57 protein-coding genes (1 of these 57 cut by a window edge) are annotated in these 55,011 nt (G+C 61.8%); 21 read left to right on the top strand and 36 right to left on the bottom strand.

What is annotated here, in order from left to right; translation table 11 throughout:
• From AC1DNE_RS04600 to AC1DNE_RS04630, 7 genes are all read right to left on the bottom strand, one after another.
• Positions 1-868, bottom strand: partial view of a PAS domain-containing protein gene (locus AC1DNE_RS04600; protein ID WP_476766152.1) — the 5' portion only. The gene continues 2,060 nt to the left of window position 1, outside the view; only the first 868 of its 2,928 coding nucleotides appear in the window; the start codon lies at positions 866-868; the stop codon falls past the left edge of the window.
• Between the two features lie 225 nt (positions 869-1,093).
• Positions 1,094-2,041: a mechanosensitive ion channel family protein gene (locus tag AC1DNE_RS04605; protein WP_476840925.1), complete on the bottom strand. Its 948-nt coding sequence runs from the start codon at positions 2,039-2,041 to the stop codon at positions 1,094-1,096.
• A gap of 72 nt (positions 2,042-2,113) precedes the next feature.
• Positions 2,114-2,539 (bottom strand): cupin domain-containing protein, encoded by a 426-nt coding sequence (locus tag AC1DNE_RS04610; RefSeq protein WP_476766150.1) that lies wholly within the window; start codon positions 2,537-2,539, stop codon positions 2,114-2,116.
• A 63-nt stretch (positions 2,540-2,602) separates the two neighbouring features.
• Positions 2,603-3,355, bottom strand: a complete 753-nt coding sequence (locus AC1DNE_RS04615) for an SDR family oxidoreductase (RefSeq protein ID WP_476766149.1) — start codon at positions 3,353-3,355, stop codon at positions 2,603-2,605.
• Positions 3,356-3,497: 142 nt separating this feature from the next.
• Positions 3,498-4,415: an MBL fold metallo-hydrolase gene (locus AC1DNE_RS04620; RefSeq protein ID WP_476766148.1), complete on the bottom strand. Its 918-nt coding sequence runs from the start codon at positions 4,413-4,415 to the stop codon at positions 3,498-3,500.
• Positions 4,416-4,686: 271 nt separating this feature from the next.
• Positions 4,687-5,469: an alpha/beta fold hydrolase gene (locus AC1DNE_RS04625; RefSeq protein ID WP_476766147.1), complete on the bottom strand. Its 783-nt coding sequence runs from the start codon at positions 5,467-5,469 to the stop codon at positions 4,687-4,689.
• Positions 5,470-5,550: 81 nt separating this feature from the next.
• Positions 5,551-6,075: a hypothetical protein gene (locus tag AC1DNE_RS04630; protein ID WP_476766146.1), complete on the bottom strand. Its 525-nt coding sequence runs from the start codon at positions 6,073-6,075 to the stop codon at positions 5,551-5,553.
• Positions 6,076-6,211: 136 nt separating this feature from the next.
• Between AC1DNE_RS04630 and AC1DNE_RS04635 the strand changes: the two genes are divergently transcribed.
• Entirely contained in the window at positions 6,212-6,619 is a 408-nt protein-coding gene (locus tag AC1DNE_RS04635; RefSeq protein WP_476766145.1) for a methylglyoxal synthase, read from the top strand.
• Positions 6,620-6,739: 120 nt separating this feature from the next.
• Here AC1DNE_RS04635 and AC1DNE_RS04640 read toward each other — a convergent pair whose 3' ends face one another.
• From AC1DNE_RS04640 to AC1DNE_RS04665, 6 genes are all read right to left on the bottom strand, one after another.
• Positions 6,740-7,276 carry a HEPN domain-containing protein gene (locus tag AC1DNE_RS04640; protein ID WP_476766144.1) on the bottom strand — a complete coding sequence of 179 codons (537 nt, stop codon included), beginning with the start codon at positions 7,274-7,276 and terminating at the stop codon, positions 6,740-6,742.
• Positions 7,277-7,334: 58 nt separating this feature from the next.
• Complete coding sequence (locus AC1DNE_RS04645; RefSeq protein WP_476766143.1) at positions 7,335-8,018, bottom strand: winged helix-turn-helix domain-containing protein; 684 nt, start codon at positions 8,016-8,018, stop codon at positions 7,335-7,337.
• On the bottom strand, positions 8,018-8,158 hold the full coding sequence (locus AC1DNE_RS04650; protein WP_476766142.1) for a hypothetical protein: 141 nt from the start codon (positions 8,156-8,158) through the stop codon (positions 8,018-8,020). The genes AC1DNE_RS04645 and AC1DNE_RS04650 overlap by 1 nt, the downstream gene beginning before the upstream one ends.
• A 336-nt stretch (positions 8,159-8,494) precedes the next feature.
• A complete protein-coding gene (locus tag AC1DNE_RS04655; protein ID WP_476766141.1) occupies positions 8,495-8,998 on the bottom strand; it encodes a hypothetical protein in 504 nt (167 codons plus the stop codon).
• Position 8,999: 1 nt separating this feature from the next.
• Positions 9,000-9,557, bottom strand: coding sequence for a hypothetical protein (locus AC1DNE_RS04660; RefSeq protein ID WP_476766140.1), 558 nt, complete (start codon positions 9,555-9,557; stop codon positions 9,000-9,002).
• The gene (locus AC1DNE_RS04665) at positions 9,545-10,432 is read right to left on the bottom strand and encodes an SMODS domain-containing nucleotidyltransferase (RefSeq protein WP_476840926.1); all 888 of its coding nucleotides are present in this window, start codon (positions 10,430-10,432) and stop codon (positions 9,545-9,547) included. The genes AC1DNE_RS04660 and AC1DNE_RS04665 overlap by 13 nt, the downstream gene beginning before the upstream one ends.
• A gap of 271 nt (positions 10,433-10,703) precedes the next feature.
• Here AC1DNE_RS04665 and AC1DNE_RS04670 point away from each other — a divergent pair, with 271 nt between their 5' ends.
• The 3 genes from AC1DNE_RS04670 to AC1DNE_RS04680 all read left to right on the top strand — a co-directional run bounded on the left by AC1DNE_RS04670 (position 10,704) and on the right by AC1DNE_RS04680 (position 14,809).
• Positions 10,704-11,156 (top strand): VOC family protein, encoded by a 453-nt coding sequence (locus AC1DNE_RS04670; RefSeq protein ID WP_476766138.1) that lies wholly within the window; start codon positions 10,704-10,706, stop codon positions 11,154-11,156.
• Between the two features lie 216 nt (positions 11,157-11,372).
• Positions 11,373-12,353 (top strand): 3'-5' exonuclease, encoded by a 981-nt coding sequence (locus AC1DNE_RS04675; protein ID WP_476766219.1) that lies wholly within the window; start codon positions 11,373-11,375, stop codon positions 12,351-12,353.
• A gap of 350 nt (positions 12,354-12,703) precedes the next feature.
• The gene (locus AC1DNE_RS04680; RefSeq protein WP_476840927.1) at positions 12,704-14,809 is read left to right on the top strand and encodes a DNA cytosine methyltransferase; all 2,106 of its coding nucleotides are present in this window, start codon (positions 12,704-12,706) and stop codon (positions 14,807-14,809) included.
• A 156-nt stretch (positions 14,810-14,965) separates the two neighbouring features.
• On the opposite strand, the gene AC1DNE_RS04685 is transcribed toward AC1DNE_RS04680, so the two are convergent.
• A complete protein-coding gene (locus tag AC1DNE_RS04685) occupies positions 14,966-15,382 on the bottom strand; it encodes an Lrp/AsnC family transcriptional regulator (protein WP_441473335.1) in 417 nt (138 codons plus the stop codon).
• 130 nt (positions 15,383-15,512) lie between these two features.
• Here AC1DNE_RS04685 and AC1DNE_RS04690 point away from each other — a divergent pair, with 130 nt between their 5' ends.
• Positions 15,513-17,165 (top strand): M20/M25/M40 family metallo-hydrolase, encoded by a 1,653-nt coding sequence (locus AC1DNE_RS04690; protein ID WP_476765279.1) that lies wholly within the window; start codon positions 15,513-15,515, stop codon positions 17,163-17,165.
• 34 nt (positions 17,166-17,199) lie between these two features.
• Here AC1DNE_RS04690 and AC1DNE_RS04695 read toward each other — a convergent pair whose 3' ends face one another.
• Together AC1DNE_RS04695 and AC1DNE_RS04700 are read right to left on the bottom strand one after the other, a co-directional pair.
• Positions 17,200-17,931, bottom strand: coding sequence for an SOS response-associated peptidase (locus AC1DNE_RS04695; RefSeq protein WP_476765280.1), 732 nt, complete (start codon positions 17,929-17,931; stop codon positions 17,200-17,202).
• A 12-nt stretch (positions 17,932-17,943) separates the two neighbouring features.
• Positions 17,944-18,192, bottom strand: a complete 249-nt coding sequence (locus AC1DNE_RS04700) for a hypothetical protein (RefSeq protein WP_476765281.1) — start codon at positions 18,190-18,192, stop codon at positions 17,944-17,946.
• Positions 18,193-18,560: 368 nt separating this feature from the next.
• Between AC1DNE_RS04700 and AC1DNE_RS04705 the strand changes: the two genes are divergently transcribed.
• Entirely contained in the window at positions 18,561-19,487 is a 927-nt protein-coding gene (locus tag AC1DNE_RS04705; RefSeq protein WP_476765282.1) for an NADP-dependent oxidoreductase, read from the top strand.
• A 70-nt stretch (positions 19,488-19,557) separates the two neighbouring features.
• The gene (locus AC1DNE_RS04710) at positions 19,558-19,935 is read left to right on the top strand and encodes a YkvA family protein (protein WP_476765283.1); all 378 of its coding nucleotides are present in this window, start codon (positions 19,558-19,560) and stop codon (positions 19,933-19,935) included.
• A gap of 282 nt (positions 19,936-20,217) precedes the next feature.
• Here AC1DNE_RS04710 and AC1DNE_RS04715 read toward each other — a convergent pair whose 3' ends face one another.
• Together AC1DNE_RS04715 and AC1DNE_RS04720 are read right to left on the bottom strand one after the other, a co-directional pair.
• A complete protein-coding gene (locus AC1DNE_RS04715; RefSeq protein ID WP_476765284.1) occupies positions 20,218-22,290 on the bottom strand; it encodes an ATP-dependent helicase in 2,073 nt (690 codons plus the stop codon).
• A gap of 138 nt (positions 22,291-22,428) precedes the next feature.
• On the bottom strand, positions 22,429-22,674 hold the full coding sequence (locus AC1DNE_RS04720) for a hypothetical protein (RefSeq protein ID WP_476765285.1): 246 nt from the start codon (positions 22,672-22,674) through the stop codon (positions 22,429-22,431).
• 469 nt (positions 22,675-23,143) lie between these two features.
• Here AC1DNE_RS04720 and AC1DNE_RS04725 point away from each other — a divergent pair, with 469 nt between their 5' ends.
• The 5 genes from AC1DNE_RS04725 (at position 23,144) to AC1DNE_RS04745 (ending at position 25,125) form a co-directional block, all read left to right on the top strand.
• The gene (locus AC1DNE_RS04725; protein WP_476765286.1) at positions 23,144-23,443 is read left to right on the top strand and encodes a PepSY domain-containing protein; all 300 of its coding nucleotides are present in this window, start codon (positions 23,144-23,146) and stop codon (positions 23,441-23,443) included.
• A gap of 12 nt (positions 23,444-23,455) precedes the next feature.
• A complete protein-coding gene (locus AC1DNE_RS04730; protein WP_476765287.1) occupies positions 23,456-23,992 on the top strand; it encodes a hypothetical protein in 537 nt (178 codons plus the stop codon).
• An 89-nt stretch (positions 23,993-24,081) separates the two neighbouring features.
• Positions 24,082-24,585, top strand: a complete 504-nt coding sequence (locus AC1DNE_RS04735) for a YciE/YciF ferroxidase family protein (protein ID WP_113255015.1) — start codon at positions 24,082-24,084, stop codon at positions 24,583-24,585.
• A 62-nt stretch (positions 24,586-24,647) separates the two neighbouring features.
• Positions 24,648-24,899 (top strand): hypothetical protein, encoded by a 252-nt coding sequence (locus tag AC1DNE_RS04740; protein ID WP_038358059.1) that lies wholly within the window; start codon positions 24,648-24,650, stop codon positions 24,897-24,899.
• Positions 24,880-25,125: a hypothetical protein gene (locus AC1DNE_RS04745; protein ID WP_476765288.1), complete on the top strand. Its 246-nt coding sequence runs from the start codon at positions 24,880-24,882 to the stop codon at positions 25,123-25,125. Before AC1DNE_RS04740 ends, AC1DNE_RS04745 begins: the two co-directional genes overlap by 20 nt.
• An 11-nt stretch (positions 25,126-25,136) precedes the next feature.
• Here AC1DNE_RS04745 and AC1DNE_RS04750 read toward each other — a convergent pair whose 3' ends face one another.
• The 4 genes from AC1DNE_RS04750 to AC1DNE_RS04765 are packed head-to-tail and all read right to left on the bottom strand — an operon-like array spanning position 25,137 to position 26,896.
• On the bottom strand, positions 25,137-25,994 hold the full coding sequence (locus tag AC1DNE_RS04750) for an SDR family oxidoreductase (protein ID WP_476765289.1): 858 nt from the start codon (positions 25,992-25,994) through the stop codon (positions 25,137-25,139).
• Positions 25,995-26,016: 22 nt separating this feature from the next.
• A complete protein-coding gene (locus AC1DNE_RS04755) occupies positions 26,017-26,205 on the bottom strand; it encodes a DUF3008 family protein (RefSeq protein ID WP_476765290.1) in 189 nt (62 codons plus the stop codon).
• An 11-nt stretch (positions 26,206-26,216) separates the two neighbouring features.
• Entirely contained in the window at positions 26,217-26,594 is a 378-nt protein-coding gene (locus tag AC1DNE_RS04760) for a VOC family protein (RefSeq protein WP_476765291.1), read from the bottom strand.
• Entirely contained in the window at positions 26,591-26,896 is a 306-nt protein-coding gene (locus AC1DNE_RS04765; RefSeq protein ID WP_476765292.1) for a GNAT family N-acetyltransferase, read from the bottom strand. The genes AC1DNE_RS04760 and AC1DNE_RS04765 overlap by 4 nt, the downstream gene beginning before the upstream one ends.
• A 350-nt stretch (positions 26,897-27,246) precedes the next feature.
• Here AC1DNE_RS04765 and AC1DNE_RS04770 point away from each other — a divergent pair, with 350 nt between their 5' ends.
• Positions 27,247-27,813 carry a CinA family protein gene (locus AC1DNE_RS04770; RefSeq protein WP_476765293.1) on the top strand — a complete coding sequence of 189 codons (567 nt, stop codon included), beginning with the start codon at positions 27,247-27,249 and terminating at the stop codon, positions 27,811-27,813.
• A 78-nt stretch (positions 27,814-27,891) separates the two neighbouring features.
• Here the strand turns inward: AC1DNE_RS04770 and AC1DNE_RS04775 are convergent, their stop codons facing one another.
• Together AC1DNE_RS04775 and AC1DNE_RS04780 are read right to left on the bottom strand one after the other, a co-directional pair.
• Positions 27,892-28,122: a hypothetical protein gene (locus AC1DNE_RS04775; RefSeq protein ID WP_441514340.1), complete on the bottom strand. Its 231-nt coding sequence runs from the start codon at positions 28,120-28,122 to the stop codon at positions 27,892-27,894.
• A gap of 452 nt (positions 28,123-28,574) precedes the next feature.
• Positions 28,575-30,140: a PAS domain S-box protein gene (locus tag AC1DNE_RS04780; protein ID WP_476840928.1), complete on the bottom strand. Its 1,566-nt coding sequence runs from the start codon at positions 30,138-30,140 to the stop codon at positions 28,575-28,577.
• Between the two features lie 275 nt (positions 30,141-30,415).
• Here AC1DNE_RS04780 and AC1DNE_RS04785 point away from each other — a divergent pair, with 275 nt between their 5' ends.
• The gene (locus tag AC1DNE_RS04785) at positions 30,416-30,793 is read left to right on the top strand and encodes a response regulator (RefSeq protein ID WP_441470801.1); all 378 of its coding nucleotides are present in this window, start codon (positions 30,416-30,418) and stop codon (positions 30,791-30,793) included.
• A gap of 232 nt (positions 30,794-31,025) precedes the next feature.
• Here the strand turns inward: AC1DNE_RS04785 and AC1DNE_RS04790 are convergent, their stop codons facing one another.
• The 6 genes from AC1DNE_RS04790 to AC1DNE_RS04815 form a co-directional block, all read right to left on the bottom strand.
• Positions 31,026-31,220, bottom strand: a complete 195-nt coding sequence (locus AC1DNE_RS04790) for a hypothetical protein (RefSeq protein ID WP_476812268.1) — start codon at positions 31,218-31,220, stop codon at positions 31,026-31,028.
• A gap of 1,009 nt (positions 31,221-32,229) precedes the next feature.
• Positions 32,230-33,087: a L,D-transpeptidase gene (locus AC1DNE_RS04795; RefSeq protein ID WP_476765295.1), complete on the bottom strand. Its 858-nt coding sequence runs from the start codon at positions 33,085-33,087 to the stop codon at positions 32,230-32,232.
• A 281-nt stretch (positions 33,088-33,368) separates the two neighbouring features.
• A complete protein-coding gene (locus AC1DNE_RS04800) occupies positions 33,369-34,235 on the bottom strand; it encodes an isocitrate lyase/PEP mutase family protein (RefSeq protein ID WP_476765296.1) in 867 nt (288 codons plus the stop codon).
• Positions 34,236-34,277: 42 nt separating this feature from the next.
• Complete coding sequence (locus AC1DNE_RS04805; protein WP_476765297.1) at positions 34,278-35,789, bottom strand: tripartite tricarboxylate transporter permease; 1,512 nt, start codon at positions 35,787-35,789, stop codon at positions 34,278-34,280.
• Positions 35,789-36,292, bottom strand: a complete 504-nt coding sequence (locus AC1DNE_RS04810; RefSeq protein ID WP_476765298.1) for a tripartite tricarboxylate transporter TctB family protein — start codon at positions 36,290-36,292, stop codon at positions 35,789-35,791. The genes AC1DNE_RS04805 and AC1DNE_RS04810 overlap by 1 nt, the downstream gene beginning before the upstream one ends.
• On the bottom strand, positions 36,289-37,236 hold the full coding sequence (locus AC1DNE_RS04815; protein WP_476765299.1) for a Bug family tripartite tricarboxylate transporter substrate binding protein: 948 nt from the start codon (positions 37,234-37,236) through the stop codon (positions 36,289-36,291). The genes AC1DNE_RS04810 and AC1DNE_RS04815 overlap by 4 nt, the downstream gene beginning before the upstream one ends.
• 110 nt (positions 37,237-37,346) lie before the next feature.
• Between AC1DNE_RS04815 and acnA the strand changes: the two genes are divergently transcribed.
• The 4 genes from acnA to AC1DNE_RS04835 are packed head-to-tail and all read left to right on the top strand — an operon-like array spanning position 37,347 to position 42,773.
• Positions 37,347-40,019 carry an aconitate hydratase AcnA gene (gene acnA / locus AC1DNE_RS04820; protein WP_476765300.1) on the top strand — a complete coding sequence of 891 codons (2,673 nt, stop codon included), beginning with the start codon at positions 37,347-37,349 and terminating at the stop codon, positions 40,017-40,019.
• Positions 40,016-41,164 carry a PrpF domain-containing protein gene (locus AC1DNE_RS04825; protein ID WP_476840929.1) on the top strand — a complete coding sequence of 383 codons (1,149 nt, stop codon included), beginning with the start codon at positions 40,016-40,018 and terminating at the stop codon, positions 41,162-41,164. The genes acnA and AC1DNE_RS04825 overlap by 4 nt, the downstream gene beginning before the upstream one ends.
• A gap of 1 nt (position 41,165) precedes the next feature.
• Entirely contained in the window at positions 41,166-42,071 is a 906-nt protein-coding gene (locus AC1DNE_RS04830; protein WP_038368530.1) for a GntR family transcriptional regulator, read from the top strand.
• A 21-nt stretch (positions 42,072-42,092) separates the two neighbouring features.
• Positions 42,093-42,773: a transporter substrate-binding domain-containing protein gene (locus AC1DNE_RS04835; RefSeq protein ID WP_476765302.1), complete on the top strand. Its 681-nt coding sequence runs from the start codon at positions 42,093-42,095 to the stop codon at positions 42,771-42,773.
• 219 nt (positions 42,774-42,992) lie between these two features.
• On the opposite strand, the gene AC1DNE_RS04840 is transcribed toward AC1DNE_RS04835, so the two are convergent.
• The 6 genes from AC1DNE_RS04840 to AC1DNE_RS04865 form a co-directional block, all read right to left on the bottom strand.
• Positions 42,993-43,664: a hypothetical protein gene (locus tag AC1DNE_RS04840; protein ID WP_476765303.1), complete on the bottom strand. Its 672-nt coding sequence runs from the start codon at positions 43,662-43,664 to the stop codon at positions 42,993-42,995.
• 342 nt (positions 43,665-44,006) lie between these two features.
• A complete protein-coding gene (locus AC1DNE_RS04845; protein WP_476840930.1) occupies positions 44,007-45,932 on the bottom strand; it encodes a KAP family P-loop NTPase fold protein in 1,926 nt (641 codons plus the stop codon).
• Positions 45,892-47,619 (bottom strand): TniQ family protein, encoded by a 1,728-nt coding sequence (locus AC1DNE_RS04850; protein WP_476840931.1) that lies wholly within the window; start codon positions 47,617-47,619, stop codon positions 45,892-45,894. Before AC1DNE_RS04850 ends, AC1DNE_RS04845 begins: the two co-directional genes overlap by 41 nt.
• Positions 47,616-48,689: an ATP-binding protein gene (locus tag AC1DNE_RS04855; RefSeq protein ID WP_476840932.1), complete on the bottom strand. Its 1,074-nt coding sequence runs from the start codon at positions 48,687-48,689 to the stop codon at positions 47,616-47,618. Before AC1DNE_RS04855 ends, AC1DNE_RS04850 begins: the two co-directional genes overlap by 4 nt.
• Before the next feature lie 4 nt (positions 48,690-48,693).
• On the bottom strand, positions 48,694-50,844 hold the full coding sequence (locus tag AC1DNE_RS04860) for a hypothetical protein (protein WP_441523644.1): 2,151 nt from the start codon (positions 50,842-50,844) through the stop codon (positions 48,694-48,696).
• On the bottom strand, positions 50,844-51,554 hold the full coding sequence (locus tag AC1DNE_RS04865; protein WP_441470811.1) for a TnsA endonuclease N-terminal domain-containing protein: 711 nt from the start codon (positions 51,552-51,554) through the stop codon (positions 50,844-50,846). Before AC1DNE_RS04865 ends, AC1DNE_RS04860 begins: the two co-directional genes overlap by 1 nt.
• Positions 51,555-53,172: 1,618 nt before the next feature.
• On the opposite strand from AC1DNE_RS04865, the gene AC1DNE_RS04870 reads away from it, so the two are divergent.
• The 3 genes from AC1DNE_RS04870 to AC1DNE_RS04880 all read left to right on the top strand — a co-directional run bounded on the left by AC1DNE_RS04870 (position 53,173) and on the right by AC1DNE_RS04880 (position 54,916).
• Positions 53,173-53,745, top strand: coding sequence for a metallophosphoesterase family protein (locus AC1DNE_RS04870; RefSeq protein ID WP_441470812.1), 573 nt, complete (start codon positions 53,173-53,175; stop codon positions 53,743-53,745).
• 106 nt (positions 53,746-53,851) lie between these two features.
• A complete protein-coding gene (locus AC1DNE_RS04875; RefSeq protein ID WP_441470813.1) occupies positions 53,852-54,232 on the top strand; it encodes an MbcA/ParS/Xre antitoxin family protein in 381 nt (126 codons plus the stop codon).
• A gap of 312 nt (positions 54,233-54,544) precedes the next feature.
• On the top strand, positions 54,545-54,916 hold the full coding sequence (locus tag AC1DNE_RS04880) for a c-type cytochrome (RefSeq protein WP_441470814.1): 372 nt from the start codon (positions 54,545-54,547) through the stop codon (positions 54,914-54,916).
• Positions 54,917-55,011: the final 95 nt, after the last annotated feature.

Below are 55,011 nucleotides of genomic sequence, written 5' to 3' on the forward strand. Positions count from 1 at the left end.
AGGGCTCGCCCGTCTTAAGGCTATGCCGCAGGGTCGCGGCGGCCCCGTCGACGTCGTCCGGATGAACACCGCGCATCCAGCCGACCTCACCGCCATCGATGAATTCCCGCTCACCGAGACGGCGATTGAGATCCTCCAGAGCCATGTCGATGGCAATCTGGGCAGCAGGGGTCACATAGGTGAACTTCCCAGTCGCATCGAAAGCCCAGGCCTTGCCGTGTAAGCTCTCGATCACTTTGGCGGCCTGCACCGCCTGCACGGTATCGCCAAGCGATTCCGCGACAGTCCAGCGATCATCCGGTCTCGAAACCATGGCGTCGACATCGACGCTGATGCCATAGCCCGGCTCGGCACGGAGCTCGGTCCAGTGATAGCTGCCGTCCGGCTGGCGCAACCGATAGCTCGTCACCTGCGGCACGCCCGTCCAGAACGCATAGGCCGCCGCCTGCGCGATCGCAGCCCTGTCATCCGGGTGGATCGCACCCTCGGCCACGTCATCTGGGATGGCACCAAGACCGGGATGCCCCGGCGCTTGGCGTGGCGCGGCCGCGTCCCGGGCGCCTCGTCGGGGTGGATCGCGCGCGATCAGCGCACCGATGCACGCGGCCACCGCGACCGATGCGCCAAGAGAAAGCGCGGCTTCCCGTAAGGCGCCAGAATAAAAAATGGCGGTGACCGTCGCACTGGCAAAGGCGACTAAAAGCCCGATCCAAAGTGACTGAAGCAGATATCCGCGCGCATAGAGGAAGAGCGCACCGAGCGGCGCCAGCATTCCTATGGTGGTCCCGGCCAACCAGTATGCCAGGATGCCAACAGCCAGAGTCAGTGACACCAGGATCGGTGGCGTTCGATGGAGCGCTGCAATCATGATCGGGTGCCTTTCCGAAGACGGATTATCTGGAAACCGTCCCAGCATCATCTAGCACCAGTCTTCGAACATCCGGCTGGCAAACTCAGTGGAAACTAGCGCCAGGACGTCTCGGCCGCACTTATGGAAATCCATGACTTGCAGGGAGATCGTCCAGTGTTTCGTTGCTGCGCGACGGCGTGCGGACAAGCGCCGCAATCCACCTTGGCACCAGAATGGAGACTCCTAGGCAGGCTCGGCAAGCGAAAGACCGCTCGCGCCGCATTGGTCATGGATGAGGTCGATGATCTCATTCTTGGCGGATGTCCCCGTTGCGAGGCTCGCGACACGGAACTGCAATTCCACCTCGATGGCCGCCGCATCGATGGCCTTCAGGGCAACGGCTGGCGGGGGATCCTTGACGATGCGGGTACTAGTTTCCAGCACTGTCCGCATCGCGTCTTCGACGATGCGCGGCCTTTGCCCCGCGGCGAAGCGCACGCCTAATGTTATGAGGTGCGACTCGTCGGGGCGGCTCAAGCTGGTCAGGCTTTGCTTTGCCAGCATGCTGTTCGGCAGCACGACGATGTTGTTTAGTCCGGTCAGCAGGTTGGTCGAGCGCCAGTTGGTTTCCATGACGCGGCCGGCAGTGCCGTCACTCAACTGGACCCAGTCGCCGATCGCATAGGCCTTGCCGAGTGTCAGAGCGATGCCTGAAAAGACATCGCCGAGCGTGTTCTGCAATGCGAGGCCAAGGATCAAGGCGACGACGCCCGAGGTCGTGACCAGGGTGGCGATCGGCAGGCCGAAAACGAACCCCATGACCGATAGCGCTACACCGAGATAGATCCCGGCGACGGCCATATCCAGGATCAGATGCGCTTCCTGCGGCTTACGATTCAGCCGGACGTAGATGTGAATGAAGCCGATGACCGTCCAGGCGAGATGGGTCCACCAGAGAATTCTGGCGGATTTGGAAAGCACGGCGGTCAGCCCTTCCGCATAGCCGTCATCGGCCTGATGCGGAGCGATACCTCCCGCATAGAGCACAATGCTCATGCCGATGAAGAACACGATTTGGACGATCAGGCGACCCGTCGGACGGTCGCAGCCCTGAACGTGCCACACGACGATTCCTGCGGTTCCGAGGACGTTGATCAGCACCAACGGCAGGAAGTGGTCATCGCCGAGCATGGGAAGAGGTTCCGGTGGCGGTAGCTCATGGTGAGGGAGACAGCGCGCCGGATCGCCATCCGGCCTCCCTGTCTATTTCTTGAGCGGGAAGGTCAGTTCTTGCTGGGCGGTGTCGACGACGAACACGGCAAGCAGTTTTGCCGGGTGGGTCTTGCTCGCGTTCTCGCTGACTCCGTGACGGTCGCCTGGAAATTCCGAGAAGCTTTCGCCCGCCTTGTAGACCGTGGCGGGACCATCATTAACTTGGCTGCGGATCGCCCCTTCAAGCACGGTTGCATAGATGAAGGCGGAAGCAGGGTGTGTATGACCATCCGAAAATCCGCCCGGAGCGTATTCGACGAGAACGCCCCTCATGCTCTTGCCCGGTACGTTAGGCAGCTCGTGGTTGTAGACCAGCGTAATCTTGGCACCTTCGCCACATCCGGGCGTGTCATGTGCGAATGCCGAAATGGACAGAAGAGATGTCAGCGCAAATACGCTCACCAATGACTTGATCATGTCTATCGTCCTTTCACGAGGTAGGTGGATGAGCCGCTTCGAAATCGGCTCATCCACGCGCCATTATTTCCGGGGAGCTGTCGCGAACCAGCGATCGAAGTCGATCCGGCCGATGCGGGGATTGTTGTCGGAGACGAGAGAGCCAGCTTCCAACTTAGTCCCGAAATACCGGGCATCCGGATCGGCGATGACGGTGCGGGTATCTCCGATCGTCTTAAGGTAGCGGGCGACGAAATCGCAAAGGCGTGCGCGCTCTGGGCCCGAGATTTCGATGATGCCGTTGGCCGGCGCGGCCAGCGCCGCCTCAGCAACGAAATCGGCGACATCGTCGGACGCGATCGGCTGAAGATTGCCCGTCGACAGTCGGGCGGTGTCGCCGGACGTGCCGGCCTGCGCAATGCCGCCGAGGAATTCCATGAACTGCGTGGATCGTAAGACCGTATAGGGGATGCCGGATTTCCGGATGATCTCTTCCTGAGCGACCTTGGCGCGAAGATAGCCGCTGTCAGGCAGACGGTCCGTGCCGACGATGGAGAGCGCGACGTGATGCTTGACGCCGGCCACCTTCTCCGCCGCTGTCAGGTTCTTGCCGGACGTTTGGAAGAATTCGAGCACGGCCTTGTCCTCGAATGAGGGCGAGTTTGCGAGGTCGATCACCACCTCGGCATTCGCGAGTACCTCGGCCAGGCCTTCGCCGGTGATCGTATTGACGCCGGTATTCGGGGCGGCGGGAACGACCTCATGCCCCTGCTTGCGTAGGCGCTCCGCGGTCTTCGATCCGATCAATCCGGTGCCGCCGATAATGACGATTTTCATGAGAGACCTCCTGCGCAGCCGCCCATGCGGTGCGTCGTTCGATCGTTGTGATGGGGGCGACCTCGTCGAGGTCGGTTGTCGGCCGAGCCGGCATGGCTTTGAAACCTGCGCAGCCAAGCTCGGCCGAGAGCCAGACTGGTATTCAAAAGTCCCAGAAAACCGGGACCCAGCGGAAGGCGCTGCCCTCGACCGCAACCCGACCGACCGACGGAAACGGGAGGTGGGTGGCCACGAGCTGTTCGCCGGTGCCCGCCAGCTCCGTCAGCAGACGGTGGCGAACGCGAGCCGCTTCCTCGGGGTCATGCTCGAAGCCATTATACCAATCAGGGTGTTCGAACCCGACAGCGAAAATGGCATCGCCGGCAAACGTCAGTCGGTCGCCGCCGGAGGACAGGCGTACCACGCTGTGTCCGGGCGTGTGGCCGCCCGTGCGGCGGACGATGACACCCGGCGCGACCTCGTGTTCCTCGTCGAACAGCCGCAGGTGACTGCGATATTCTTGCGCGAACCGCTTGGCGGCCGCACGAAGGGCGTCCGGGAAACCCGCCGGCATGTTGACGTGCGTGAAGTCAGGCGCCTCCCAAAACTTCACCTCGGCGGTCGCCACATGGATCCGCAGGTCCGGGCGCAGTCGCTCCTTCACCCCCTCGACGAGTAGACCGCCGACATGGTCCATATGCATGTGGGTCAGCACCACGTCGGTGACGGAGCCGAGATCGATGCCGGCGGCCTCCAACCGCTTAACCAGTTGTCCGGCCCGCGGCAGGTTCAGTTCCGGATCAAGACCGAGCCCAGCGTCGATCAGTATGACCTGCTCGCCGCTGCGCACCAGGACCACGTTCAGCGCCCAGTCGAAAGCGTCGGTGGGCAGGAACATGTCGTTCAGCCAGCTAGCCCGCTCGGTCTCGGCGACGTTATGCCCTAGCATCTTGGTGGGGAGCGGCAGGACCCCGTCGCTGACCACCAGAACATCGATCTCGCCGACCCGCACCGCGTAGCGCGACGGGACCAGCTCTTCGGGCCCCGGTCGTCCGGGGCGTGAAGCGACGTCTAAGCTCATGGTTCTCTCCTGATTGATGCCGTTCAAATCTCGGCTTGGAAGACGCTATATTTAAGTTATTGTGTATTATATCGGGCCTGAGAATAGATGATCCTATTCTGAGTAATAGGTTTGTTTTGTTATATGATCGGATTAATTCGCGATAATTGTGCCATATTGCGGCTGTTCATCGATTTTATACGATGAATATATATGCAGCCTTCAATTTTATAGGCGATTCGCGCTTAATTCAGTCGATTGCGCGCAGTTTGATGGCCGTTATGTCGCCCGACTATCGTGACGACGCAGCCATCTCGATCATGGATACGACTTCTGCGGGGTGCGAAATCATCAAGGCATGCGACGCGCCGTTGATGGCGACGGTCTTCACCATTCGCGCGCGCTGCGCCATGAAATCCATCGCAGCCGGCGGAATGTTCCGGTCACCGGTTCCGTAGATCATGTATGAGGGCAGCGACTTCCACGAAGGCACCCCCGACGGCTCGGCCAGGGCCGCTTCGGCAACAGGGCGTTGCGTGGCAGCCATCAACGCAGCCTGTGCCTTCGGAACGTCGGCCGCGAACTGCATCCGGAATTTCTCCGGCGTGATATAGAGATCTCGCCCGCTATTCGGCGTCGCGACCGCCTGGATCGCACTTCCCAAGGTGCTTCCCGGAAACTTGCCTGAAAGCGACAGGCTGGATTCACCCGTCTCGGGCGCGAACGCGGCCACATAGACGAGAGCTTTCACATTCATCTGCCCATTCGCAGCTTCCGTGATCACGGGCCCGCCATAAGAATGGCCGACAAGAACGACCGGGCCGGAGATGGATCGAATGAGCGTCGCGACTTCGGCCGCGTCCCCCTTCACGCTCCGTAGGGGATTGGCGGCCGCGATCGTTTCGTAGCCAGCCTTGTTGAGCCGGGCGATCACAGCATTCCAGCTCGCCGATTCGGCGAAGGCACCGTGCACCAGAATGACGGTCGGTTTGGTACGAGGCGCTGCTTGCGCTGGTCGCATAGCCATGGTGAGCAGCGCGGTCGCTGCCGCCAAAGCGAAAACACTCGGTTTCATATGCGTTCTCCGGGTTGGTCGGTGGGGTCAAAGCAGCCAGCGCAAGTCGGGCCCGGGGTGCTTGGCCAAAGAATTCGCCAGTCAATCCAGACGTCGGCGTCGAAGACAGGAAGAGGCGCAGTTGGGCGGCTCTGACGCGGCGGCCAGGGAGAGGCTTCGACTTGCTGGCAAGGAATTCCGGAGCGCCCAGAGCGTAAGCGCCAGTCCGAGAAGCGCTGGCAGCGTCACCGCCGGAAAGTCCCGCGGAATGACAGCAGGCGAACAGATTCCGACGGCAACCTCCCAAAAATGGAAGAGCGCGTGCGCGCAAAGCCAGGACGTCGCGGCTGCCCATAGTCCAACGCGGCGCCGCGGTGTGAAAAGCCCGAGGCCGAACGCCACGCCGAGGAACATCTGGATCATCCCGATGTCGCGAATGAAGTGCTGGTTGAAGAAGCCGGTATCAGTCACGCCCGGGACAAGTTCGTACCAAGCCAGTGGCGCGATCAGCATGAAAAGGCCGTTCGCGGTCAAGAAGGTGCCGTTGAACGCCACCGTGATGACGACCGTCGCGGCAGCGGCGCGTCCTCGAGGAAGCATCGCCTCGCACGTCAAGAGCGCTTTCATCAATCACCTCTCGCCGAAGTGCGCTCACCACCGTGGACCGCCGACAAACTCGGAGCGGCGTGGCAGCGCAGAAGCGAGAGGAATTGTTCGCGTTGAACGCTTGGATCTCTACTGGCCCCTTCGATGTCTGCTCTCGATGGATCGCCAGACGGACCTGTACCTTGGCATAGACAAGAAAGAGCAACAGCGTACGCAGAGCCTGATCCGCATCCTGGGTGGATCCTGGGCCGAGCGTCACGCCAGATCCATAGGCCGACCTCGCATAGTCGCCACCGCAACAGCCAGCGGCCTGCTACGGGACGCGATGGCCGACGTCGGTATCCGTCTGGTTAGATGCGGGCCGCTCGGCGGTGACCAGCAGATCGGCGCGATGATTGCACAGGGCGAATTGGAAGTGCTCCTGTTCTATCCGGATCCGCTCGCCGCGCAGCCGCACGATGTGGATGTAAAGGCGCTCCTGAGGCTCGTGCTCGTCCATGACATTCCCACAGCGTTTAGCGCGAGCACCGCGACAGCTTTGGCCGGCTCTGGCCTTTTCGGCTAGTAAAAGTGACGAATTTCTAGCGATAGAGCGCTGTTCCGGCCTGTGCCTTGGCATCGAACGCGGCTCTCGCGGTTGAAGCCTGGATCACAGGACGCGACCGACGTGGAAAAGAATTTCACGCTACGGGATCACATTGTGAACGTGAGGCTCAAAACGCTGTCCAAAATTCTGGGCGAAATTTCGGAAAGCGGTGACTTTGGCTAGGTCCAGTGAATATGGCTGGTCATCTACTGTGAGGTGCGCTGCACCGTGAGCGATCTTGTTCCTGATCTGGTTCAGCTTATTCAGTTTCGACAGCACTGTTGGCTGAGTTGTCGCCTGCCAACTCAGGCCGGCCAGGATATCCGGGACGCCCAACTTCAAGAACAATATCTTTATGTTGCCGTCGCTTGGGTTGCCCCAGTTCTTCATCTGCTTCCAATAGCGGTCGAAGGCAACGGGATCCGCGACGAAATCTGGAAATCGCCGTCTTACGGCGCCCTGAAAGACCTCTTCGACGTGCGCTTGTAGAAGCGCGCTGAGCATGACGATGCAGCTTCGATTGATCGACGCTCCAACTCGCTGGCCATTCTGTATAGGTGGCGCCCCGCGACCGCCCCCGTGCTGGATCTGACGAACGTTTATGAGTTCATCGACAAAGTGCTGATTGATCGGCATGGCTCCCCCTAGGACAGCGTAGCCGAACTGCCGCCGGCAGCGAAGGGGGGCACGCGGGCTAGAGCAGACTGTCTTCGAGGTCCAACGACTTACCTGACGTCCCCATGTGCCGGAACGGGTCGACGCCGACTAGACGATACCCGACCGACACGCCAGAAGGGTTCTTGTTCGTCCGGAAATGCTCGACGTGAATTAGGTCGTTGGCGAGCAGGACGCTGATCGCGGCCTTGATCCGTTCTCGGCGCATGCCGGTGTACTCGATGATCTTTTCGTAGCCGATGTGAGCGGTGTTGCTCTCGTAGTCTCGCCGAGCGGTGATCAGCACGTAGAGCTTGAGCGCATTTAGTTCCGACTGGCTTCGGAGCTTGAAGTCCTCGAACGCGGCGATTGCTCGCCCCTTATACATGCGCTTCGCCGGGAGCTTGCCCCACGGCGCCTGGTCGTAATCGGTCAGGGCATAGGTGCTGCGTCCCTTCGGGGAACGGATCACGATTCCGGCCATTTCCAGGACATCAAGACCATTCGACACCTTCGATCGGCTGAGCCCCGTCGCCTCTTCGAGCGCGTCGTAGGTCAGCGTCGCGATCCCGGTCTCGCCATCGACATGATGGGCGATCGCCAACAGCACCATCAGCGCGGCCGCATTGTCGGAGCCGACCCCGTCCCGGCCCCAGGCCATCTTCGCGAGGCCCTTCTTCTCGACCCAGCCGCAAGGGAGTCGGACCCATGCCTGCATGGCCATCAGTTGCGCCCCTTCGTCACGGTCAGCACGGCGTGGATGGCGAAGGCCGCCAACGCGAACGCCGCGAGGACGACGAAGGCCATCAGCACCCAGACTGGTAGGCCGCCAAGGGTTTGGGAAAGTGCGGTCAGGTCTTGCATCTCAAGCTCCATCGAGTGGTAGAGATGCAAAAAAAGCGATGATACGCCAGTGTTTCTAGAGACAGTTCCGGGGTAATTCAGCAAATATCTGCGGAATTCCCTATGAAGTTGAATGCGTTACGGGCTTTGGAAAAGTCGTTAAAGCAATCCAAAACAGTTCACGAAACCTGGCCCGTGAACTTTCGGCGGCCTGCGTCGGGCTCGGCCAGCCCATTTTGAGCTCGGCAATCCGGCACAACGTAGCCGTGAACTCGGGCGTGTCGATACGGTCGAAGACGGCCTGAGCCTCGCCACGAGATAGCCCCTAAGGCCCTAGAGCAATCCGGGGCTTTTCGCTTAGGCGGCTGTGTCACGCTTAAAGCCTGCGAACGCCCAAATGATGGCGCTTCCGATCGCTAGGACGACGAGTGGAATGGCCAGCGCCCAAGCGATCAAGCCGAGCAAGCTGAGCCACGGATTGCCTATGGCGCGGGTCGGCGTGCCAGCGTCGGCGTAGACCTTCTTGACCAAGGCCATCTCGGGCATCGAGGCGAACTCGGGAAACAGGCGTCGGAAATCCGGAACGCTCATGTAGTAGCAAAGGTTGAACGGGTCGGGTTTCGCGTAGATGTCCCAAGGGCCCGGGTTTTGATTTTCCTTGGTCGTGTAGTCGGTCCCGGCGACGCCTCGGGCCTTGCCACAGAACACGGGCATGATGATCTGGTCGCCCTTAACCATCTCCATGAGCGCCGCCTCGTCGAAGCCCTTTTTGATGTCGTCGTAGCTGAGGACGCCGACGGCGATCACGAAGAGCACCGACAGCACTAGCCAGATCCGGAACAGGCCTCGCCTGACGTTCATGTCAGCGCTGCTCGGGAAGCGGCTCGACTAGGCCCTTGGACGCCGCTTCGCGCAGGGCGATATCAATTGAGAAGTCATAGTGCCCGGCCTTGATCTTGTCCTGTGCCAACGTGAAGTAGCGTTCGGGCGGAGTGATCGAGGATTCCCTCACCGCATCCATCTTGTCCATTAACTCGGCTAGGCGCACTCGCGCCTTGTCGACGTCGCCCAAGGCGTCGATCTTGGCGAGCTGCCGAAACCGGTCTTGCAGTGATTTGTAGTTGGCGGCCGCGCCCTTCAGGTCGTTCACGTGCGTCTGGATTTCGAGGGCGTCGGCCAACGCCGGGATCAGCGTCGCGAGGAAGCTGATGGCCGCCACCGTCAGCGGACCGATCTGCTGGGCAAGCCAGCCGAGGCCGGCAAGCCCCGAGAATATGATGGGAAGGGCGATGATCGCCTTGTGCTGCCAACGCACCCGCCGCAGCCACATGAAGATGGACGTGGAGGTGTAGACGCAGGAATCCATCTGCCGCAGCGCCTCGGCGACGATCTCGGCGCGCTGGCGCTCTACGACGTCCATTGAGGTATCCTCGTCCCGAAAATCTTCTGCCATTCGGTGCCTGCATGCCCGAAGAGATCAAGCCGCTCATACTCGCAGGCCAGCCTGGCGTTCGCCAGCGCGGTCTCAGCGCGGCTCATCCATTCACGGCCCAGCGGGATGTGCTCGCCGGTACCGGGGAGAATGACGTGACCGTTCTCGAAGCCGATCAGGAAGGCGAGAAAGTCGCGGACGAACCAGTCGTAATAGAAGACGCCTCTGTCCCTGAAGGCGTAGGTCCGCATAAACTCCGCCACCATCAATTCGAGCAGGAACGACTTAATCGGCACGTTCTGCTCGCGCATCCAGAGCTTCATCATCCGCGTGAGGGGGCGGGAATTCCGTTTCGAGAGCACGTCGATTTGCTCGATGCGGTTAATCTGGGCGATCGGATCGACAGTCTTCCAACTACCGCCGTCCCTGGTGTCAGGCATTAGATACGTCCCGTTGCCGAGGCTGAAGACGGGCACCACCTCAACCGTGATCGAGTTGAAATCGATCACGACGACCTGGCCGTCGCCGCGCATGTTGGTCTGCGAATAGGTCTTGGCGATCACACCCTTCACGTCCTGAAGGAGCGACGATTGCTTGAGGTACTGGTAAGCGTTGAAGCGCTGGAACTCCGCATCAGGCAAGATGACCATGATGTCGATGTCGTTCGACGGGCGAACCTGAGTGTTCTTTCCCCACGATCCGACGATCAGCAAAGGAATGTCACCACCGTCCGTACTCCAGTACGCTTTCTGCAAAAGCTTTGCGATCCGCAAAGCCTTGCCGACTGCGTCGTCGCGCTCATCTTGAGTGACCAGAAGATCGGCGTTGAAAGCTCTGAAGCGCCGGATGACACCGTTCCACATGCGTCATCTGCATCATGAAACGGCAGATCGCGATATGCCCCCGCGCCGGGTGTCCACAACCAGCGTACACGATGTGACGAATTCCTCGCATTGACTATGCGGGCTCTGATATTGTTCTTATTATGTTCCAAGCATAGGGGGGCGCTCCGATGCAAATGCCGCCCGCGTCCTCGGACGGCCTATCTTCCCGCCGGTTTACCTAAGCCGGGGTGGAAACCCGCCATGCGGTTTCGGTGCATATACGCCGACAAAGACGCCCAAGCGTGATCGCTTGCCGATCCCGGCGGCATCCTGCGACGCCGGCCGGGACGTCCCGTCGAATGAAATGGAGAGCCTAATGGCGATTAAGTCGAAATGGGATCACATTCACCTGCGGTCCGAAGATCCGGATGCGGCGGCGGGCTTCTACGAGACACATTTCGGCGCGTCCCGGGTATCGCGTGTCGAGACCGGCGATCAGTTGCGCGTGACCATTGATCTCGCCGGACTTCCGATCTTCATCGATCGCGCCGCTGAGGGCGCCGTCGCTCGTCCCGATGGCCCCTTGCGCGGCATCGATCACCTGGCGCTGATTGTAGACAGGCTCGACGAAGCGCTGGCCGATCTTTCGGGCAAGGGCGTCGACGTCATCTCGGGTCCCGCTACGCTGCGGCCTGGCCTGCTGATCGCCTTCGTCCGTGCGCCGGATGACGTCCGGATCGAGCTGCTGGAGCGTGGGGGATAGTGGCCGCCTCGGCATCAACCGGACCACCGTCCGCAATGGAGCAAGCAGCAAAGCTGGCTCAGGCCTTTCCCGACGCTTTCGCTTCAGCGTAGGCCTCCCGAGCGACGAGGGAATCACCATTCTGATCGGCGCCACGGAGCGGGGCACCGGCCGCATATATCAGTACACGCTCCTGGCAGTCGGAGACGAAAAAATGGATAAGGTCGCCGGATGAAGATGGCATCCACCCAGATCGACCTTTTCGACGATGCGCCGGGTTACCGGCAGACGCCCCGACCATCTCCCAGGAAACGCCGGTCCGAAGTCCTGTTGCCATCCAGCGATGATGAGGAGCTTGCCCAAAGACTAGAGGAGACTGGACGCTTCAAGGTTCTGCGGAAGCTGGTACCCCGTCCGATCGTTGCCCGGGAGCAAAGCGCGTTCCCGAACGTCGCGGTGCTGGTGGATACAGAAACCACCGGGCTGCTTCATTCCCGGGACGAGATCATCGAAATCGGCGCAGTGAGCTTCACCTACAACGATGAGGGCATGATTGGGGACGTCATCGGAGTCTACAGTGGCTTGCGTCAGCCATCGGCGCCGATCCCAGCAGAGATTACCAGGCTGACCGGCATCACGGACGAGATGGTGTCTGGCCGCTACATCGATATCGCCGCGCTCGATGCTCTCGTTGAACCGGCCGACCTCGTCATTGCGCACAACGCCGGATTCGATCGCCCATTCTGCGAACGGCTTTCGCCAGCCTTTGCTTCGAAGGCCTGGGCATGTTCGGTCACCGAGATCCGGTGGGCCGACCTGGGATTCGAAGGCAACAAGCTCGGATACCTCGTCGGTCAGTCGGGCTTATTTCATGAAGGACATCGCGCGACCGATGACTGCCACGCTCTCTTGGAGGTGCTGGCGCGGCCAGCGGGGCCAAATGGGACGCGTCCATTCACAGAGCTATTGCGATCGAGCACGCAGAGCCGGATCCGCATCTTCGCGGAGAACGCACCCTTCGACATGAAGGATCACCTCAAGGGACGTGGCTACAGATGGTCCGACGGGAGCGACGGAAGGCCGCGAGCCTGGTGGATCGAAGTCGACGAGGAGCTCTATGACGAGGAGCTTCGCTATCTGAGGACTGACATCTATTGTTGGGAGGATGCTGAGCCGCTGACCGTGCGATTGACGGCTCTTGATCGATTTCGCGCGTGAACTGGCTCGCTCGGCGGGAGCTATGCCCTCGCCACGATGTGCATCGTGGTCGGGTAGGGCATCGCCATACTCCCTGAAGTTGTGCGATCGCGCGGGCCGTTGCGGAACGCTAACGGCAGGAGCGCGCTTAGGGGCCGGGGAGGAAGTCAGGCCCTGGAGCAGCCAGTCGAATGGCAGTTTGGATGTCCTCGCTACGATAAAAATTTGCTCGGGGGACCGGCAAACTGGTCGGCATCGCTCCAAGGTACTGCCTGATTCTTGGAGATCGCGCGGATTTTAACAATCGCGCTCAGATGAAATGCACGGCCCAACTGGCATTGAGCCCGGAAAGTCCCGGAGTTCCAGTGTTGATGAGCGAAGAAGCCTACCTCCCCAGCGGTGATTTTGCCGCTGAATCCGGATCCTCAGCACTTGAGGAGAACGGGTCGGAGCGTGGGACAAATCATATTGGAGACTCAAGCGAAAGCAGGCCAGGGCGCCCAATTTGTGAGAAGGGGGAGGGCCCCGGGCAGAACCAGGTCGTTGGTGGCGATCGCGAGCTTCTGGAGAGCCTCAAGAAAGTCCGTGATCGCGCGCTTGCCGGTCGTCGCCGCGCCATTGCTGATGCGTTCGCCCTTGCTGATAAATGCAAGGTCTTCGCCCAGCACTTGTCGAAAGCCCATCTAGTCGCGTTCATCAGGGCCGAGTGCCGCGTGTCTCGGACGGAGGCAAGTGCTTACCTGCTGCTGGCCGACTTCACCGATCCGGAACGAGCCGATCTCCAGCAGAGTGCGATCGACGTCAGTGTCCTCTGCCGCCTGGCAAAGCAACCGCCAACGGTTCGGGACGAGGCGCTTACGATGTTGCGTTCGGGGAGGTCGTTGTCGCTTGCGGATCTGCGATTGCTTCGGCGCGACGTGCTCGCAGCCGAAGCAGCGGTCTCTGGCAAGCCGGATCGTAGCGCCGTCACAGACTTGAAGAGTGCCGTCAGGTTGAAGGCACGGGAGTTCGTGGACCGCTTCCTCGAAGGCCTGGGCGGATTGGCTAACGATTTTACCGATCTTTACAACGAGACAAGCCCTGAGGATCGCTCGCCCGAAACGGTTTCCAGGGTCGATGCGCTTGCCGAAAATGCTCGTCGGCTTGCAGCCCAGCTCCAGAGGCTCGTACCGGTCGATTTCCTGACTTCAGGCGACGAATGGCCCCAGCATTCGTGGAGCCGCGTACTTCGTACGCTGAATCTACTCGCAGATCGCAGGCTGTGTTCTATCGAAGGATGGTCTTGGCCGGACGTGGATCCGCTTTGGATCGACGAGAGCCGGCACGAGCCCTTGATGTGGGCACTCGGGCAAGAGTTGCCGGAGTTGAGCCGTCATCGACGTCGGCTCGGCCAGGGCGTCGTCGCACTCGATCGCCACCCGCAGAGTTCCAGGTCCCGGCCTGCGAAGCCCTATCAGTACTCGGTGCTCGAGCTGTGTGCTGGCGCTGGAGGTCAGGCGATCGGTCTGCACGCCGCTGGATTCTGGCACGCCGGAATCTTTGAGAAAGCTCCCGAAGCTGCCGCAACCCTACGTGCCAATCGTCCCAAATGGCCGGTGTTCGAGGCGGATATCAATACGATCGATGTCAGTCGCTACCGGGGCGTGGATCTTGTTGCCGGCGGCCTGCCTTGCCAACCTTATTCGCAGGCAGGAGAGCGGCGCGGCGCAGGGGACGAACGGGATCTTTTCGATCGAGCTCTTCAGATCATCGAGCAAGTCCAGCCGAAGGCGATCCTGATTGAGAATGTGGTTGGCATCTCCCAGGTCACCCACGGAGTGCGCCGACTTCAAGTATACTCTGAGCTCGAGCGTATGGGTTACGACGCGGAGTGGAGGATCATCGAGGGTCCCGACTTCGGACTGGCTCAGAATCGTCGCCGCGCGATCCTTGTCGCGCTCCGTCGCGGCCTGATGCACCGCTTCCGTTGGCCACTCGCTCCGGAAATGGCGCCGACGTCGGTCGGCAGCCGGTTGAAGGATTTGATGGGAGCCCGCGGCTGGGTTCGATTGGATCAATGGGTCGCCGGAGCCGACGGCCTCGCGCCCACGCTGATCGGGGGAAGCGCGAAGAAGATGGGCATCGATTTGGCCCAACCAAATTCGCGGCAGGCCTGGTTCAATATCGGCGTAGATCCCAGAAAGCCTGCCAAGGAAGCGCCCGACCCGGACTTCGATGGAATCCCCTGTCTGACCCTTCCGATGCTCGCGCGGCTCCAGGACTTCCCAGACGATTGGGGCTTCTCCGGATCGCGTCAGGCGCAATTCAGGCAGATGGCCAACGCCTTTCCCCCGAGACTTTCCCGCGTCCTGGGGCTCGCAATCCAGCGTGCACTCTCAGGCGAAGAAATCGATGTGAGAACGGCAATCGAAGCGCCGCTTTTCAATCGGCTCGATCTGGCCGAATTCAATCGACATTTGCGCGAGGCGGCAGAATAGCGTCCGGATTAGCCCATTCCGTCGCTCGCCGAGGGCGGCAGGCTTTCGCGCTGTGCTGATCCAAGATTGGCTCAGGTTCTAGCCGCGTTCATTGTAGTCTCAGTTTTGCTGCGATCAAGCCAGCCATATGTGATGACAATCCGGGCTGCCAACCGATCACGCTGGGCCGAGCAAGAGGTGTGTTTCGGATTTCGATATACCTTCCATGATCCGGATGCCGGTGAGTAGCCGGTTGAACTCGGCCATGCTGGGGACGTCGATTTCCGCGATCAGATCCCAAAGTCCGTTCGTGGTGTGAAGCGCGGCGAAGCCCGGGTTCTTTCTCAAGCTCGCCACGACGCCCTTCACGTTCCGCCCCTCGAGTTCGATCATCATGATGCCTCGGATCCGGTCGGTCGCGTCGTGGTCTTTCAGTCGAACCGTGAAGCCGGCGATAACCCCGTTCGCGATCAGTCGATCCATACGGGTTTGGACGGTGCCTCGCGCAACGCCCAGGAGCTTAGCCAACGTTGGGACTGTTGCTCGCGCGTTGACACGCAGCTCTGCGATCAGGCGATGGTCGAGATCGTCCATAAGTTTTTGCCGATTCCGTCAGTCCGTCTGATGGTACCGACAATCCATCATCGATTCTGAGCTTGGGCAACGTTTCTGCTCTCCATGTGCCCGGATATGTTGCCTCCCGGCTGCAATCGCGGAGCGTCTGATGAAATCCCGACCGACTTGGAATCCCGGCCCTCGAGTTCGGGAGCTGTCCTGCCGTCTGGTCGGCTGGGGTAGCGAAACCGGTTCCCTGGGCGAGGCCGAATTCGGGGAGCGAATGTCTGAATTGCTCCGCGAAATTCCTTATTTCCGCGATCATCCGAGCCAAGTGCGGTTGGTCAACAGTCATGGCGATCCGATGAGGCGAAGCGTGGTGGCCATTGTCCGGGGAAAAGGGTCCCGTGCACTGGCCATGGCGGGGCATTACGACGTCGTGTCAGTCGAAAACTACCGAGAGCTGGCTCCGCTGGCGTTCAAGCCTGACGAACTGCTGGCGGCGTTGATCGCCGATCTGGAGAGCCGGCCGTTAAACGCGGCGGAGCGTCGCGCTCTGGAGGACTTCAGGGGCGGGGAGTTCCTGCCCGGTCGCGGGCTGCTCGACATGAAGAGCGGTTTAGCTGCTGGGATCGCCGTTCTCGAAGCTTTCGCCGCCGATCCGGAACGGCTCGGCAATCTCATCCTGATCGCGACCCCCGACGAGGAGCGCGGCTCGCGGGGAATGCGCAGCCTACGCGATGCGCTTCCGACCATCGCGGCAGAATTGGGACTCGAGATCGAGGCGGGCATCAACCTGGATGCGACCAGCGATCAAGGCGACGGAGCAGAAGGCCGCGCGATCTATCGCGGCACGATCGGCAAGGCCTTGCCCTTTGCGTTCGTCGTCGGTCATTCCTCCCATGCAAGCTATCCGTTCGAGGGGGTCAGTGCCCAACTGATCGCGTCAGAGATCACGAAAGCCGTGGAGGCTAACCCTGCGCTATCCGACAGGGCAGGGGGTGAGGTCTCGCCGCCGCCGATCTGCCTGGAGGCGAAGGACCTACGAGGAGGCTATGAGGTCACCACGCCCGAGCGGGTCTGGATCGCTTTCAACTGGCTCTCGCACAACTGGACGGCCCCTGAGCTTCTGAGTCTCTTCGAACAAACCGTCCGAACGGCCGCGGCTGGGGCCATCGAGCAGTTCAATCAGCGTGCGCACAGCTATTCGGCGATGCTGGGAATACCACAGGCGGCCCCGGTGGCAGCCGCGTCGCTTATCACGGTCGGAGAACTGATGAAGCGGGTCGAGCAGGTCGGCGGAGCCGATGCAGTTGCCCGGGTTAACGATGTAGAGCTCGAGTGGCGCGCCTCCGACGATCCTCTCGCTCAGACGCGTGCGATCGTCGGTGCCATGGTTACGGAAGCCAGCGTGACCGGTCCTGCCATCGTCTATGGCTTCAGCAGTCTCGTATATCCCTCGACCCACCTCTCCAGGACGGCAAACCCCTCCCGCTTTGCCGACGCGATCGAAAGCGCGCGGCTCGCGCATGAGAGCGTCGGTGGAGGAGCGCTAAAGTATCGTGAGTACTTCACCGGAATTTCGGACATGAGCTTTTTTGGACATCGCCCATCCGACGCCGATAGCGACACCGTTGCCGCCAATACCCCGGCCAGCGAGCTTGTCGACGCAGCGCGGGAAGATGTCCTGTCCTTCCCGGTTGTGAACATTGGCCCGTGGGGACGGGAATTTCATCAAAGGCTCGAGCGAGTGCACACTCCTTACGCTTTCGATGAATTGCCCCGGTTGCTGCGGGAGATCGTGAAGCGTTTCCTCGGATAGGTCTGCTGAAACCCAAGCGGGGGGAGCCAAACGCTTAGAATAAGCTGCCCTGGGGAGGCGGTTCCTCGGGCGGACGTTTCGCTGGCGGGCTTTCGGCGGAGACGGGCTCCTCGGTGGCAGGATCGTCGTCGCCGACCTTTGCGTTGTTCATCCTGCTGTTGACGATCCATTCTCGAAGCTCGGGTGGAGGCTGGTCGAGGAGCTCCTTCCCGCCGGTGCCGTCGAGCCAGGCGTCGAAATCCCTGGGGTGCAGCATTGCGGGCATCCGATGATGGATGGCTGACATCCACTTATCGGCGTCCCGGGTAATAATTGTGCAGGAGACGATCTCCTCCCCGGTCTCCGGATCGGTCCATCGATCCCACAGCCCTGCGAACGCCAGCAATCCGCCATCCGCAGCGCTGATCCGGTGCGGGACCTTTTCGCCCTTCGTGCCCGTCCACTCATAGAACGCGCTTGCCGGGATGATGCAGCGCCGCTTGACGAAGGCCGAGCGAAACATCGCGCTGTCGCTCATTCGGTCGGAGCGAGCGTTATGGGTCGATCCGACTTCCGAAGAAATCTTCTTCCACCACCCCGGGATCAGCCCCCAGCGCGCCCTTCGAAGCTCTCGCCCGGCCTCGGTCTTCACGATAATGTCGACGTCGGTGGTCGGCGGGATGTTGTAGCGGGCGCGCAGGTTCGGCCGATCCGCAGGCACGGTCAGAGGTTGGCTGAAGGCGACAATCTCTTCCCAGGTGTAGGCTTGGCTGAATCGTCCGCACATCGGGTGCCGCCTCTATTGAATGGGAGAAATCTTGGCCTGCTCCTCGTTGGCCTTCGCGAGGAAGGCTTCGAGCTTCGCGAGCAGCCCTGGCGTGAAGACCAAGTTCATCACCTGACCGCCTGCCATCTCCAGGCTGACCATCGTTTCTCCCTGAGGATCGGTCGTTATCGCCACCTGCCTCACGTCAACGACGTCGAGATCGATTTCAGGCAGCTCGGCAGGCTTCTTCGCCATCAATCCCGGTCCGTGGTCGGTTGCCATAATTCATCCGGTACGCGCTCCCCGGTCACTTGTTCCTCGGCTATGCGGTCGGCTTGAAGCTCGGCTTCGATACTCGCAACCTCGAGGAAATACGCGAGAGTACCGAAGCCGCGTGCATGTCCGCCTTCAACATAACGATGCGCTCGAGCAAATCATCAGCGCGACGGAGCGGGACGCTCTGAACAGAGCTCCGAACGGCATCCGTCATGGTGCCTCGTGATCCCTCACCTGTAGCTGAGCTTTTCCGATGACGCGACAAGCCGCATAGTGCCGATATGAAGGCCTTTGTCCTCACACGATATGGCGGACCTGAGACAGCACAGCTCTGCGATGTCCCCAAACCCGTTCCGGGGGTTGGCGACGTGCTCGTGCGCGTATGTTCGGCAGGTCTCAACCCCGTCGACTTCAAGACCCGCGAAGGCAAGCTGCGCGTCATCCAGGGCTACCCGCTACCGGTCGTGCTCGGGAATGAGTTTGCGGGCATCGTCGAGGCATGCGGCGAGGCCGTCTCCCGCTTCGCTCCGGGCGATCAGGTTTTTGCGCGTGTTCCGAAGGACCGGATGGGGGCCTTTGCCGAATACGCTTGCGTGCCCGAACAGGTCGTTGCGGCCATGCCCGAAACCCTTGATTTCGATTCAGCGGCGGCCATTCCGTTGGCCGGGCTCACGGCTTTGCAGGCGCTGCGTGATGAGCTGCATCTGCGGCCGGGAAACCAGGTCTTCATCTCCGGAGGCGCCGGCGGGGTCGGCACTCTCGCGATCCAGATCGCCAAATGGCTCGACGCTCAGGTCGTCACGACCGCATCGCCACGTGGCCGCGCCCTAGTCGAAGAGCTCGGCGCAGACACCGTCATCGATTATACGACCGAGCTGGCCACAGATCGTGTTCGAAATGTCGATGGCGTCTTCGATCTCGTGGGCGGCGAGGCGCTAGAGCAGTCGTTTGCAATGGTGAAGCCGGGTGGCACGGTGGTTTCGATCACCGCCACGCCGGAACCCGAGACCGCTCGCAAGGACCTCCGGCGCGGCGTGATGCTGGCGGGGCTATTCTGGTTCGCCAGTCTTTCGCTGCGGATGAGAGCGCGAAAGCACGGCGCGCGCTACCGCTTCCTGTTCATGCATCCCAGCGGAACCGAGCTTTCCGAGTTGGCCGCTCTCGTCGATGCCGGACGGCTTCGTCCAATCGTTGACCGAGTGTTCCCATTCGCGGAAATCGAGCAGGCGTTTGCTTATCTCGAAACCGGGCGGGCGAAGGGCAAGGTCATCGTGCAGATGCACAAGCCGACAGTCGGCTAGCAACCGCGTGGCGAACTGTACCGTCCGCTCACGACCCGTTGCGGAAACGTGCCATCTGATACAAGGCGCTATGTTCGAGACGATTATGCGGTGGGCGAAGAGCCTGAAACGGGACGTGGTGGCGTTGTGGATTGCCGCGCGCGATCCCCGCACCCCTTGGCTCGCCAAAGGCATCGCGGCCTTCGTCGCGGCTTATGCACTAAGTCCGATTGATCTGATCCCGGACTTCATCCCCGTCCTGGGATATCTGGATGACCTGCTCATTGTCCCGCTGGGCATCGCAGTGGCCCTCCGTCTCATTCCCCCAGCGCTCATGATTGAATTCAGACGAGAGGCAGGTATTCGAAGCACCCGGCCTCGCAGCGTAGTGGCTGCTGGATTTATCATCGGCGTGTGGTTGGGTACGGCTTCGGCGGTCGGCTATTGGGTCTGGCTCCACGTCCGCTAACGTCCCGTTGCGGAACCTGCGCCAGGGCCTCACACTTGAGTGCCGATTAAGCCGCCGCACCAACGGGCCAACACCATGATCGTTCATCAGAACGCCAATGCCCGGACGAATTCTCCTCCGTGAAGCAAACGCGCATCTGCCCTGTCGCGCCGGGCTAGGATCCGATGCGGTAACGGATTTCCCATTCCCGCAACCATGTCTCCATCGCGCGGAGCTTCATCTGGAACCCGGCCGGGGGAACTTCGATCTCAACCTGGTGAGGCGAATGTTCGGCCACGCCAATCATCTCCACATGCCGCGCATTTTGGCTCGTACGTCGACCTTGGGGCCGGCGCTCGGCATCCGGCCGGTTTCCGTCCCTGAGGCGATCGGCCAGCCGATCCGCTCGAAATGACCGAGCAAGCCATTCGGGATGAACCTCGTGCGGTTGGCGTAAACGTGGCGGTCACCGGTTCCGGATTGGCCGGACGTGAAAAAGCGTTGCGGCACGATCAGGTGAAGGTCGTCCTTCGCCCGCGTCATCGCGACATAGAGCAGGCGCCGTTCCTCCTCGATCTCGTCCCTCGATCCAGTCCCCAGGTCAATGGGAAGGCAGCCGTCGACGGTGTTCATGACGAAGACCGACTTCCATTCCTGGCCTTTGGCGGAATGGATTGTCGACAGGATCAGGTAGTCTTCGTCGAGATGCGGTACCCCGGCCTGGTCGCTTGTCGCATCGGGGGGATCGAGCGTGAGCTCGGTCAGGAAGCGCTCCCGGGAAGGATAGCCGCTGGCAATCTGCTCGAGCTGCACCAGGTCGGCCTGTCGCGTGGATGCGTCCTCGTGGATTCGTTCGAGATGCGGCTCGTACCAGCGCCGGGCGCGCTCAATCTCACCGGGCCAGCCGGCGCGGCCCGATCGGATCTCGGCGACCGCGATGAGGAACCTGGGCCAGTCTTCGCCTGCGCGCTGAGGAGCAGGAGCGTTATCCAGCGCTTCGATCGGGGAGGCCGCCTGTGCGATGTGATCGAGGACGCGCTGCGCCGACGTCGGCCCCACTCCCGGGAGAAGTTGCAGCACTCGGAAGCCGGCGACCTTGTCCCGCGGGTTCTCCACGAACCGGAGTATCGCCAGAAGGTCCTTGATATGGGCACTGTCGAGGAACTTCAGCCCGCCGAACTTCACGAACGGAATGTTGCGACGAGTCAGTTCGATCTCGAGGGGGCCGCTGTGATGCGACGCCCGAAACAGGATCGCCTGTTGCTTCAGGGTCGAGCCGCCTTCGCGGTTCTCGAGGACCTTATCGGCGATGAAACGGGCCTGATCAGCCTCGTCGCGAACATGAACGAGCTGGGGAGGAGATCCGTTGGCGCGGTCCGTCCAGAGGTTCTTGGTGAAACGCTCCGTGGCCAGATCGATCACTGCGTTGGCGGCCGAGAGGATGGCTTCGGTCGAGCGGTAGTTCTGGTCGAGGGTGACGACCTCAGCAGGGGGGGAGAACGCGGCGGGGAAGTCGAGGATGTTGCGTACCGTCGCGGCGCGGAACGAATAGATCGACTGGGCATCGTCCCCGACGACAGTCAGCCCCCGGCCATCGGGCTTGAGCGCGAGCAGGATCGAGGACTGGAGGCGGTTGGTGTCCTGGTACTCGTCGACCATCACATGGTCGAAGCGCGAGCCGACATCCACAGCGATGTCCGAGTCGGTCATCGCCTGCGCCCAGTAGAGCAGGAGGTCGTCGTAATCGAGGACGTTCTGCTGCTGCTTGGCCTCGACATAGGCGGCGAACAGGTCCTTGAGTTCGGCTGCCCAGGCAACGCACCACGGATATGACCGACCGAGCACGTCCTCGATCGGCAATTCCGAATTTACGCACCGCGAATAGATCGCAAGGCAGGTCCCCTTCGTCGGGAAGCGCGCTTCCGTCTTCGAGAAACCGAGCTCGTGCCGGACGAGGTTCATCTGATCGGCGGAATCCTCGCGATCGTGGATGGTGAAGGCCGGGTCGAGGCCGAGCTGATCGGCGCAGTCGCGGAGGAGCCGGGCGCCGATGCCGTGAAAGGTACCCGCCCAGGTGAGGGCGTCGCTCAGCACCCCGGCACCGTCGCCGAGAACCTTCCGCGCGATGCGCTCGACGCGCTTTGACATCTCCGATGCCGCGCGGCGCGAGAAGGTCATCAGCAGAATACGCCGTGGGTCGGCGCCGCTGACCAGCAGGTGCGCGACCCGATGCGCCAACGTGTTGGTCTTGCCCGATCCGGCGCCCGCAATGACCAGGAGCGGGGAGGCCGCTATTGCGCCCACGCCATGAACTACGGCGCGCCGCTGCGCCGGATTGAGCGTGTCGAGATAGCTGATCGGGGCGACGGCGTTCATGAGGATCTGATGGATAATGATTCGTCCGAGCGTACCATGTCGAATGATAAGCGCGCGTCAGGATCGGCTGCGCTTGGTATCGCGGGTAGCTCCGCGCCCCCGATACAAGATTCCCCAATGGGCTCCCCGGCCGCGGTCTCAATGATCGAAATCGAGGCCACCCATGATGTCTTTGAAGCGCGCGGCCTGGTCCGGATCGGAGAACCAGAACACCCGATATCGCTTGCCGTCGTAGGCGACCTCATGGCCACGAGGAGCAAGCGACGAGAGCGGTCCGGTCGCCGGTACGATGCCGAGCCCATGGCCCGGCGGGATCTCAACGGCGACGTGGTGAGGCCAGCGACGGTCGACTTCAGCAGGCGATAGCTCACCCTTGCGTCTCATGTTTCGCCGACGACGCGAGGACGGCGCCGCCCCTCGGAAAAGCGACCGCGCAAGAACCCGCGCGACGATGCTGCATCGGCGTCGGCTGCCATGACGGCCAAGTCCCGGAGGACCATCCGAATCGCCTCCCGGGAATCTCCGCTGGCTTCCTCCAGGACCGCATCGATCTCCTCATCGGCAACGGCAAAAGGGTCTGGTTCAGGCGGGCGCTGAGGCACGGCTGCTGTCATGGTTCTCACTCGGGATGCGAGAACATAAAGAGAACATATGGATTTACGAGTCAAGCCGGAAAGACCAACGCCAGAGGCCCGGTGACTTCGGGGCCGCTACCTGGCGCTGCCCCGGCATATGAAGAAAACGCCCCGCGGTTTGGTCGCTACGGATCCAAATTCTGGCGGAACAGAAATGGCGCCCAGCTCGTTCGAAATGCATTCAGTGGACCATTCCACGAGTTTCGAGGAGCTTAGACATGAAGAAGCTTTTGCTCGCGTTTCTCATCGCGGCAACGACCTCCTTTGGTGCGCTCGCTCAGACCGCGACGACTTCACCCGTACCATCGCCGAAGGGCGAAGCGGACAAGAATGCTCCGCTTCCAGGCGCGAATAGCTTCACCGAAGGACAGGCGAAGAGCCGTCTCGAGGCCAACGGCTATTCGCAGATTGGTCCGCTGACGAAGGACGCCAATGGCGTCTGGAAGGGCAGCGCCACGCATGGCGGCGCCAAAGTGAACGTCACCGTCGACTATCGCGGCAACATCACCCGCCAGTAATCGGAGACTCCCATGACTCAGACACTGACGCGTTCCTATGAAAACTACGAGACCGCCCGGTCGGTGGTCGAAGCCCTCGAAGCCGAGGGCGTCAGCGCCGCTGACATCAGCGTGGTCGGTCGGCACGCCAAGGCCGATGACAGCAATGCCGGTGAAGGCGCTGGAATCGGCGCGGCACTCGGCGGAGCAGCCGGTCTGCTCGCAGGTGTCGGACTGCTCGCCATTCCCGGGATCGGCCCGGTGGTGGCCGCAGGTTGGCTCGCGTCGACGGCAGCGGGCGCCGCGGCCGGCGGCGTCGCCGGCGGGATCGTCGGAGCGCTGACCAGCGCCGGCCACAGTGAAGAGGATGCCAACTACTACGCCGAAACGGTTCGGCGCGGCGGTACCGTTGTTTCGGTTCGCGTTGCCGATGAGCAGGTTCCGGCGGTCGAGGCCATCCTCGATAGAGCATCTCCCATCGACAGGGATGCCCGTCTCGCGGAATACCGTGCAGCAGGGTGGAACCGGTTCGACGAGACGGCCGAACCCTATCGCTCCACGGTGATCTGAACAAAGCCGTCCGGCTTTCGGAAGAGGGCGGACCAGCCCTCAGGAACGACCAAGCGCTGGGGGATTTTCCTGCCAAAATGGAGAGCGGCATGGGTTGGTTTTCTAAAGACATCGCCACGATGGACGACCTCTTCGTCCATACGCTTCAGGACATTTATTACGCCGAGAACCAGATCAAGAAGGCGCTTCCGGACATGGTCGAAAAGGCCACCAGCCCGGATCTCAAGCGAGGCTTCGAAACGCATCTGCGCGAGACCGAGGGCCAGATCACGCGCCTGAAGGAGGTTTTCCGCCTGCATGGCGTTGAGGAAAAGGGCGTCACCTGCCCTGCGATCGACGGCATCCTCGAAGAGGCCAATGACGTCGCCGGCGAAGTCGAAGACAAGCAGGTGCTCGACGCAGCGCTGATTGCCGCGGCCCAGGCGGTGGAGCATTACGAGATCACGCGTTACGGCACGTTGGTCGCCTGGGCGAAGCAGCTCGGTCGCAATGACTGCGCGTCGCTCCTAAAGCAGAACCTCGACGAGGAAGCCGCGACCGACGAGAAACTCACCAAGCTCGCGCTGGACGGTATCAATCGCAAGGCTGCTTGAGCGCGCGGCCCCGCCGGACATCCGGCGGGGTCTTTTTCTCTTCGGAGTGTACAGGAGTCCTAATGCTTTCATCCGAACCGTTTACTTCCGGCCGGGATCTCGCGCTGCGGATGAATGCAGCTTACCCGCACCGCGATTGGGTGGCGCTTCTGGCGGAGAGAGCCGGGAAGAGCCGGGACTTCGTGGAATGGCATCTTCAGGAAGATATGGCGCCGCCGGAAGCTTTGTCGCGAGCCGCCTCCGAACTCCTCGACGAGATTGCTGCAAGCAACCAATCCGAATTGGACTCCAGCCATGACTTTCAAAAATCATGAGGAATATGAGGCTGCCGTACAGCGCGCCGCCGCGCTGAGCGACGCGCCCGCAGGTTCACCGCAGGCAGCAGAGTTTCTACGGCTTACGGACAAGATCCGGCACTGGAATGAGGCGCACAAGGGCGAAAAGAGCCATGGTCCTGAACCGTCCGACAGCTTGCTCAAGCCGGACGATCTTCCTTTCTCGGGCCTGCCCGGCAATCTCGGGAAGCTCAACAAAGATTGACCCGCCTGCCATCACAGGATCGGATGACCGCCAGTTACCGCGATGGTGGCGCCCGAGACGTAGCTCGAGAGTGGATCGGCGAGCATCACATAGGCCGTCGCGAGCTCCGCCGGTTGTCCCGGCCGCTTCATTGGGACCTGCTTGCCGAACTGCGTGACGCTCTCGCCCGTCATCGTCGAGGGGATCAGCGGTGTCCAGATCGGCCCGGGGGCTACGGCATTGGCCCGGATCCCTTTCTCCGCCAGCAACTGCGCCAGCCCGCCGGTGAAGTTCTGGATGGCTCCCTTGGTCGTGGCATAGGCGAGCAGGGTCGGATTGGGCTTGTCGGCGTTCACCGAGGCTGTGTTGATGATGCAGGAACCAGGCTTCATGTGCGGGACGGCAGCCTTGGTCAGGTAGAACATCGCGTGGATGTTCACCGCGAAGGTCAGTTGCCATTCTTCGTCCGAAATGTCGCCGATATTCTTGAAACTGGCCTGATGGGCAGCGTTGTTGACGAGGATGTCGATGCCGCCGAATTCGGCCACGGCCCGGTCGACGATCTGGCGGCAACGGGCCGCTTCCTGGATGTCGCCGGATACCAGCACGGCTTTCCGTCCGGCCTTCTCGACCCAACCGCGGGTTTCCCCGGCATCCTCATCCTCGTTCAGATAGGAGATCAGGACGTCCGCGCCCTCCCGCGCGAAAGCGATGGCAACAGCCCGCCCGATGCCGCTGTCGCCACCGGTGATGATGGCGCGCTTGCCCTCGAGACGACCCGAGCCGACATAGCTGTCCTCGCCATGGTCCGGTCGGGGCGTCATGGCATCGGTGCGCCCCGGCATCGGTTGCTGCTGCTCAGGGAAGGGCGGTTCGAAGTGTGATGTCATCGTTTTTTCCTCGAAACGCGAGTCAGTGCTTGCTCTTGTGCTCGGGTTTTCCCTTGCGCTTGGTCGAAGCCATCTTCTCGAGTTCGCTCTCGCTCATCGACTTTTCCATCGACTTCGAGGCGCCCTTGAGCTCGCTTTCCTTGATGTCTCTGCGCTTTGCGGCGAGCGCGGCGCCCGCGGCCTTCTGTTGAGCGGCTGATTTTGCAGGCATGTCGTCCTCCTTCACTTGGATGAACGGGTGACGGCCTCGATCTTGTTGCCGTCGGGGTCGAAGACGAAGGCGCCATAGTAGTGAGCGTCGTAATTCGGGCGTACACCCGGGGCGCCAGCGTCGGTGCCACCGTTGGCGAGCGCGGAATGGTAAAAGGCGTTCACGATCTCTCGGCTACCCGCAGCAAAAGCGATGTGGGTCCCGTTGCCGCTGGAAGCCCTCTTGCCGTCAACGGGCGTCTCGATGCTGAAGAGAATGCTGCTCACGCCATAGTCGGCCGATCGATTGCTGCTGCTGAGAAGCCGGATCCCGAGTTCCGCAAGGACCGCGTCGTAGAACGTGCGCGCATTCGCGAGATCATTGGTGCCGACGGAAATATGGTCGATCATTGCGCCCGCTCCGTCCGCTGGGCGAGAACGTCTTGGTATTCAGGATGCCGCCTCGCCCAGTCCGCGATGAATGAGCAGGCGGGAACGATACGCTCTCTGCGGCCGCGTGCGCGCTCGAACAGGGCTTCAGCAAGCTGCGAGCCGAGACCTCGACCGCGCAAACTCGACGGCACCTCGGTGTGCGAAACAATAAGGTAGCCATCAAGGCGCCGATACGTTGCGAAGGCCTCCCCGCCCGGAACCGCCATCACGAACCTGTTGTGTTCAGGGTCGTCTCGGATGCTTGGCGGTTTCGTCGGCATGGGGCGCTCCTGAAAGAGGCGGTGTCCGGGTTGAACCCCGGCAGCCGATCGGAGTTCCCTCTCGCAGCGATGCTTCTCGAAGCCCTGCGGGACTGGGAACGGTGAATGAAACACTCGATCTGGACCCGATTCAGATTTGCCTGGGTGACCGGCGGCTTCTTCCTGATCAGCCTGGTCGGCCACTGGGTCTTCGGCTGGTTCGCCCTCTGCCAACGACCTAGCGAGCCATGGTCAGGCCGCCAGCTTCGAGGGGCTCGATACCATCCTGCGCAAGGTCGATCGCGACGACGGCGACCGCCTCATCGAGGAGATCGACCGCGACTACGCAGGCCGCCACACGGATCACCGCTATGTCAGAGAACGCCAGTCATAAGGTATTCGACGGTTCGGCGCTTCCCGGGCTCCATGTCCTGGCGGAGCGCTTGATCGCGACGGCATGCAGCCTGCGGATCCGGCTTGTGACCGTCGAATCCTGCACGGCCGGCGCGATGGCGCATGCGCTGTCCCGTCCGTTCGGCGCAGCCCTGGCTCTTGCCGGGGGGTTTGTCACCTATACGAAGGCAGCCAAGGAGAAGCTGGTCGGCGTACCTAGGCCGCTTCTCGCGGAATGCACCGCCGTGCATGCGGAGGTGGCGAAGGCAATGACTCTCGGCGCCCTCGAACGTAGTGGAGCGGACTGCGCGATTGCCATCACCGGCGTGACCGGCGCAGAACCCGATGAGGACGGAAACCCGATCGGGCGGGTTTTCGTCGGTTTCGCTCGGGCCGGTGAAACACGCACATTGCACTGCGAGTTCGGTCCGCTCGCTCCAGACGCGCTTGCTCACCTGGCAATCCAAGCGGCTATCGCCTTTGGCCTGTCGCAACTCGGCGATGAAGCGGCCCATACTGCTCTGAATAAGGCCCTTGCCTGTTAAACCGGCTACGTAACCCGAGCAGATACCTGTCAAAACTTATGCCATCTGGAAGGTCGCCAATGTCCGGGGTTCCGATGATCAAGCGGCGGTATTCTCGGCCGACTGTCGATAGCGCTCGACTGCGCGCCTCTTCAGATCATCTTCGTCTTCTGCAATGGCGACCAGAGAGGCCACGATATAGGCTAATCTGGTCCGCTCCTTCTCATCTCGCGCATCGGGAATGGTCGATCTGATTTCATCCCACGCGGCATCCAAAGCAGCCTGCGCTCGAGCGAGATCGACCGGATCATTCAACGATGAGAATGGCATGGTTCCTTCCCCGTAGCTGGGTGATAGGATTTCTGAGAAATTAGCGCGCCGCGGCGCTCTGCCAAGATGCCAAAGTTAAAAATTTGAGACGGACTTAGCCCGACCGATCTTCGGAAGCGCCGCGGCATCGTGTTTCCTGAGCGCGTCCCACGGATCTCGCCTCGCGCCGGGTGACACGCAATTCCTCAAGGGTGTGCTGCCACTATCCGCAGAGGAGGGCGCCCGGCAGGGTCGGCCGTCGCGCGGGCCAGCCCTGACCAGTTCCTCATGTGTGGGATCCTTCGGCGCGAGGATCTGGAGACCCGCTGTGGGCGGTCAAAATACCGGATGTGATCGGTGCATCTCTCCAAAACTGTACCCAAATCCGACAATTGGGTACAGTTTTGGTTGAATTGCCTCTCGATCGCCAAGGAGAGCGAAGGCTTAGGCGCCTTCACACTGACATCGTCGGCCTAGCTGTTCAGTCGATCCATCTGGAGAGCGAGCGAAAGCGACAGCCCTTCGGGGTCCCATTTCCGCTCGATTGTCGCGCCGAGTCCACTCAGCGTCGCCTTTTCGAGCTTGCTGCCGAAGCCCGCCTGCGCGGGAGTTCCCGCAATCGTTGGGCCGCCGCGCTCCGTCCAGTGGAGTTTCACCGTCTCGCCTTCGCGCACGAGCTTGACGTTGAGCCGACCTTGCGGAGAGGAGAGCGCGCCATACTTCGCCGCGTTTGTCGCAAGCTCGTGCAACACCAAGGCAAGGGCCGTCAAAGCAGACCCTCCAACGGAAACCTCTGGCCCAGAAATCTCCAGCGCCTCTCGATGCTCCGCTTCGTAAGGCGATAAAAGTGCACGCACCAGGCTGAGGAGGTCGGTGGAGGCGCGATCGCCTTCGGCGTCGGCCGAGATCGTGAGATCATGAGCGCGAGCCAACGCAGTAAGCCGTTCGCGAAGTTTCTTGGTCAACTCGTCCACGTTAGTGGCCGATCGCGCGCTCAGCGAAATCAGCCCGCCGGTCAGGGCAAAGAGATTCTTGATCCGGTGGTTCATCTCGCGCATCAGGAGGGCTTGCTGCTCCTGCGCCTGGATACGCTCGCTGATATCGCGCGCGATTTTCGACGCGCCGACGATCACGCCATCCTCGCTGCGGATCGGTGAAACGGTCAGCGCCACATGAATGAGCGATCCGTCCTTGCGCCGCCGCAGGGTTTCGAAATGGTCGGTCCGGCGTCCTTCGCGAACCCCGCCGATAATCATATCCTCTTCGTGCAGTCGCTCATCAGGGATCAGCATCRTTATCGGCTGCCCGATCGCTTCCTCCGCGGTGTAGCCGAACAGGCGCTCGGCGCTGGCATTCCAACTCGTGATCGTGCCGTCGAGGGACTTGCTCACGATTGCATCGTCGGAATGGGCTACGATAGCCGCGAGCTTCGCGTTGGCTTCCTGCGCGACCCTCCGGGCCTCGGATTCCCGACGCGCCTCAGCAAGAAGCGCGGCGTTGTCGATGGCAATGGCAGCGTGAGCGGCGATCGCCTTGACGATCTCCTCCGCCTCTTCGTCGAATTGCCCAGGCTCATCGTGAGCAATGAAAATGCCGCCATGAACGCTGCCCGTTCGCGAGATGACCGGAACCGCGAGGTAGCTCACGACGGGCAAGTGGCCGGGAGGCATGCCAAAATGCGGAGCGCTCAATCCGTATCGGGGGTCCTGGCGAATATCGTCCGAGCGAACGACGCCGGTGCCATCAAACGTTGGCGCAAACACCGCTGTTTTACGCGGCATCTCGAAATCGGCGAAGGCCGATCTCGGTACCCCCGACAACGTGTAGAGGCTGTAGATTTCGCCCTTTTCGTCGACTTGATTGTAGAAGAAGGCGCCGAACTTTCCTCCGGACCACTTGGTCGCTGCATCCGTGACGAGGCCGACCAGTTCCGCGAGGTCGAATTCCCCGGCGACAGCGCGGGCAATGCGACTGAACATCCGCATGCGCTCGATCTCGGTGGAACGCGCATCCGCGCCTCGCACTTGCTCCCTGTTCAAGCGTCTTCCCCCGCGCAATCAATCCGAGCGCACCTGAAGATGCCATGTCAAATCGAGCGGCAACACATCATTTGCCAAGTCGTCCTGTCAATGCAGCGCTTACAGTCTGGAGGAAGCCCACTGGGGTGAATCACCCATCCGATCGGGATAATGACGTCCACCCGTCAATTCTCCCCGTTGGCGGAACTGATGCGATCCAGTCCCATTTCAACGAATTGGGGCTCGGTTCTAGCGTTCGCCGTCGCAACGGCTGTGGTCCAATCGTCGAGGCCGGAATGATCCATGCGAGCCCCCACGTGAGACCGACTATCCTGATCGTTGAAGACGAGCCGCTTCTGCTGATGGATGCGATCGACATGGTGGAGGAGGCGGGGTTCGAAGCCGTGGAGGCATTCAATGCCGACCGGGCAATAGAGATTCTGGCGTCGCGGTCCGACATCCGTATCGTGCTCACCGATATCGAGATGCCGGGCTCTATGGATGGTGTGAAGCTCGCCCAATATGTTCGCGACCGTTGGCCTCCGATCGAGATCATCATAGTCTCTGGTCATCGCACCGTGGCCGCCGAGGACATGCCGGATCGCGGCCTGTTCTTTTCCAAGCCCTATAATCGCCACGCCCTCGCTTCGGCCATGAGAAGATTGGCGTCATAGCAGCGACCGTCGGCCATCGATCGGACCATCGAACCGTAGGCCACCATCTGTTTCGAGCTGCGGCAGGCCTCGTTCCTCAACCTGGCGTGAAGTATATCTCGCTCGCACTGGAAGCGTCCCGGACCAGTCGCGGGGAAGGTCCCGCGTGGTTCGACGGTGAAGCGCTTTCCGGGCCAAGGTTGGGCGTGGAGGTACATGATTCGTGATTCATCCAGCGGCGCTCGCCTGCGAATCACCGTGGTTTCGAGCCCAGGGAAGAGTCCTCATCCTGCCGCAGCGATCGGCGCTGACCCTCTGAAAAGTGACCGCGCAAGAACCCGCGCGACGAAGCAGCATCGGCGTCGTCCGCTATGACGACGAGATTGCGCAGCACCATCCGGATCGCCTGCCGGGAATCTCTCCTGGCTTCCTCCAGAACCGCATCCACCTCCTCATCGAAACGGCACAAAGGTCCGGTTCAAGCGTGAAGCACTGCTCGCTCGGCGCGTTTCTCGAGCGCGCTCTAACGAGCTCGCCGCTCGCCGGGCCGTGCGCAATTGCTCGAGCGTAGGTTGCCACCATCCTCGGAGGAGGGCGCTCACCGCGGTGGAATGTCGTGCAGGCCAGGTTTTCACAAGTTCGTGGTGCGTCGGGCGACGCCACAATGCCCAGACCAGATCGTCGGGTTGTCCGGAACTCCAAGGGTAATGCCGGGCGGCGGTCTCCGCGGGAACGACCTCGCCGGTAACCTCAAGGACGACGAGCGGTCCTTGATGGGACATGACCACTCTGTCGAGCGGCGGCTGCTCGCTCGCCGGGACAGGATAGCGCCGGCGGCGCCGCTCAGTCATCGCTGCTTTGGCGTCTTCGTACTCGGGCGAGGATTTCGCCGCTTCGCGCCGTTGCCTTCGAGCCTCTGGCTCGCTGCGTTCGGCGGCGGCCTCGATCGCCGGCCATCTCCTGCGAAGTTCATCGATCGAGCGGAATGGTACGTGCCAAGCCTTGTCTTCTCCGTTCCACCACGCCCACGGAACCGCGCGCAATTCCTCGACGACGGTTCGTGAATAAGGGGTGCGCACGACGATCTCGTCGGCGGCTTCCAGATAAGGACTGACGATCGGCTCGACGAAAAGGAATCGCGGCCGCGCTCATCCACGAGGGTGAATGTACTCGGCAGCTCGCGATCGAGCCATCGCGCCACGCGAAGCATCGCGGTCGTGCCCGGTATCCGCCAAGCAGCCAGGTCGTCGTTCCAGCGCGCTCTCGGAAAAGCGTCCCGAAATCGTTCCACGGCAGCGGCGTCGAACGGGAAGGAAACGATGGCACCCGGCCCTTCTTCATCATCGCGAATTTCAATATCGTTGCGTTCGCGCCTGGCCATCGGCCTACGATCCCACAGTCGCGAGGGACGGCGCCTGTCCCGTCGCCGTTGAAGCGAGCAGCCGCAGTGGCGCTGCCTACTGCGTGAAGCGGACCGTCGTGCCGGGCCTGACAAGCTGGGCCAGTTCCTCGGCATCCCAATTCGTTAGCCGCACGCAGCCATGCGATGACGCCTTGCTGATCTTCGAAGGCTCCGGCGTACCATGAATGCCGAAGGTCGGCTTGGACAGTTCGATCCAGACCGTGCCGACCGGGTTGTTGGGACCCCTGGGGAGCACCAGTTTGCGCTTGTTCTTCCCCTGCTGGAAATTCTTGACCGGATCGTAGTGATAGGTCGGGTTCTTCACGACCCTCACCACCTGATACTCGCCCTCGGGCGATGGGGTATCCTCGCTGCCGATCGTGGCCGGGTATATCGCGATCACCTTCCCCGTCGCATCGAGCGCTCGAACCATGCCATTGGTCTTGTCGGCCTCGACGGTTCGGGCCTCGTCCGAAGGAGCGGTTCGACCGACCGAGACGACGTGCAGCGCTTCTTCACGCTTCCGATCATGCGTTCGCGGGTTGAGGACCCTGAGAAGGCCCTCGCTCATATGAAAGCGTTCGGCGAACATCTCCTGCGCGTTCCTGTAGCCGAGGCGCTTCATCCGGGCCTGGCGAGCGTAGTCGTGAGGGATGCGCCGGACGAACCGGGTTTTGATATCGTCCTTCGTCACGACGTAGTCCGAGACGATGTCCGAGCTGACGTCCCCTTTGAGCGCCTGCCAGGTCGCGGCGTCGATGATTTCGCCGGTTCCGAGATTTTTGCGGCGACGGAACTGGTCGATGGCCTTCCGATAGTTGTCGCCGTCCAGTCCGTCGATCTCCCCGGGAGAGACCCCCTGACGCGCCAGCAAGACCTGAGCCTTGACGATCGATGCGTTGGGGCGCGTCACTTTGCTTTTCGTGGTGGCCGGGGGACCCGCTCGGTTCCCCTCGTCGGAAGTGAGGGCTTGCGCAGCTACCGGTGCCAGCACGACGCATCCACCTAGCAAGGCTGCCCGGAAGAACTTCAGCAGCTCGATAACAGCTCGTGGCACTGAGATCACCGTCGTTGGCCCAATGTACCGCCAACGCGATCTTTCATCCCGGAGTTCCGCGTCCGTGTTGCCTAGGATGCCAGCTTCCCAAGGGCGCCGTGATCAACATGCAGCGGGGCATTCAGCGTCCATCTGCGTTAAATGGCGCTATACCGCTTTTCCAGCGCGTCGAACTCGGGCTTTCGGACCAACCGCTGCCTCTCGCGAAAGCTGGCGACCGGACCGGTCTCATCGAGTTCACCGCGCTCCTTGAGCTGCCCGAGAGCCGATTGCATGCCTTTGATCGCGGACTGCAAAGCTACGTTGGCATAGAGCACCAGCGCGAACCCCATCTGAGCGAGGCGCTCCTGGCTGACAACCGGAGTTTTTCCACCAACCACGATGTTGATCAGAAGCGGCGCGGCAATCAGTTGCGGCAAGCTTTCCATCTCTTGGATGCTTTCCGGAGCCTCGACGAAAATGATGTCCGCGCCGGATTGTTCATAGAGTTGGGCACGCTCCACCGCACGTTCGAATCCTTCAACCGCCCGCGCGTCGGTACGAGCCATGATGAGTGTCTCACGCGAACGGCGCGCGTCGACGGCAGCGCGGATTTTTCCCGCCATCTCCTCCGCCGGAATGACTTCCTTTCCGGAGAAATGGCCGCACTTCTTCGGAGAAACTTGGTCTTCCAGTTGAACGACGTCGGCTCCGGCCCGCTCCAGCGATTGAACCGTGTGCCTGACGTTCAAGGCGTTGCCGAACCCGGTGTCCGCATCAACGATCAGGGGGAGGTCGGTGGCCGACTTGATAGCCATCGTGTGCTGCACGAGCTCGGGCAGAGAAATGAACGCCAAATCCGGCAGGCCGAGAAACGTGTTCGTCAGCCCTGCACCGGAGAGATAGATCGCCTCATAGCCGAGATCCGCGATAACGAGAGCGGCAAGAGCATTCGCCGCCCCAGGCACGAGCAGACCTTCGCGCTTCATGAGCTGCTCGCGGAAGTTCGAGTGCGCGCTGACCATTTGCGTCTTTCCTACTCGTTCACGCTTCTGATGCCGGTTTAATCAGCCGGCGGGCAATGTCGAGGTTTCGAGGCGGCGGGTTTGGACGAGCCGAATCAGCGGGATCAGCAGCAGCAGCGCCGCGACGACCAGAAGACCTGCTGCGATCGGAGAAGCGACCAGCGTCAGCGGATCGCCCTGGCCGATTGCCAGCGCGCGTCGAAGCTGCAATTCGGCCATCGGGCCGAGAATGAGGCCGATCAATGCGGGCGCAATCGGCACCGAGCAGCAGCGAAAGCCGTAGCCGACCAGGCCGAGCAGACCGAGGGCGAGCAGTTCGACCCAGGACTGGGAAATGCCCCAGACGCCGACCAGCGAAAATATCAAAATGCCGGCGTAGAGATGCGGTTTCGGAATGGCGAGCAGCTTCACCCAGACCCGCGCCATCGGCAGGTTGAGGACGAGCAGCATCAGGTTGCCGATATAGAGCGAGGCGATCACGCCCCAGACCAATTCCGGATTGCTGGTGAACAGCGTCGGCCCGGGTTGGAGCCCGTAGTTCTGGAAGGCGGCCAGCATTACCGCGGCGGTGGCCGATGTCGGCAGGCCGAGCGTGAGCAGGGGGACCATGACGCCGGCGACGGCCGCATTGTTGGCGGCCTCCGGGCCGGCGACGCCCTCGATCGCGCCATGCCCGAACTCTTCTGGCTTCTTCGAGAGGCGCCTTTCGAGCGTATAAGACAGCAGCGTGGGGATTTCCGATCCTCCGGCCGGCATGACGCCGATCGGAAAACCGAGCGCCGCCCCTCTCAGCCAGGGCTTCCAGGATCTCTGCCAATCCTCGCGCGACATCGCGATCGGCCCGTTGACCTCGATCAGCTTCTGCGGGTCCTGGCTGAGCCGGCTCGCGACGAAGAGGATTTCGCCGACGGCGAACATCGCGACCAGTACGATGGTGATGCCGATACCGTCGGACAGCTCGGGAACGCCGAAGGTCAATCGCGGCAGCCCGGCCTGATAGTCGGTGCCCATGACTGCGAGCGCAAGGCCGAAGAAGAGCGAAACCAGCCCGCGCAGGATCGAGGTGCCGAGCACGACAGAGACGGAGGTGAAAGCCAGAACCGCAAGCGCGAAATACTCGGCGGGTCCGAAGACGAAGGCGATTTCCGAGATCGTCGGGGCCGCGAGCGTGAGCAGCACGGTGCCGATCGTTCCGGCAACGAAAGAGCCGATGGCGGCGGTCGCGAGCGCCGCAGCGCCGCGGCCGTTCTTTGCCATCTTGTTTCCTTCGAGCGCCGTGATCATCGAGCCGGATTCGCCAGGCGTGTTGATCAGGATCGAGGTGGTGGAGCCGCCATACATGGCGCCGTAGAACACGCCGGCGAAGATGATGAAGGCCGCGGTCGGCGACATGCTCACGGTGACCGGCAGGAGAAGGGTGATCGTGAGGGCCGGTCCGATGCCGGGCAGGACGCCGATCGCAGTCCCCAGCGCACAGCCGACCAGTGCCCACAAGAGGTTCATCGGCTGCATGGCGACCCCGAAGCCATGCATCAGCGCATCGAAAATGGACATCAGAAGCCTCCGGGCGGGAAGAAGGCGCCGAGCTGGACGCCGAGCTTCGTGAAGGCGAACCAGGTGATCGACGTTACGACGAAGCCGATGACGACATCGACCAGCGGCCGCTTCGATCCGTATGCGCGCGTGACCAGGGCGTAGGCCACCGCTCCGCCGATGGGGAAGCCGGCATAGCCAACAAGGGCGACCGGCAGAAAGACGCCCGCCGCGGCCGTCAGGAAGCCTGTCCATGACATCGGCCGGCTGACGTCGGCACCCTCGGTCTCCTCGGGCTCGAAGGTGGTGCCCTTCATGACCTGATAGCCGAGGGCGAGGCCCAGGGCGGTGAGGATGAGGCCGATCGCGAGGACGAAGAAACCGGGGCCGATCCCGGCATAAGCCTGCGCCAGCGGCAGGTCCGTGGCCTCATGCAGCAGGACGGCCCCGAGGATCAGGACACCGGCCGGCAAACCCCAGCGCGACGGGCGTCGCGCTGGGGAGGACTTGACCACCGAGGTCATTTGGCAACCCCGAGCTCCTCGAGGATCGGCTTGATCCGGGCGTTCTCGCTGGCGATGAAGGCAGAGAAGTCGTCGCCGCCGAGATAGGCGCTCTGAAGCCCGGACTTATCCAGTTCCGCGTTCCATTCCGGGTTCTCGGTTGCTTTTCCGAAGCGCTCGACCCAAGTCTTGCGCGCTGCGGCCGACATGCCTGGGGCGCCGACGATGCCGCGCCAGTTGCCGAGGACGATATCGACGCCGCTCTCCTTCAAGGTCGGGGCATCGACACCGGCCAGGCGCTTGTCCGAGGTGACGGCGATGATCCGGACGCGCCCGGCATCGGCCAGGCCCTTGAGCTCCGACGCACCGGAGACGAGGACGGAGATCTTGCCGCCGGCGAGCTGCGTGACGGCTTCGGCGCCGCCGCCATAGGCGATGTAGTTCAGCCGTTGCAGCGGAAGACCGGCATTCTTCGCGATCATCCCGGCGATGATGTGATCGACGCCGCCGGCCGAGCCGCCGCCGAACGCCACCGCGCCCGGATTGGCCTTCAGGGCCTCGCTGAGATCCTTGACGGTCTTGAAGGGCGAATTCGCCGGCACCGCCAGGCCATTATACTCGAAAGTCAGCCGCGCGATCGGCGTCGTCTCGGCGATCTGCGGCGAACCTTTTGTCGCCATGATCGACCCCAGCAGGATCACGCCCATACCCATCAGGGCGTTGTCCTGCCCCTTGCTGGTGCGGATGAACTCGCCGAGGCCAAGCGTCCCGCCCGCGCCTGGCTTATTGGTGAACACGGCCCCGTCTTTGAACTGACCGCTCTTGTCGAGCATGGTCATCGCGAGGCGGGTCGTGGTGTCGTACCCGCCGCCTGCTCCCGCCGGAACCATGACCTTGGCGGGCTCCGCCACCGCCATTCCCGCGAATCCGACCGCCATAGCGATGGAAAGCATCGTCCTGCGCATTGTCCGCATCCTCCCTGTTGGATGGCGAATGATTGTATTTTGGATATCCGTAGCTATTGTTTTTTGGATATGCAAGATATAATAGCTGCACGAGTTTACGGAGGAGCGTCATGTTGGAAAGAGCCACGCTGGCCGCGTTGGGGCCTGAGGTCGGCAGGGCGCGCTATGTGCCGATCGCTCGTTATCCCGGCATCGAGCAGTTGCCGTTTTCGCTGCGGATCGTGCTGGAAAACCTGCTGCGGCAGCAGTTCTTCGAAGGTGTGGCGAACGACGCCCAGGTTCGGGCCGTCCTCGCGCGCGAGGTGGGCACTGCGCTGACCTTCAAGCCGACGCGGATCTACGGCCAGGACATCTTGGCGAAAGTGATGCTGGTCGACATGGCCGGACTGCGCGACGCGCTTGCGAGCGAGGGCAAGGACCCCGGCGTCGTCAATCCGGCTGTGCCCGTCGACATCGTCATCGACCATTCGCTCCAGGTCGATTTCTTCGGCACGCGCGATGCGCCACGCCTCAACCTGGAGATGGAGTACCGCCGGAATGCCGAGCGTTTCGCCTTCCTGCGCTGGTGCTCGGAAAGCTTCGACGGCGTCCGCGTGGTCCCGCCCGGGAAGGGCATCATGCACCAGATCCATATCGAGAAGATCGGACAAGTCGTCTGGCTGGAAGAGCTGAAGGGGATGCAGGTGGCGTCGCCCGATACCTGCGTCGGAACGGATAGCCACACGCCGATGATCAACGGCCTCGGAATCCTCGGCTGGGGCGTCGGTGGCATCGAGGCCGAGGCCGTGATGCTCGGCAAGGGCGTCGCGATGGCGCTGCCGCGCGTCATCGGGGTCGAGGTCAAGGGCCGATTGCGCGAAGGCGTGATGCCGACCGACCTCGTGCTGACCATCACCGAGCGCCTGCGCAAGGTCGGTGTCGTCGGCGAGTTCGTCGAGTTCTACGGACCCGGCTTGCAGCAGCTCTCGGTCGCCGACCGCGGAACCATCGCGAACATGGCGCCGGAATACGGGGCCACCGCCGTCTATTTCCCGATCGATCGGCGTTCGATCGACTTTCTGGAAATGACAGCCCGTCCGGCCGACCAGATTGCCCTGGTCGAGGCCTATGCCCGCGCCCAGAAGCTGTGGCGGGACGAGGCGACCCCGGCACCCGTCTTCGACCTCGTGGTCGAGATAGATCTGGCCGATATCCGCCCGTCGATGGCAGGCCCCAAGAATCCCGAGGATCGCTTCGATCTTGCCGATGCCGCGACCGCGTTCGCCGTGCATTGCCGGGAGATCGCCGGCCGGGAACCCTCACGGCAGGGCCACCCGGTCGCGGGAAGCGGCTTCTCGATCAAGGACGGCGATCTGGCGATCGCGGCCATAACCAGTTGCACCAACACCTCGAACCCGGTCGGCATGATCGCCGCGGGGCTGGTCGCCCGCAACGCCGCGCGCCTGGGGCTGAACTCGAAGCCCTGGGTGAAGACCTCGCTCGCTCCCGGAAGCCATGTGGTGGCCGAAATCCTGGAGCGCTGCGGATTGCAACGGGATCTCGACGCGCTCGGTTTCCAGGTCGTCGGCTTCGGCTGCACCACCTGCAATGGAGGGTCCGGGCCGTTGCCCCAACCGATCGCCGATGCGATCGAAGGCAACGGAATCCTGGCAACGGCAGTCCTCTCGGGCAACCGGAACTTCCAGGGACGTATCCACCCGAATGTCCGTGCCGCCTATCTGGCATCGCCCGCCCTGGTCGTCGCCTATGCCATTGCCGGGTCGATGACGCTCGACGTCGCCCGTGAGCCGATCGGCACCGCGGCAGACGGCAGGGACGTGTACCTGGCCGATATCTGGCCATCCTTCGCCGAGATCGACGCTCTGGTCGCGACGGCCTACACGCCCGAGGTCTTCGCCGAGAAATACGCGGACCTCTTTGACGGAGGCGAGCCATGGGCGAGGCTCGCGACCAAGCCTTCCGCCCTGTTCCCGTGGCAGCAGGGCAGCACCTATGTGCGCCTGCCTCCTTACTTCGAGGGGCTTTCGCCGCAGACGGCGCGCGGCTTCGATATCCGTGGCGCACGCCCGCTGGTCATTCTGGGCGACTCGATCACCACCGATGACATCTCGCCATCCGGTGCAATCAGCCTCGGAACGCCTTCGGCGGACCTGCTTCTGTCCTACGGCGTGCAGAAGGCCGACTTCAACAACTACACCACCCGCCGGGCCAATCATGAGGTTGCTGTCCGCGCCACCTTCGCGAACATCCGCCTGCGCAACCGCATCGTTCCCGGCGTGGAAGGCGGCTTCACCAAGGTCATGCCGAAGGGCGAGCAGATGCGGATATTCGAGGCCGCACAGGCCTATATGGATCGCGGCACCCCGCTCGTCGTGATCGCGGGCAAGAACTATGGCTGCGGCTCGTCGCGCGACTGGGCAGCGAAGGGCGTGGCTCTGCTCGGCGTGAAGGCGGTCATCGCCGAAGGGTTCGAGCGGATCCACCGCACCAATCTCGTCGGCATGGGCGTCTTGCCGCTTCAGTTCGGCGATGGCGTCGACCGTGAAGCGCTCGAACTCGACGGCTCCGAGATCTATGACGTCGTGGGTCTGGATCGCGAGTTTTCCGTTCGTGACCTAGTGACCTGCCGCATCACCCGGGCCAATGGGCAATCGTTCGAGATCCCTCTCACCATTCGCCTCGATACCCCCGAGGACATCGCCTATTGGCGTAACGGGGGCATCCTGCCCTTCGTCTGGAGGGAGTATATGGGCACAGGCGTGCCGATCGCGAGGACAGCATGAGCCAGCAATTCATTCCCGCCGTCTTCTACCGCGGCGGCACGAGCAAGGGCGTGTTCTTCAACGCGAAGGTTCTGCCGCAGGATCGCGATACCGTCAGCAGGATGCTCGTCACTGCCCTCGGCAGCCCCGATCCCTACGGCCGGCAGCTCGACGGCATGGGCGGCGGCATCTCCTCGCTGTCGAAGGCCGTGATCATCGGGCCGCCGACGCATCCCGATGCGGATGTCGACTACACCTTCATCCAGATCGCCGTCGATCAGCCGGTGGCAGACTGGACCAACAACTGCGGCAACCTGTCTTCAGCGGTCGGCCATTTCGCGGTCGACGAGGGGTTCGTGCCGGCTGCGGACGGAGAAGTGCTGATCCGCATCCACCAGACCAACACCCGGAAGCTGATTCATTCCCGCTTCCAGGTGAAGGACGGCAAGGCCGAAACCCGGGGGGACTACACCATCGCGGGCGTTTCGACACCGGGATCGCGAATTCGCCTGGATTTCCTTGACCCCGACGGAGCGGTGACCGGAAAATTGCTGCCCACCGGGCATGTCGTCGACACCATCGACCTCGGAGTGGATGGCCGCTTTGAGGTCTCGATCGTCGATGCGACGTCCCTGATCGCCTATGTCGAGGCGGCCGCTTTCGGGCTGACCGGCGCGGAAACCCCGGATCTGGTCGAGGCCACCCCCGGCGTCATGGACAAGCTGGAAGCTCTTCGTCGCCGCGCCGGCGTTCTCGCCGGCCTTGGCGCGAGGCCCGAGGCTATCGGTCTCCAGACGCCGCGCATCGCACTGGTTTCCGCTCCGGTGGCGTTCGAGGCCCTGGACGGAGAAGTCTTCACGCCCGATCAGTTCGATGTCGCGACACGCATGATTTCGATGCAACGCGCACACAAGGCCATCCCTGGCACGGGCGGCCTCAATCTCGGGGTGGCGACCCAGATTGCCGGCACGATTCCCAACCGCCTCTCGAAGCCGGCCAATGCCGCTGGTGAAGTGCGCGTCGCGAATCCGTCCGGCCTGGTTTCCGTCGGCTCCGTCGTGCATGAGACAGAGCGCGGGTGGACTGCTGACAGCGCCGTCCTGTTCCGGACCGCTAGGCGCTTGATGCAGGGTGAGATAGCCATTCCGGTGTCGAACGGGGCCTGAAATGTCACAACAGCCGACCACGTTGCAGCTCAAGCTGGCCAATCAGATCTTGTCGCATGCGCGGTCGTCGGGCTGGCAAAACGGCCACCATCTTACCGAGGACTCGTTGCAGCCCGTGCTGGGGGCTTCCCGGACGCCCATCCGCGCCGCGATGGCGCATCTGGCCGAGGCAGGCGTCCTGGAGCGCCGGCCGAACAAGGGCTTCTTCCTCAAGGATCTCTCTGTCCGAGAAAAGGCATCAGCGGGAGAAGCGGAAGCCGGCGAAGATGCGTCGGCCACCTATCTCGCGATCGCGATGGACCGCTTGAACCACAGGCTTCCAGAGGTGGTGAGCGAGAACGAGCTCATCCGCCGCTATGACCTCTCCCGGGCACGGCTGCGCCACATCCTGGCGAGGATGGCCTCGGAAGGCTGGGTTGAGCGCCGGCAGGGGCGCGGATGGGAATTCCAGCCCCTGATCGACACCCTCGACGCCTATCGCGAGAACTATCGCTTTCGCCAGATGATGGAGCCGACGGCGATGCGATCTCCCGAGTTCGCGCCCGACATGGACCGGCTGCGCTCGCTGCGTGACCAGCAAACCTTCGTCCTTGAGGAAGGGTATCGGCGGCTCGGGCAGATCGAGCTTTTCGAGATCAACTCGTCCTTCCACGAGGGTATCGCGGCGATGTCCGGAAACCGCTTCTTCGTGCAGACCTTGGCAAGGCTGAACCAGTTGCGGCGGCTCATGGAATATGGCCGCCCGCTCGATCGCGAGCGCGCTCGCCGTGTCTGCCTCGAACACCTTGGTATCATCGAGTTGCTCATGGCTGGCGACAGGACGGGAGCCGCGGATCGGATGCAGCTCCATCTTACCGATGCCGCTCTGGAGAAGGCTCCCATGATGAGCGGCTTGCAATCCTCGTGAGGAGCAGTGGCGGATGCGGACATGTTGACTGAGAGCGGCAGGCTGCGGGCCGCTATCAACCTGGGCAACCCGGTTCTTGCGCAGCGCCGCCCGAACGGTGAGCTGACCGGGGTTACGGTAGCGCTTGCGCGGGCATTAGCCGACCGCGAAGGGCTGGCGCTCGACCTCATCCCGTTCGACGGTGCTGGCAAGGTGGTCGATGCGGCGGCAGACGATATCTGGGACGTGGCCTTCCTCGCCATCGATCCCAAGCGGGCCACGGAGATTGCCTTCACCGAGCCTTACCTCGTGATCGAGGGCGTGTTCGTGGTCGCGGCGGCGTCGCCGTTCCAAAGCATTCGGGATGTCGACCAGGCGGGCGTGCGGGTTTCCGTCGGGCGCGGCGCCGCCTACGATCTGCATCTTACGCGGACGCTGAAGCATGCCGAGATCGTGCGCGTTCCGACCTCGGCCGAGGCCCTGCCTCATTTTCTCTCGCAGGGCCTTGAGGCAGGAGCCGGAATTCGACAACCCGCAGCAGCGTTCGTCGCGCGAAACCCGGGCCTACGGCTGATCGAAGAACCGTTCATGGAAATTCGGCAGGCGATGGCGCTGCCCATTCGGCAATCTGACCAATTGCCGAGACTCCAGCGCTTCTTGGATGAAGCTGCGGTTAGCGGGTTGATTGCCGAATCCCTATCGAATTCAGCCGAAAACGGCTGACGACCCTTTGGTCACAGCGTCGATAGCCATCTCATCTACGCGCCATGACCGTGAGAAAATCGGTGCGCAAGGCTCGAGGGAATGAGCGCTGCGGACATCTGCCGAGGTTGATCTTCTTCATCTTTCAGGAGGCTTGGGCTGGCGTTCCTGATCCAAGCAACCGAAGCCCTATTGCTGCCGCGTCGCGCTCCGGCATAGGGGCAGAACTGCGGCTTAGCTTCACATCCGCATCGTCGATGTCGTTCCTTCTGAAGGCGAAAACTCACTCCAGAGGCCATCCTCGATCGAGAACTGATGAACGCTGAAGCTAAGTGCGATAGCGCACGCGATCTTGATGCTGTTCTGATCGTCCTGATCCAACGATTGGAAAATCTTCGCCGTCATTGGCTTGTCGTCCGCGAGCTGGTGCCGGAACCAGGCGAGGCGGCCTTTCGCCTTGAAGTCCGTGTATCCCTCGGCTGCCAGCCTTTCGGGAAAGGCCGCGATCAGATCGGCGTTAACCGGCACCTCGACATTGTCGAACTTGAACCAGCGATAGCCTTCCTGAGTGGGAGGCAGAGGGAGCTTGTCGTTCACGGCAAGAATCGAGAGCTGCCGAACGGCACTCTTCAATGCCGCAGATTGGCTCTGGTAGCTTCCCACGCTGCCCATCATCGTCGGCACTCCCGGGGGGAGATTCTTGAAGGTGACGTCAGCGTGCCACCCATCGTCCGCCTGATAGACATGAACGCCTTCGACCTTCAACAGCCGCCACCATTCAAGCGAGGAAGCGGCCGTCATAGTTTTCGCGTCGATGGTGGACGTACCGACATTGCTGAGCTTGCCCTTCAGTTCCTGGAGTAGGGTGCTCGCGCGAAGACGGTTCTCATGTGTGGAGTGGTCGTAGCTCATGGCTGTCTACCCGAACGGCTTGGCTGGGAATTGCTGCCTCGGATTGAGGTTCACGAGTCTCCGAGCAAGCCACAAACAGCGGCTTCGATCTTATTCGCCATGATGGTTCAGATGCAGCGGGCCGTCTCAGCACCTCGGATTTCACACAGTCAAAGATAACGAGACTGGCAAAAAATGCACGTTTCATTATCTTTGACTGGGCATGGGGCCTGCGGTCCAGTGAGGTTTTGTCCCCGAAATCGCACTTGGGGGGCTTTTCGTCCCGAGCAGTGATTTTCTGTCCCACAATGTCGAGGCCGCCAAACCGAGCGGATTTCTGTGGTGTCGTCCAGTGGTGGGAAGCTAATACGCGTCGGCATCCTTGAACTGTTGAGCCAACGCCGCCGCTCGCTTCTTCAGCAAGGCGTCACCCGACTCGCGGGCGAGGTTCTCCGCCCTTGAGCGCGCGACCGCATAGTCCATGAAATAGCGCAGCGTCGATTCCTTAAGTGCGACATACTCCCCCCGTGCTGAAGAACTTACGCGGCCGCCCATGAGCTCGAGCACGCTCACCAACCCCTCATCGGTCGCAATCTGCGACGTAACGAATTCCTTCGGCCCCTCGGGATCGCCGGCCTGATACCAGGCGAAGAGCGCGCTGAGGGGGCGCCGCAACGCCGTCCATTCTTCAAGGCGAAGATTTCTGTATCTTTCGACCATGATCGCCGAGACTCGATCAAGCTCATCGGCCTCGAAATGCTTCTCGCCACTCGGACGCCCTTCGACGCGCCCATGCGCGAATGTCTCGCTCCTCAGGAGGGTCGTCAGCCAATCCATCGCTCGGCTCCGGAACATGCCGAGCAACGTTTCCTCTCGACGATCCTCCAGTCTCGGTAGGAGCCACTTGAGGACGCGACGTCCCTCCACCCAAGATTGCGGATCACCGAGGCCTTCGTCACGCACCGACGCCATCTCGTCCAGCCGGTCGGCCATCGCGCAGAGAAGCGTCTGAGCTCGCGCCGAGCCGAACGTGTCCCCATCTGCGTCGACGATACGGCTCAGCATCGCCTCAGCTTTCGTTGCACCGGTCGAAAGCCGCTCGTTGTTCCAACTCGCCAGCAGTTTCGAGGCCTCGGCCACCGAGGCGTCCAATGCTGCGAACAGGGCCTGGAAGTCAGTACGCCGCGGTGCGTTGCGAGGCTGTTGCACCGCGAAATAGAGACGGTAGTGATCTGGGCTGGCCAGTCTGCTGGAGCGGGCTGCTCTCGCTACCTCCTCCTTGGGGATGTGAGCATGAACGCCGGGCTCGTCATCCTTGCCGTAGTTCATCCACTCCTCGATGCCGGGGAGGAATTCTGACAGTCTATGACGGGCGTGTTCGAACTCGGCGCTTTCGGCCAGCAGTGCTTCGTCGAGGCGTTTACGAGACGACCGCTTCTCATCTTCGCTGATGATCGCGATCCCGGATGTCTGGGCAGCGACCTCGGGAAGATAGTGTTCGATCCAGCCGTAGAGCTTTGGGTTGCCGACCTTGATGAGGTGCAGCCAGACAAGGTCGCTAAGATCGACCTGATCCTGCAACGCACCCCAGAAGAATCGGATGCCGTCCAGGCATCTGACGACATGACGCGGTGTAGAGAGGTAGCGGCCGCCCTCAATGTCCACGACTGCACCAAGCCGCGATCTCCATGCCCCGGCTTCGTCGGCAGCATAAGGAAGCGCATCTATCTCCTCGCGGAACCATCGACGCAGGTCGAAAGCCTCAGGCCGCGGTACCGAGATCGCGATCTGGACGATCTTCTCAATGTAGGCGTGCCCATTTTCCACCTGGGCGGCTGCCTGTATCGAGTGGGCAACAATGCTAGGATCGTAGCAAAGCATATAGACCACATTCGGGAAGTCGGCGACTGAACGGACGAGCCGCAGAATCTCGACAACCTCACTTGGTTCCAACCGATCAACGTCGTCGACGGTGACAACGATGCGGCGCGGTAAGGAGCCGAGGCGTTGGCGCAAGTCCGCCTTCTCGGCGGCAATCGAGCGTTTGCCGTCCAGACCGTTCGCCGCCTTAGCGATCGCCTCGATGGCCTCACCGGCAAGCGCCGCCCCGGGAACGACGGAGCCGGCGACCTTTGCCAATGTGCCTAGGCCGCCGAGTTGTGCGGCGAAGCCAACGACCTTCTTGCCAGCCTCTCCCAGTTCACGGCGTTGCCGTCCGACCGGATCGCCCGAGCCCTCTTCAATTGTATCAACAGCTATGGCGAGCTCGCTGAACAGCGCCAGCAGCAAGCTGTTTCTGAGCCTTGAACGCTTCGGCGGCTTTTCGAGGGACGGCGACGTAGGGACAGCGGTTTTTGGGACTTATGCGCCTCTCGCTCGATAGCGCCTTACTCTCGACGAGTGCGCTCAGAACCCGATCTGTTGTGCCGAGCATGTCTGCCGCTTGGCCCATCGTAAGATGATCGCTGTCTTCACTGCGTATGAGTCTTTTCACCTCGGTGACATCGACCAACAGAGACGGGAAACCGGTCGTAGCGGTCCATGAACCGACCCAACGGAGCCGGCGGTCCAGGATTAGTCTTACAATCTCCATTGCTGAGCAGCAGGTACGTTTCGCGGCAGCGGCGATCGTCATCTGGGGCCACTCTGGTTCTTTGACCCAAACGACGTTGGTGAATAGCCGCATCTTAAATTCGTCGAGCTCGCGACGGTCGTAGCACTGATCGCCAAGCTCGAGCCGTTCATGGCCTTCCATTGGCTGAATGAAGCCATGATCAACCAGCAGTTTCGTGTGTACGCGACCAGAGTTCAGGTTGGTCTCGACCTGCTTCTGAGTAAGTGCGTTCTGAAGTTTGTCGAGGACCGGCACGGCAGCCTCAGACGAGAACGTTGCCACGTTATCCGTGAGGTGATCGGACCTGGCGGTTAGGATGCCGGATGCGCGAAGCACGCGCCGGAGACGCTTACGGTGAAGCCCGGTTGCGCTGCTTGCCGTGGAGACCGAATGGAGGCGCCGCTCCGTCACGATCTGCTTGCCGAAAAGAAGATCCTCAGGACTTACGGGGGCCGTATCCGCAACGAAGTCAATGATGAGGTTGCGGATGCAGTCGTAATTCGGGTCTTCCCGAAGCGAATACAGCCATTTGAAGAGCCGACCGAACCATGCTTGCGGCCCTGCACTGTGCCCATGCGAACCGACATGCGCCGTCCAGAGATCATGCAGAAGCTCCCTGACGCGCTTGGGCCCGCCAATGGCCAGGTCGAATCCAGCTTCTCCTGCGCTGCGCCAGTCTTCATCGCTCAGTTCTTTCAGCGTGACGTGTCGGCCCCTCTGGATGACCGCGCCGACGACTTCACAGGTCTTAATCGCAACGTAGCAGGGCAGAGAGTCCAGCCAGGGGCTCCCGGCGCGCCCGTCCAGCCTATGCTGCACATAGTGCTCAAAGCGCGTCGGGGTGCGGCTAACGGCTTCGGCGGCCAGTTGCACCATACGGGGGATCGCAGCAGCCGCGCTTCGCGCGAAGTCGTGCACCAGCGAGGGATCGTCGGTATGAGCAACGCACACGAGTTCGACGTGGTGAACCATGCAGATGCGTGAGTGCTGAAAAAGCCAGTCGGCGCGTGCGCTCACGTTCCAGGAGGGGCCGGTCTCGAGATCTTCCGTCAGGCAGCGTGGGCAGGCCATTTGGCGCGCCCGCCGAAGGGATGATCTGGAGAAGGTCTGGCCGCGATACTCGTAGTGCCCCTCATGGCGGATGATCGCCCATCGTGAGATCACGGCAGGAGTTTCATCAACGAGATGGGCTAGGCGCGCCAGTGCTCCTGGGTCGCCGTCGACTATTTCCTGCTGCTGGAAGCCCATATCGAGGGAGAAGACGCGGACGCTCTGCGACCGATGGAGCAGCGCGAGACGCGAAACAAGGCTCGCCGGAGACTCGCCCGTTCGCGGCTTCAACGTCGGATACAGAGATGTCATGACCGGCCGCCCTTCTTGCTGCCGCGTCCGCGGCGGGCTTTGGACAAGGGCTGCCACTCCGGGTCGACCGGAGGCTCATTGGCAAGCACGAGCGTGCAATCGAGTTCTGCCCAACCCGACGCGATGAAAGGGTTCATCGGGGAGGCGCATCCAGTTCGATCGGTGAAGGCGGTCGCGAACTGCTCTGTCCCCAGAGGCTTTTTCTCCGCAAGGGCATGTTCGATCGCCTCGTGGATGAGTTCGATGGCGACGCCTAGGCGGTAAAGCGCGGCATGGATGAGGCGAGGGGCGATCTCTGTCGGCTGTGCGTTGCTAATTTCGACGTTCGCAACTTCTGCCAAGCCAAGGATGAGGCCTTCAATCATGTCCAAATCGCGGGGCAATTGCAGCAGAGGGACCGAGACGAATTGGCCACGCCTGCGGATCTCGTCGACGCGTCGCATCTCAGGGACGAGACCGGGCAAACCCGAGATGATTAGTCCAACCGGCCAGTCAGGTGAGACCATGAGCCCCTTGAGGGCCTTGCGGATATTGTCCAGCTGCAGCGAGTTCGCGCCGTCTGTCAGATTATGCATCTCGTCGAGATGGATGAGCAGGACGCCGGCGGCAGGCAGCAACTCATGGATACGAGCCCAGATGATGTGGTCCGCCAGTTCCCGGGACAGCGGATAGCCAAGTGCTCTCAACAGCTCCCGCCCGAGCGTCTTTAACGTACAGGGAGCCGGCACGGTCACGCGAATGAGGGGGGAGCGTTGCTCTCCCCGGGGTTGGAGAACCGGATGCGTCCGAAAAAGCCGGTCGAGAGACTCCGTCTTGCCAGTTCCCGCCTCGCCGGTCACGACGAGGCATCTTGCTTCAAGCCGTGTTTCGGGAAGAGGCCATCCCGCCACGATTCTGCGCGAGAGAACAGATCTGAGAAGCGTGTCGAACTTGGCACGGAGATCATCGTCCCAATCCGTMTGGATGTACCGGCCTTTCAGGCGCTCCCGCACGTCAAGCAGACGGCGCTGTGGCTCGGAGAGAGACGACCGGAGCAGGTCGATAACGTGGAAATCGGATTCGATAGACATGGCATCAGTCCGTGATGGTGAAGCGGCGCGGAGGGGGCGTCGGCTGATCCGGGGTAGGGCTGTTCGCGACCGCATGGTTCGCAGCCGGAATTGCACCGCTCGTGAGATCCTGATTGATCGGTTTCGTGTCGGGCGGCAGTTGCACAGCACGCTTGAACCCGAAGCCGATCTCTTTCTCGGTGTGTGCCAACTGTTCCGGAGTCGGGCGTGTCGAAAGAATGGAAGCCCTCTCGCCGGCAGCCCTAGCCAAATCCCAGGCGTCCTTGACCGCTTGCGCGACAATCTGGTCGTCGAGCTCGGTTTGAGCCTTGAAGCGACGACGCAAGTCGGCCTCGGCCGCGAGCCAGATGTCGAGCGAGACGCCGTCGAAGCAGGGCCGGCTATTAGGTACCACCAACCACCCGCCATCGTGGAGTCGGACAGAGACATGCGACAGGTCCATATGATCGAGGCGGACCGGAAGCCTGATACCTCCGTGTTTCCGATGGAGCTCCTGCAGCTCGAGCGAGTTGAAATGCAGCCCAAGAACCCTGACGCCACGAGGCGTCAGGCAGCATTGGGATTCAGCGCCAAACACGACGCGGCGGGTATGACGGTCCGGAGGAGGGGTGATCCCGTAGGTCTTGACCAGTCGCTTCCAACAATTGGCTGGCGTCTCACCGCCAAGCCCGGAGTGCGGGCTGTTGTGATAGATATCGAGGACCCAGCGGGTGATGACATCGCAGAGTTCCGGCAGCGTTAGGCTGATGCGAGCGATCGGATCATAGTCACCCTTTGCTGCTATCGATTCGAATGTCCTTCCGGTGAACGGACTCAGGGCCTGCGTCCCAGCCGTCTTGAAGAAGCGTTCGACGCGGCCTCTCAGCGCCGGGATTCCGGCGGGCGGTGCCTCCGCGTCTGCGCCAAGATCGATGACGGCGCGGCGGAAGCGAAGCGACATGAAGGCAGCCCCCTGATCGGTCACGATAGTTTCGGGGCTCCCGTAGAAATCTTCCCGCGATAGGGCTCCCGCTGCTAAGGCGTAAGGGGCCTTTGGTGAGACGACCATTTCGAGCGTATCGATCGCCAAGTCGGTGGTCGGGGTCAGCCCGATCTTGAAGCCGAGGACCACTCGCGTTGCGCAGTCGAGGGCGGCGCAGAGCCACGGTCGTACAGATGCGATCTCTGAACGAAGCCTGTCGGAGAGCTTGTCGAGGATCCCAAGATCGGCGCACAGCGCCTGAAGGTTGATCCGCCATTCATCGAGTTCCACACGCTGCAGCGGCCGCTCGACATCGACGCCATTGAGGACTGCGGGAAAACGCCTTTTCGCGGCGTCCAAGCCGTGTCGACAAGCGTACGTGTCGAACTCGGGAAACGAGCGGATCTCCTGCGCGAGGCGTTGGTAGCTCGGGACACGTAGAGCGAGTTCTCCGGCCGCGAGCCGCTTTACGTTCTCAAGATCGATATGGGCCTTCATCAGGCGATGAACGTCCCGGATCGTCGGCCTGGTCTCGCTCATATACCGATGGGCGAACTCAAGGAGGAGCTTGCGCTCTTCGAGCCTGAGCCGTTCCGTCACCCGATTGCCGCTATTGATCCGGCGATGGCGGAGCGCAATCGCCCGCTGACCTCCTTCGATGTACCACGATCGCCACTTGCGCGCTGTTCGGGGGCTTGGTGGCTTTGGCATGCCCGGAAGTTGATCGCCCGCCTGGAGGCGAATTGCGACGCCCTCGGCGTTTCGTTTTGCGGATCGCTTCAGCTGCGTCTCATGCAGCTTCTGCACGATTTCCGGTGCGATGCGCTTAAGCGCAGAATCGGACAACGTTGTCTTGCGTTCGACCCGCAACTTCTCGAGCTCGCGGCAAAACTCTGCTCGCCACAGGATTTTTTCCTGCTCCCTGTGAGGAAGCGAGCCGATGAATTCATCGAACGATTGGCTCGTAGCAAAGGCCTTGCTTTGGGAGAACGCTCCTCGATCGAAACGAAAGCCCTCCTTCAGAGAGGCTTCAAACAGCTCGCGATCGGTGAACTTCTGGACGACGTCCGGATCTTCGACGCGTTCAAGGACATAGCCGTGTGCAAGCCGAGACCTGCGCTTGTACGCGATGTTGTCGATGACCAGGCGATCCTGGAATGCGAGGTTGAAGCGGGGTGTGAATTCGGTCGACATCACGCAAGCTCCTCGTCATTCGAGGCGGTGACCAGACCGATCCGAGCGGCGTAGCTAATCCGCTCGTCGTTGAGGAGGCGAGCCTTGCCGCTAGCAATCAGGCGGATGACCGCTTGGAAGCCTTCACCCTCGAGTTTGCTGGCTTGGACGATTTGCCCAACGGTGGATTGAGGGGTCTTGGCGAGAAGAGTTGAAACCGCCGCATCATGGACCGGATTGGAGGTTCGACGAGACAGGCGGATCAACTTGGCGTTGTGTACCAGGTCTAGCGAGATGTCCCGGTCGGTGATCAGCTTAACGTAGTCGGCGAACCCGCCTGGAAGCTGCAGGGCCATGGACCTCAGCTTATGATCGAGACCTTCGCGCTGCGCCTTTTCCCACGGCTTCACGGCTACAGCTATCTTGCAGCCGGACAGGAGGGTTAGCAGGAAGTCGAACGTGTATCGCCGCCTCGTTCCTGCGGCGTCGGTCCAGTCTATCGCGGGCGGCTGCTCGACGATGTCCGCAATATCTGGACAGGTCGAGAGGACGAGGGCGACGTCGCGCTCCAAGCCGCTCTCACACATCAGCTCGTAGGGGACGCTGCCTGCAATGATGCTGGGCCGGCAGGCGCCACGGCTTTTCGAGTGAACGTTGCGCGAGGATCGAGATTCGCCTGGCAAATAGACGATCGGCGCCGGCGAGGGGGCAATTTCAACAATTGGGTTCATGAGATCTATTCGTTCGGTAGGCGCGCCACCGCGATCTCAGTATTCGTGCGAAACTGCTTGCACGCGCTCGCGCTCGCAGGTACACACGAATGACCAAGTCGGCAGTCGCCGGGTATGGGAATCGCTCCGAGGTTCTGAAGGCCGCTAGGAGCGAAGGATTTCTACGGGAAAGCACTTCGATTGCCGTCGAAGTGCTTTCTTCGTTCTGGGCGCGGTTTTACATTGCGATGCCCTCCGCTTCAGAACCGGGCACGGCAACGGCCAATCGCTCGGCCTCCGTTCGGGCGGCTCCTTGGAAAATTCGGGCGATGCCCAGAACGCGGCAGATCGCGGCTATTCTGGGATCGGTCGTCACAAGGTCCGGCTTCAGAACGATAAGCCCCGAAAGTGAGCCGGCTGGCGCATTGCCCAACTTAGGAGGAAGCTCGGCAATCAACGCGACGTAGTCTTGGACAGAGGGTGGAGTAGGGGCGGATACCGCAGCGATCGAACGCTCTGATGCTAAATCGATCGCGACGAGCGATCGCAACTCGCAGAACTTGATCTGGACGGCCCAGGGCTCGTCAGCATCTAGCTGACTTGTTCGAAACTCCAAGTTTGACACGCGACCTCCTTTTGGCCGCAAGCGCCGAAACCGCTTGACCTGTTACCTAGGTCGCAAGAGAGTTCGGAGCTCATCGGCGCCAGCCTTTGAGATGGTGAAGTTCGGGGGCTCGATACTTTCCTAGGGTCTCTCGCCAACGAACTTCATTGCAAAAGCGTCGGCTTTCGCCGGCGCTTTTTTGTTGTTTGCGAGCTTGGAAGCTGAATTGCGCGGCTCGCGAAATCAGGATCAGCAAGTAGCGGCCTCCCGTCGAGTCGATTCTTTCGAGCGGTGGACCCTCAAGCTCAGCTTGCCGCGCTACCGCTTTGAGCCGCGGTGCTAGGGGTTCGAAGTCGAGCGGTTGGGTTCGATTCTAGCTGCAACATTCTGAGATTGTTCAAAATTTCCCAGATCAAGGAATCGATCGTAGGTATCTTGACTCTGTTTGAGTGTAATGTTATGCGGTCCCCCGCGGTGCGGCGGAAATTCGCGGGGGTAATTGTGCGCGATTTAAATTCAGCACGCCGGTTTTTTATTTGCGAATATTACAATTCCGATATCAAATTCGCAGTATTATTGCTCGCGCAGGCGATGGCGATACCGGCTATTTCGGGCGTTTAGCCGCTTGCCTCTCGCCGCGCGGTACGCGTTCTGGCGCTCCCCCAACCACGAATTGCTACTGACAGTCTCAGCCAACGCCAGCATCTAACCTGCTGACTGGTCATTGGGGCCGCTTCGCTCCTTCCTGCCTGCATACATCGCCTCAGGGCGGTTGCGCCGCCGAGCGTGACGCGTTCCTCCTGCTACGAAGGTCTTCGGATGCGTCTGCTTGTCATGTCGGACATCCATCTGGAGTTCGGGCCGTTCGCATTCCCCGCCGACCTGCCGGATTCGACGCCGCGGTCTTCGCTGGCGACATCCATCAGCCGGTCACCGCCGCGGTCGAATGGCTCGCGCAAGAGCGCGACACCGGCGCGCTGAAAGGTCGACCGATCGTCTACGTCCCCCGGCAACCACGAATTCTACAATCATGAAATGAAGTCCGAGCTCGCCAAAGGGCAGGCGGCCGCTGACGAAGCAGGGATCCTGCTGCTGAACAGGCGCGCCGTTGTCATCGACGGGGTCCGCTTTGTCGGTGCGATCCTCTGGACCGACTACCGGTTGCTAGGCACTCCGAAGCCATCAATGATCACGGCTGGGGACGAGATGAACGACCACCGCCTGATCCGATATCGAGAGGACAGTGGCCACCATGCCCGGTTCATGCCGTGGCACGCGGCCGCCGAACATCGCAAAGACCGCGATTATCTGAGGCAGGAACTCGAGCGGCAGCACGGCGGGCCCACTGTGGTCGTAACCCACCATGCGCCGCATCCAGGCTCGGTGCAGCCGCGACATCAGGGTGGATCACTGTCTCCGGCATTCGTGTCGAATCTCGGTTGGCTGATCGAGGCCACCAGGCCGGAGTTGTGGATCCATGGGCACGATCACGGCTCTCACGATTACCTAGTCGGGCAAACGCGGGTGTTTGCCAACCAGGCCGGTTACCCGCGCGATGGATTAAGAGAGAACCCGGGTTTCCGGATCGACTGTATCGTCGAGGTCTAGGTTCGGGCAATGATACTGGCCTTGGCCCGGCTAGGCCCGCGCCGCTCGGGGTTGTCTCTCTTACGCTAACGGGCGCCGTCGTCCTTATCCGAGAAAAGGAATTGTCGTGCCAGGTCAACATTTCCCTGTTTCATCTGCTGAATCGGGCGCGGTCGTCACCAAAGCCGCTATTCGGGCAGCGGACCAGCTCAAGATCAGCTCCGAGACGCTTGCCGCGATCATCGGCGTCAGTGAGGTTACAATCTCGCGCATCAGGCGCGGCGGCTCTGCACTTGAGCCTGGCACAAAGCCGTTCGAGCTTGCCGTCCTTTTCGTGCAGTTGTTTCGCTCGCTCGATGCAATTGTCGGCGGTGACGATGAGATCGCCGCAAGCTGGCTTGCCAGCGCGAACATCCCCCTCAATGCCCGGCCGATCGAGAAGCTGCAGACCGTGGCCGGGCTCGTTGATGTCATCGCCTATCTGGACGCACGTCGCGCTCTCAACTGAGCTTGGAGGGATCTTACCGCTGTAAAAAGGGCGGCCGAGGACATTGCCATCAACGGAGCAGTCATCCTCGCCTTCACGTCGGTCAGATCCACGCCCTCACTCAGGCTGAGCGCCGCAAGCGTAACCTGCTTCGCTCGGATCGCCGGTGGCGGCCAGAGCGCGGTGGCCTCACCCAGCTTCAAGCCGGTGATGGAATATCTTTGCGTCCCGAAACAGCGTGTTTTCGTCCTCGGGCTGCATTCGGCTGCCGCCTAACCTCATCCGCATCCGGATCGCGGCCGCAGTGGCCGGTCTTTGAGAGAGGGATGAGTCATGATGCTGGGAAAACGACTTCTGCTGATCGCCTGCCTTGTGGGGAGTGCCGGTCTCGCGCATGCGGAGGGCGACGCGGCAAAGGGAAAGACGTTGTTCTCCCGCTGCTCCGCCTGCCATGCGGCCGGGAGCCAGAACAAGATCGGACCCGGACTCGCCGGCGTCGTCGGTCGCCCGGCGGCGAGCGCTCCCGGTTTTCGTTACTCGAAGGCGATGACGGGCTCCGGCCTGACCTGGACCGAGGAGCAGCTCGACACCTATCTCGGGGGACCTGCGAAGGCGGTTCCCGGGACGACCATGGCGATCGCGGTCCCGAACACACAGGATCGCAGCGATATCATCGCATTCCTGAAGACGCTGCCTGCGCAGTAGGGGCGGGCCGCCCAAAAACACTCGGGCGCGCGCCGGTGAACATCACCGGCGCGCGCCCTTATCGATGTTCGCTATGCTTGATCTCGAACAGGGGC

It is taken from the genome of Allobosea sp. 05L423, from assembly GCF_056397745.1.

Coding starts and splice junctions, on each gene's coding strand:
- AC1DNE_RS04655 (WP_476766141.1), bottom strand. CDS start 8,998: ATGAACGTCAGGCGAGGCCTGTTCCGGATCTGGCTAGTGCTGTCGGTG.
- AC1DNE_RS04605 (WP_476840925.1), bottom strand. CDS start 2,041: ATGCTCGGCGATGACCACTTCCTGCCGTTGGTGCTGATCAACGTCCTC.
- AC1DNE_RS04880 (WP_441470814.1), top strand. CDS start 54,545: ATGATGCTGGGAAAACGACTTCTGCTGATCGCCTGCCTTGTGGGGAGT.
- AC1DNE_RS04835 (WP_476765302.1), top strand. CDS start 42,093: ATGTTGACTGAGAGCGGCAGGCTGCGGGCCGCTATCAACCTGGGCAAC.
- AC1DNE_RS04825 (WP_476840929.1), top strand. CDS start 40,016: ATGAGCCAGCAATTCATTCCCGCCGTCTTCTACCGCGGCGGCACGAGC.
- AC1DNE_RS04860 (WP_441523644.1), bottom strand. CDS start 50,844: ATGTCGACCGAATTCACACCCCGCTTCAACCTCGCATTCCAGGATCGC.
- AC1DNE_RS04665 (WP_476840926.1), bottom strand. CDS start 10,432: ATGTGGAACGGTGTCATCCGGCGCTTCAGAGCTTTCAACGCCGATCTT.
- AC1DNE_RS04840 (WP_476765303.1), bottom strand. CDS start 43,664: ATGAGCTACGACCACTCCACACATGAGAACCGTCTTCGCGCGAGCACC.
- AC1DNE_RS04620 (WP_476766148.1), bottom strand. CDS start 4,415: ATGAGCTTAGACGTCGCTTCACGCCCCGGACGACCGGGGCCCGAAGAG.
- AC1DNE_RS04775 (WP_441514340.1), bottom strand. CDS start 28,122: ATGCCATTCTCATCGTTGAATGATCCGGTCGATCTCGCTCGAGCGCAG.
- AC1DNE_RS04745 (WP_476765288.1), top strand. CDS start 24,880: ATGACTTTCAAAAATCATGAGGAATATGAGGCTGCCGTACAGCGCGCC.
- AC1DNE_RS04710 (WP_476765283.1), top strand. CDS start 19,558: ATGTTCGAGACGATTATGCGGTGGGCGAAGAGCCTGAAACGGGACGTG.
- AC1DNE_RS04685 (WP_441473335.1), bottom strand. CDS start 15,382: ATGGACGATCTCGACCATCGCCTGATCGCAGAGCTGCGTGTCAACGCG.
- AC1DNE_RS04735 (WP_113255015.1), top strand. CDS start 24,082: ATGGGTTGGTTTTCTAAAGACATCGCCACGATGGACGACCTCTTCGTC.
- AC1DNE_RS04750 (WP_476765289.1), bottom strand. CDS start 25,994: ATGACATCACACTTCGAACCGCCCTTCCCTGAGCAGCAGCAACCGATG.
- AC1DNE_RS04810 (WP_476765298.1), bottom strand. CDS start 36,292: ATGACCTCGGTGGTCAAGTCCTCCCCAGCGCGACGCCCGTCGCGCTGG.
- AC1DNE_RS04615 (WP_476766149.1), bottom strand. CDS start 3,355: ATGAAAATCGTCATTATCGGCGGCACCGGATTGATCGGATCGAAGACC.
- AC1DNE_RS04630 (WP_476766146.1), bottom strand. CDS start 6,075: ATGAAAGCGCTCTTGACGTGCGAGGCGATGCTTCCTCGAGGACGCGCC.
- AC1DNE_RS04640 (WP_476766144.1), bottom strand. CDS start 7,276: ATGCCGATCAATCAGCACTTTGTCGATGAACTCATAAACGTTCGTCAG.
- AC1DNE_RS04625 (WP_476766147.1), bottom strand. CDS start 5,469: ATGAAACCGAGTGTTTTCGCTTTGGCGGCAGCGACCGCGCTGCTCACC.
- AC1DNE_RS04720 (WP_476765285.1), bottom strand. CDS start 22,674: ATGAGACGCAAGGGTGAGCTATCGCCTGCTGAAGTCGACCGTCGCTGG.
- AC1DNE_RS04805 (WP_476765297.1), bottom strand. CDS start 35,789: ATGTCCATTTTCGATGCGCTGATGCATGGCTTCGGGGTCGCCATGCAG.
- AC1DNE_RS04695 (WP_476765280.1), bottom strand. CDS start 17,931: ATGTGCGGACGATTCAGCCAAGCCTACACCTGGGAAGAGATTGTCGCC.
- AC1DNE_RS04740 (WP_038358059.1), top strand. CDS start 24,648: ATGCTTTCATCCGAACCGTTTACTTCCGGCCGGGATCTCGCGCTGCGG.
- AC1DNE_RS04645 (WP_476766143.1), bottom strand. CDS start 8,018: ATGGCCATGCAGGCATGGGTCCGACTCCCTTGCGGCTGGGTCGAGAAG.
- acnA (WP_476765300.1), top strand. CDS start 37,347: ATGTTGGAAAGAGCCACGCTGGCCGCGTTGGGGCCTGAGGTCGGCAGG.
- AC1DNE_RS04815 (WP_476765299.1), bottom strand. CDS start 37,236: ATGCGCAGGACGATGCTTTCCATCGCTATGGCGGTCGGATTCGCGGGA.
- AC1DNE_RS04610 (WP_476766150.1), bottom strand. CDS start 2,539: ATGATCAAGTCATTGGTGAGCGTATTTGCGCTGACATCTCTTCTGTCC.
- AC1DNE_RS04650 (WP_476766142.1), bottom strand. CDS start 8,158: ATGCAAGACCTGACCGCACTTTCCCAAACCCTTGGCGGCCTACCAGTC.
- AC1DNE_RS04700 (WP_476765281.1), bottom strand. CDS start 18,192: ATGGCAACCGACCACGGACCGGGATTGATGGCGAAGAAGCCTGCCGAG.
- AC1DNE_RS04730 (WP_476765287.1), top strand. CDS start 23,456: ATGACTCAGACACTGACGCGTTCCTATGAAAACTACGAGACCGCCCGG.
- AC1DNE_RS04850 (WP_476840931.1), bottom strand. CDS start 47,619: ATGACATCTCTGTATCCGACGTTGAAGCCGCGAACGGGCGAGTCTCCG.
- AC1DNE_RS04785 (WP_441470801.1), top strand. CDS start 30,416: ATGATCCATGCGAGCCCCCACGTGAGACCGACTATCCTGATCGTTGAA.
- AC1DNE_RS04725 (WP_476765286.1), top strand. CDS start 23,144: ATGAAGAAGCTTTTGCTCGCGTTTCTCATCGCGGCAACGACCTCCTTT.
- AC1DNE_RS04800 (WP_476765296.1), bottom strand. CDS start 34,235: ATGGTCAGCGCGCACTCGAACTTCCGCGAGCAGCTCATGAAGCGCGAA.
- AC1DNE_RS04690 (WP_476765279.1), top strand. CDS start 15,513: ATGAAATCCCGACCGACTTGGAATCCCGGCCCTCGAGTTCGGGAGCTG.
- AC1DNE_RS04865 (WP_441470811.1), bottom strand. CDS start 51,554: ATGAACCCAATTGTTGAAATTGCCCCCTCGCCGGCGCCGATCGTCTAT.
- AC1DNE_RS04830 (WP_038368530.1), top strand. CDS start 41,166: ATGTCACAACAGCCGACCACGTTGCAGCTCAAGCTGGCCAATCAGATC.
- AC1DNE_RS04760 (WP_476765291.1), bottom strand. CDS start 26,594: ATGATCGACCATATTTCCGTCGGCACCAATGATCTCGCGAATGCGCGC.
- AC1DNE_RS04870 (WP_441470812.1), top strand. CDS start 53,173: ATGAAGTCCGAGCTCGCCAAAGGGCAGGCGGCCGCTGACGAAGCAGGG.
- AC1DNE_RS04635 (WP_476766145.1), top strand. CDS start 6,212: ATGGATCGCCAGACGGACCTGTACCTTGGCATAGACAAGAAAGAGCAA.
- AC1DNE_RS04765 (WP_476765292.1), bottom strand. CDS start 26,896: ATGCCGACGAAACCGCCAAGCATCCGAGACGACCCTGAACACAACAGG.
- AC1DNE_RS04675 (WP_476766219.1), top strand. CDS start 11,373: ATGGCATCCACCCAGATCGACCTTTTCGACGATGCGCCGGGTTACCGG.
- AC1DNE_RS04770 (WP_476765293.1), top strand. CDS start 27,247: ATGTCAGAGAACGCCAGTCATAAGGTATTCGACGGTTCGGCGCTTCCC.
- AC1DNE_RS04715 (WP_476765284.1), bottom strand. CDS start 22,290: ATGAACGCCGTCGCCCCGATCAGCTATCTCGACACGCTCAATCCGGCG.
- AC1DNE_RS04680 (WP_476840927.1), top strand. CDS start 12,704: ATGAGCGAAGAAGCCTACCTCCCCAGCGGTGATTTTGCCGCTGAATCC.
- AC1DNE_RS04660 (WP_476766140.1), bottom strand. CDS start 9,557: ATGGACGTCGTAGAGCGCCAGCGCGCCGAGATCGTCGCCGAGGCGCTG.
- AC1DNE_RS04755 (WP_476765290.1), bottom strand. CDS start 26,205: ATGCCTGCAAAATCAGCCGCTCAACAGAAGGCCGCGGGCGCCGCGCTC.